The 54,495-nt window shown below is 70.6% G+C and carries 56 protein-coding genes, 1 tRNA gene and 1 riboswitch (2 of these 58 running past the window's edge); of the genes, 25 read left to right on the top strand and 32 right to left on the bottom strand.

Annotation, left to right across the window (positions count from 1 at the left end):
• Positions 1 to 875 carry the 5' portion of an SDR family NAD(P)-dependent oxidoreductase gene (locus tag ACIGO6_RS00725; protein WP_399869617.1) on the bottom strand. It extends 97 nt beyond the left edge of the window, so 875 of the gene's 972 nt are visible here — the first part of the coding sequence; the start codon lies at positions 873 to 875; its stop codon lies off the left edge, out of view.
• A gap of 55 nt (positions 876 to 930) precedes the next feature.
• On the opposite strand from ACIGO6_RS00725, the gene ACIGO6_RS00720 reads away from it, so the two are divergent.
• The 3 genes from ACIGO6_RS00720 to ACIGO6_RS00710 all read left to right on the top strand — a co-directional run bounded on the left by ACIGO6_RS00720 (position 931) and on the right by ACIGO6_RS00710 (position 2,337).
• On the top strand, positions 931 to 1,353 hold the full coding sequence (locus ACIGO6_RS00720; protein ID WP_399869615.1) for a MerR family transcriptional regulator: 423 nt from the start codon (positions 931 to 933) through the stop codon (positions 1,351 to 1,353).
• Positions 1,354 to 1,360: 7 nt separating this feature from the next.
• On the top strand, positions 1,361 to 1,534 hold the full coding sequence (locus tag ACIGO6_RS00715; protein ID WP_399869614.1) for a hypothetical protein: 174 nt from the start codon (positions 1,361 to 1,363) through the stop codon (positions 1,532 to 1,534).
• A gap of 98 nt (positions 1,535 to 1,632) precedes the next feature.
• Entirely contained in the window at positions 1,633 to 2,337 is a 705-nt protein-coding gene (locus ACIGO6_RS00710) for a PH domain-containing protein (RefSeq protein ID WP_399869612.1), read from the top strand.
• 132 nt (positions 2,338 to 2,469) lie between these two features.
• Here ACIGO6_RS00710 and ACIGO6_RS00705 read toward each other — a convergent pair whose 3' ends face one another.
• Entirely contained in the window at positions 2,470 to 3,090 is a 621-nt protein-coding gene (locus ACIGO6_RS00705) for a hypothetical protein (protein WP_399869611.1), read from the bottom strand.
• Between the two features lie 218 nt (positions 3,091 to 3,308).
• Here ACIGO6_RS00705 and ACIGO6_RS00700 point away from each other — a divergent pair, with 218 nt between their 5' ends.
• Entirely contained in the window at positions 3,309 to 3,707 is a 399-nt protein-coding gene (locus ACIGO6_RS00700) for an ASCH domain-containing protein (RefSeq protein ID WP_399869609.1), read from the top strand.
• Positions 3,708 to 3,827: 120 nt separating this feature from the next.
• Positions 3,828 to 4,406 carry a dihydrofolate reductase family protein gene (locus tag ACIGO6_RS00695; protein ID WP_399869607.1) on the top strand — a complete coding sequence of 193 codons (579 nt, stop codon included), beginning with the start codon at positions 3,828 to 3,830 and terminating at the stop codon, positions 4,404 to 4,406.
• 2 nt (positions 4,407 to 4,408) lie between these two features.
• On the opposite strand, the gene sigJ is transcribed toward ACIGO6_RS00695, so the two are convergent.
• Positions 4,409 to 5,362, bottom strand: coding sequence for an RNA polymerase sigma factor SigJ (gene sigJ / locus ACIGO6_RS00690; protein ID WP_399869605.1), 954 nt, complete (start codon positions 5,360 to 5,362; stop codon positions 4,409 to 4,411).
• A 104-nt stretch (positions 5,363 to 5,466) separates the two neighbouring features.
• Between sigJ and ACIGO6_RS00685 the strand changes: the two genes are divergently transcribed.
• The 4 genes from ACIGO6_RS00685 (at position 5,467) to ACIGO6_RS00670 (ending at position 10,789) form a co-directional block, all read left to right on the top strand.
• Positions 5,467 to 5,844 (top strand): hypothetical protein, encoded by a 378-nt coding sequence (locus tag ACIGO6_RS00685; protein WP_399869603.1) that lies wholly within the window; start codon positions 5,467 to 5,469, stop codon positions 5,842 to 5,844.
• A 133-nt stretch (positions 5,845 to 5,977) separates the two neighbouring features.
• Positions 5,978 to 7,735, top strand: coding sequence for a serine/threonine-protein kinase (locus ACIGO6_RS00680; RefSeq protein ID WP_399869601.1), 1,758 nt, complete (start codon positions 5,978 to 5,980; stop codon positions 7,733 to 7,735).
• A 187-nt stretch (positions 7,736 to 7,922) separates the two neighbouring features.
• Complete coding sequence (locus ACIGO6_RS00675; protein WP_399869600.1) at positions 7,923 to 10,361, top strand: hypothetical protein; 2,439 nt, start codon at positions 7,923 to 7,925, stop codon at positions 10,359 to 10,361.
• Between the two features lie 125 nt (positions 10,362 to 10,486).
• Positions 10,487 to 10,789, top strand: coding sequence for a hypothetical protein (locus tag ACIGO6_RS00670; protein WP_399869598.1), 303 nt, complete (start codon positions 10,487 to 10,489; stop codon positions 10,787 to 10,789).
• A gap of 10 nt (positions 10,790 to 10,799) precedes the next feature.
• Here the strand turns inward: ACIGO6_RS00670 and ACIGO6_RS00665 are convergent, their stop codons facing one another.
• The 3 genes from ACIGO6_RS00665 to ACIGO6_RS00655 all read right to left on the bottom strand — a co-directional run bounded on the left by ACIGO6_RS00665 (position 10,800) and on the right by ACIGO6_RS00655 (position 14,209).
• Positions 10,800 to 11,159, bottom strand: coding sequence for a VOC family protein (locus ACIGO6_RS00665; protein WP_399869596.1), 360 nt, complete (start codon positions 11,157 to 11,159; stop codon positions 10,800 to 10,802).
• Positions 11,160 to 11,211: 52 nt separating this feature from the next.
• The gene (locus ACIGO6_RS00660) at positions 11,212 to 12,723 is read right to left on the bottom strand and encodes an MFS transporter (protein WP_399869594.1); all 1,512 of its coding nucleotides are present in this window, start codon (positions 12,721 to 12,723) and stop codon (positions 11,212 to 11,214) included.
• Positions 12,724 to 12,805: 82 nt separating this feature from the next.
• Positions 12,806 to 14,209 carry a DUF445 domain-containing protein gene (locus tag ACIGO6_RS00655; RefSeq protein WP_399869593.1) on the bottom strand — a complete coding sequence of 468 codons (1,404 nt, stop codon included), beginning with the start codon at positions 14,207 to 14,209 and terminating at the stop codon, positions 12,806 to 12,808.
• A 197-nt stretch (positions 14,210 to 14,406) separates the two neighbouring features.
• On the opposite strand from ACIGO6_RS00655, the gene ACIGO6_RS00650 reads away from it, so the two are divergent.
• Positions 14,407 to 15,771: an SGNH/GDSL hydrolase family protein gene (locus ACIGO6_RS00650; protein WP_399869591.1), complete on the top strand. Its 1,365-nt coding sequence runs from the start codon at positions 14,407 to 14,409 to the stop codon at positions 15,769 to 15,771.
• Positions 15,772 to 15,814: 43 nt separating this feature from the next.
• On the opposite strand, the gene ACIGO6_RS00645 is transcribed toward ACIGO6_RS00650, so the two are convergent.
• Genes ACIGO6_RS00645 through ACIGO6_RS00630 form a run of 4 tightly spaced genes read right to left on the bottom strand, consistent with a single transcriptional unit; the run spans position 15,815 to position 19,336 of the window.
• On the bottom strand, positions 15,815 to 16,651 hold the full coding sequence (locus tag ACIGO6_RS00645) for a DUF1707 domain-containing protein (protein ID WP_399869589.1): 837 nt from the start codon (positions 16,649 to 16,651) through the stop codon (positions 15,815 to 15,817).
• Between the two features lie 33 nt (positions 16,652 to 16,684).
• Entirely contained in the window at positions 16,685 to 17,689 is a 1,005-nt protein-coding gene (locus ACIGO6_RS00640; RefSeq protein WP_399869587.1) for an ATP-binding cassette domain-containing protein, read from the bottom strand.
• Positions 17,690 to 17,694: 5 nt separating this feature from the next.
• Positions 17,695 to 18,537 (bottom strand): ABC transporter permease, encoded by an 843-nt coding sequence (locus tag ACIGO6_RS00635; RefSeq protein ID WP_399869585.1) that lies wholly within the window; start codon positions 18,535 to 18,537, stop codon positions 17,695 to 17,697.
• Positions 18,530 to 19,336: an ABC transporter permease gene (locus tag ACIGO6_RS00630; RefSeq protein ID WP_399869584.1), complete on the bottom strand. Its 807-nt coding sequence runs from the start codon at positions 19,334 to 19,336 to the stop codon at positions 18,530 to 18,532. Before ACIGO6_RS00630 ends, ACIGO6_RS00635 begins: the two co-directional genes overlap by 8 nt.
• A 240-nt stretch (positions 19,337 to 19,576) precedes the next feature.
• On the opposite strand from ACIGO6_RS00630, the gene ACIGO6_RS00625 reads away from it, so the two are divergent.
• Positions 19,577 to 21,940, top strand: coding sequence for a transglycosylase domain-containing protein (locus ACIGO6_RS00625; protein ID WP_399869582.1), 2,364 nt, complete (start codon positions 19,577 to 19,579; stop codon positions 21,938 to 21,940).
• Between the two features lie 12 nt (positions 21,941 to 21,952).
• Here ACIGO6_RS00625 and ACIGO6_RS00620 read toward each other — a convergent pair whose 3' ends face one another.
• The 3 genes from ACIGO6_RS00620 to ACIGO6_RS00610 form a co-directional block, all read right to left on the bottom strand.
• Positions 21,953 to 22,273, bottom strand: a complete 321-nt coding sequence (locus ACIGO6_RS00620; protein WP_399869580.1) for a DMT family transporter — start codon at positions 22,271 to 22,273, stop codon at positions 21,953 to 21,955.
• Positions 22,274 to 22,304: 31 nt separating this feature from the next.
• A riboswitch (guanidine-III (ykkC-III) riboswitch) is annotated at positions 22,305 to 22,371 on the bottom strand.
• Positions 22,372 to 22,428: 57 nt separating this feature from the next.
• Positions 22,429 to 22,785, bottom strand: a complete 357-nt coding sequence (locus ACIGO6_RS00615) for a co-chaperone GroES (RefSeq protein WP_164368634.1) — start codon at positions 22,783 to 22,785, stop codon at positions 22,429 to 22,431.
• A 23-nt stretch (positions 22,786 to 22,808) separates the two neighbouring features.
• Entirely contained in the window at positions 22,809 to 23,141 is a 333-nt protein-coding gene (locus tag ACIGO6_RS00610; RefSeq protein WP_399869578.1) for a DUF3618 domain-containing protein, read from the bottom strand.
• A 279-nt stretch (positions 23,142 to 23,420) separates the two neighbouring features.
• On the opposite strand from ACIGO6_RS00610, the gene bcp reads away from it, so the two are divergent.
• The 3 genes from bcp (at position 23,421) to ACIGO6_RS00595 (ending at position 25,185) form a co-directional block, all read left to right on the top strand.
• A complete protein-coding gene (gene bcp / locus ACIGO6_RS00605; RefSeq protein ID WP_019325646.1) occupies positions 23,421 to 23,888 on the top strand; it encodes a thioredoxin-dependent thiol peroxidase in 468 nt (155 codons plus the stop codon).
• A gap of 135 nt (positions 23,889 to 24,023) precedes the next feature.
• Positions 24,024 to 25,046 carry an HNH endonuclease gene (locus tag ACIGO6_RS00600; protein WP_399869576.1) on the top strand — a complete coding sequence of 341 codons (1,023 nt, stop codon included), beginning with the start codon at positions 24,024 to 24,026 and terminating at the stop codon, positions 25,044 to 25,046.
• 54 nt (positions 25,047 to 25,100) lie between these two features.
• Positions 25,101 to 25,185 (top strand) — tRNA-Leu (locus ACIGO6_RS00595).
• A gap of 42 nt (positions 25,186 to 25,227) precedes the next feature.
• Here ACIGO6_RS00595 and rdgB read toward each other — a convergent pair.
• The 4 genes from rdgB to ACIGO6_RS00575 all read right to left on the bottom strand — a co-directional run bounded on the left by rdgB (position 25,228) and on the right by ACIGO6_RS00575 (position 27,524).
• The gene (gene rdgB, locus ACIGO6_RS00590) at positions 25,228 to 25,830 is read right to left on the bottom strand and encodes an RdgB/HAM1 family non-canonical purine NTP pyrophosphatase (RefSeq protein ID WP_399869574.1); all 603 of its coding nucleotides are present in this window, start codon (positions 25,828 to 25,830) and stop codon (positions 25,228 to 25,230) included.
• A 34-nt stretch (positions 25,831 to 25,864) separates the two neighbouring features.
• Positions 25,865 to 26,275, bottom strand: coding sequence for a hypothetical protein (locus ACIGO6_RS00585; protein ID WP_399869573.1), 411 nt, complete (start codon positions 26,273 to 26,275; stop codon positions 25,865 to 25,867).
• Between the two features lie 190 nt (positions 26,276 to 26,465).
• On the bottom strand, positions 26,466 to 27,206 hold the full coding sequence (rph, locus tag ACIGO6_RS00580; protein ID WP_399869571.1) for a ribonuclease PH: 741 nt from the start codon (positions 27,204 to 27,206) through the stop codon (positions 26,466 to 26,468).
• Positions 27,207 to 27,290: 84 nt separating this feature from the next.
• Positions 27,291 to 27,524, bottom strand: a complete 234-nt coding sequence (locus tag ACIGO6_RS00575; RefSeq protein WP_399869570.1) for a glucose PTS transporter subunit EIIB — start codon at positions 27,522 to 27,524, stop codon at positions 27,291 to 27,293.
• Between the two features lie 162 nt (positions 27,525 to 27,686).
• Between ACIGO6_RS00575 and ACIGO6_RS00570 the strand changes: the two genes are divergently transcribed.
• Positions 27,687 to 28,982, top strand: coding sequence for a PTS transporter subunit EIIC (locus ACIGO6_RS00570; protein ID WP_399869568.1), 1,296 nt, complete (start codon positions 27,687 to 27,689; stop codon positions 28,980 to 28,982).
• Between the two features lie 263 nt (positions 28,983 to 29,245).
• Positions 29,246 to 30,511 (top strand): PTS transporter subunit EIIC, encoded by a 1,266-nt coding sequence (locus tag ACIGO6_RS00565; RefSeq protein WP_399869566.1) that lies wholly within the window; start codon positions 29,246 to 29,248, stop codon positions 30,509 to 30,511.
• A 68-nt stretch (positions 30,512 to 30,579) separates the two neighbouring features.
• On the opposite strand, the gene ACIGO6_RS00560 is transcribed toward ACIGO6_RS00565, so the two are convergent.
• Positions 30,580 to 31,332 (bottom strand): MBL fold metallo-hydrolase, encoded by a 753-nt coding sequence (locus tag ACIGO6_RS00560; RefSeq protein WP_399869564.1) that lies wholly within the window; start codon positions 31,330 to 31,332, stop codon positions 30,580 to 30,582.
• Between the two features lie 204 nt (positions 31,333 to 31,536).
• Between ACIGO6_RS00560 and ACIGO6_RS00555 the strand changes: the two genes are divergently transcribed.
• Positions 31,537 to 32,001, top strand: coding sequence for a type II toxin-antitoxin system PemK/MazF family toxin (locus ACIGO6_RS00555; protein ID WP_399869562.1), 465 nt, complete (start codon positions 31,537 to 31,539; stop codon positions 31,999 to 32,001).
• 25 nt (positions 32,002 to 32,026) lie between these two features.
• Here ACIGO6_RS00555 and ACIGO6_RS00550 read toward each other — a convergent pair whose 3' ends face one another.
• The 7 genes from ACIGO6_RS00550 to clpS all read right to left on the bottom strand — a co-directional run bounded on the left by ACIGO6_RS00550 (position 32,027) and on the right by clpS (position 36,909).
• Positions 32,027 to 32,977: a PLP-dependent cysteine synthase family protein gene (locus tag ACIGO6_RS00550; RefSeq protein ID WP_399869560.1), complete on the bottom strand. Its 951-nt coding sequence runs from the start codon at positions 32,975 to 32,977 to the stop codon at positions 32,027 to 32,029.
• Positions 32,978 to 32,982: 5 nt separating this feature from the next.
• On the bottom strand, positions 32,983 to 33,261 hold the full coding sequence (locus ACIGO6_RS00545; RefSeq protein ID WP_399869558.1) for a MoaD/ThiS family protein: 279 nt from the start codon (positions 33,259 to 33,261) through the stop codon (positions 32,983 to 32,985).
• Positions 33,262 to 33,361: 100 nt separating this feature from the next.
• Positions 33,362 to 33,457: a putative leader peptide gene (locus tag ACIGO6_RS00540; protein WP_310873142.1), complete on the bottom strand. Its 96-nt coding sequence runs from the start codon at positions 33,455 to 33,457 to the stop codon at positions 33,362 to 33,364.
• Positions 33,458 to 33,548: 91 nt separating this feature from the next.
• Positions 33,549 to 33,971 (bottom strand): Mov34/MPN/PAD-1 family protein, encoded by a 423-nt coding sequence (locus ACIGO6_RS00535; protein ID WP_399869556.1) that lies wholly within the window; start codon positions 33,969 to 33,971, stop codon positions 33,549 to 33,551.
• A 146-nt stretch (positions 33,972 to 34,117) separates the two neighbouring features.
• Positions 34,118 to 35,545 carry an amino acid permease gene (locus ACIGO6_RS00530; protein WP_399869554.1) on the bottom strand — a complete coding sequence of 476 codons (1,428 nt, stop codon included), beginning with the start codon at positions 35,543 to 35,545 and terminating at the stop codon, positions 34,118 to 34,120.
• A 353-nt stretch (positions 35,546 to 35,898) separates the two neighbouring features.
• On the bottom strand, positions 35,899 to 36,507 hold the full coding sequence (locus ACIGO6_RS00525; RefSeq protein ID WP_399869552.1) for a DUF2017 domain-containing protein: 609 nt from the start codon (positions 36,505 to 36,507) through the stop codon (positions 35,899 to 35,901).
• An 84-nt stretch (positions 36,508 to 36,591) separates the two neighbouring features.
• Positions 36,592 to 36,909, bottom strand: a complete 318-nt coding sequence (gene clpS / locus ACIGO6_RS00520) for an ATP-dependent Clp protease adapter ClpS (RefSeq protein ID WP_311575095.1) — start codon at positions 36,907 to 36,909, stop codon at positions 36,592 to 36,594.
• 98 nt (positions 36,910 to 37,007) lie between these two features.
• On the opposite strand from clpS, the gene ACIGO6_RS00515 reads away from it, so the two are divergent.
• Complete coding sequence (locus ACIGO6_RS00515; protein ID WP_399869549.1) at positions 37,008 to 38,354, top strand: nicotinate phosphoribosyltransferase; 1,347 nt, start codon at positions 37,008 to 37,010, stop codon at positions 38,352 to 38,354.
• Between the two features lie 101 nt (positions 38,355 to 38,455).
• Positions 38,456 to 39,043, top strand: coding sequence for a nicotinamidase (locus ACIGO6_RS00510; protein ID WP_399869547.1), 588 nt, complete (start codon positions 38,456 to 38,458; stop codon positions 39,041 to 39,043).
• A 54-nt stretch (positions 39,044 to 39,097) separates the two neighbouring features.
• Here the strand turns inward: ACIGO6_RS00510 and ACIGO6_RS00505 are convergent, their stop codons facing one another.
• The 3 genes from ACIGO6_RS00505 to ACIGO6_RS00495 all read right to left on the bottom strand — a co-directional run bounded on the left by ACIGO6_RS00505 (position 39,098) and on the right by ACIGO6_RS00495 (position 43,828).
• Positions 39,098 to 40,906 carry a bifunctional metallophosphatase/5'-nucleotidase gene (locus ACIGO6_RS00505; protein ID WP_399869545.1) on the bottom strand — a complete coding sequence of 603 codons (1,809 nt, stop codon included), beginning with the start codon at positions 40,904 to 40,906 and terminating at the stop codon, positions 39,098 to 39,100.
• Between the two features lie 116 nt (positions 40,907 to 41,022).
• Entirely contained in the window at positions 41,023 to 41,364 is a 342-nt protein-coding gene (locus ACIGO6_RS00500; protein WP_399869543.1) for a hypothetical protein, read from the bottom strand.
• A gap of 112 nt (positions 41,365 to 41,476) precedes the next feature.
• Complete coding sequence (locus ACIGO6_RS00495; protein ID WP_399869541.1) at positions 41,477 to 43,828, bottom strand: immune inhibitor A domain-containing protein; 2,352 nt, start codon at positions 43,826 to 43,828, stop codon at positions 41,477 to 41,479.
• 436 nt (positions 43,829 to 44,264) lie between these two features.
• Between ACIGO6_RS00495 and ACIGO6_RS00490 the strand changes: the two genes are divergently transcribed.
• Positions 44,265 to 44,549 carry a hypothetical protein gene (locus tag ACIGO6_RS00490; protein ID WP_399869540.1) on the top strand — a complete coding sequence of 95 codons (285 nt, stop codon included), beginning with the start codon at positions 44,265 to 44,267 and terminating at the stop codon, positions 44,547 to 44,549.
• A 37-nt stretch (positions 44,550 to 44,586) separates the two neighbouring features.
• On the opposite strand, the gene ACIGO6_RS00485 is transcribed toward ACIGO6_RS00490, so the two are convergent.
• On the bottom strand, positions 44,587 to 45,306 hold the full coding sequence (locus ACIGO6_RS00485; protein ID WP_399869539.1) for an RDD family protein: 720 nt from the start codon (positions 45,304 to 45,306) through the stop codon (positions 44,587 to 44,589).
• Positions 45,307 to 45,487: 181 nt separating this feature from the next.
• The gene (locus ACIGO6_RS00480) at positions 45,488 to 47,194 is read right to left on the bottom strand and encodes an RDD family protein (RefSeq protein ID WP_399869538.1); all 1,707 of its coding nucleotides are present in this window, start codon (positions 47,192 to 47,194) and stop codon (positions 45,488 to 45,490) included.
• A 248-nt stretch (positions 47,195 to 47,442) separates the two neighbouring features.
• Here ACIGO6_RS00480 and ACIGO6_RS00475 point away from each other — a divergent pair, with 248 nt between their 5' ends.
• Entirely contained in the window at positions 47,443 to 47,862 is a 420-nt protein-coding gene (locus ACIGO6_RS00475) for an SsgA family sporulation/cell division regulator (RefSeq protein WP_399869536.1), read from the top strand.
• Between the two features lie 13 nt (positions 47,863 to 47,875).
• On the opposite strand, the gene ACIGO6_RS00470 is transcribed toward ACIGO6_RS00475, so the two are convergent.
• Positions 47,876 to 49,318, bottom strand: a complete 1,443-nt coding sequence (locus ACIGO6_RS00470) for an FAD-binding oxidoreductase (RefSeq protein ID WP_399869535.1) — start codon at positions 49,316 to 49,318, stop codon at positions 47,876 to 47,878.
• Between the two features lie 92 nt (positions 49,319 to 49,410).
• Between ACIGO6_RS00470 and ACIGO6_RS00465 the strand changes: the two genes are divergently transcribed.
• A complete protein-coding gene (locus ACIGO6_RS00465) occupies positions 49,411 to 50,823 on the top strand; it encodes a tetratricopeptide repeat protein (protein ID WP_399869533.1) in 1,413 nt (470 codons plus the stop codon).
• Positions 50,824 to 50,836: 13 nt separating this feature from the next.
• Here ACIGO6_RS00465 and hppD read toward each other — a convergent pair whose 3' ends face one another.
• Entirely contained in the window at positions 50,837 to 51,982 is a 1,146-nt protein-coding gene (hppD, locus tag ACIGO6_RS00460; RefSeq protein ID WP_399869532.1) for a 4-hydroxyphenylpyruvate dioxygenase, read from the bottom strand.
• Positions 51,983 to 52,083: 101 nt separating this feature from the next.
• Here hppD and ACIGO6_RS00455 point away from each other — a divergent pair, with 101 nt between their 5' ends.
• The 3 genes in view from ACIGO6_RS00455 to ACIGO6_RS00445 are tightly spaced (at most 41 nt apart) and all read left to right on the top strand, a layout consistent with a single transcriptional unit that may run on beyond the window.
• The gene (locus tag ACIGO6_RS00455; RefSeq protein ID WP_399869530.1) at positions 52,084 to 52,599 is read left to right on the top strand and encodes an Lrp/AsnC family transcriptional regulator; all 516 of its coding nucleotides are present in this window, start codon (positions 52,084 to 52,086) and stop codon (positions 52,597 to 52,599) included.
• 41 nt (positions 52,600 to 52,640) lie between these two features.
• On the top strand, positions 52,641 to 53,288 hold the full coding sequence (locus ACIGO6_RS00450) for an ABC transporter permease (RefSeq protein ID WP_399869529.1): 648 nt from the start codon (positions 52,641 to 52,643) through the stop codon (positions 53,286 to 53,288).
• A protein-coding gene (locus ACIGO6_RS00445; protein WP_399869528.1) for a betaine/proline/choline family ABC transporter ATP-binding protein crosses the window boundary here: on the top strand, positions 53,281 to 54,495 show its 5' portion. The gene runs 39 nt beyond the window's last position; the window shows 1,215 of its 1,254 coding nt (coding positions 1-1,215); its start codon is at positions 53,281 to 53,283; its stop codon lies beyond the right edge, outside the window. The genes ACIGO6_RS00450 and ACIGO6_RS00445 overlap by 8 nt, the downstream gene beginning before the upstream one ends.

Genomic DNA, 54,495 nt, shown 5'->3' with positions numbered 1-54,495 from the left:
TCATCCATGGGGGTGCCGGGAGCGGAGACGTGCGCGACGTCGCAGTCCTCCAGGTAGAGGCCCCCTCGGCCGTCGAGAAGCGGGGACGTGGCGGCCCACAGACCGGTGGCGGCCCCCTGGGAGGGGGTCTTGAAACCATCGCCGACGACATTGCCGTGCTCGTCCACCCAGCCGCGGTCGATCTGCGCCTGGAGGGTCATCTCCCGCTGGAGTCCGGTGATGATCTTGCCGGGGTGGAGGGCGAATGCCCGGACGCCGTCGCCCTTCCCTACGGCGTCGAGGTGCACGGCGAACAGGGCGTTGGCGGTCTTGGCCTGGCCGTAGGCCAGCCACTTGTCGTAGCCGGTACGGAAGTGCGGGTCGTGCCAGCGGATGCCGGTCAGAGTGTGTCCGGCCGAGCTGTTGACGACGACGCGTGCGCCGTCTGCGGCGGCCAGGAGCGGGTAGAGCTCGCAGGCGAGGGTGAAGTGCCCGAAGTGGTTGGCGGTGAGCTGGCCTTCCCAGCCGGGGCCGACGCGCCGCTCCGGGGTGGCCATGACTCCGGCGACAGCCATCAGCAGGTCGAGCCGGTCGACATGGTCGCTGATGTGCGCGGAGGCTGACCGGACGCTGTCGATGTCGGCCAGGTCCATGGGGATGACCTCGCAGTTCGTCACCTCCTTCAGAGCGGCAAGGGCAACGCCGGGGCGGCGGGCGGGAACGATGACCCGGATTCCGGCAGCCGTCAGGGCCCGGGTGGTTTCCAGACCGAGCCCGGAGTAACCCCCGGTCACCACGGCCGTCCTTCCGGAGAGGTCGAGACCGGCCACGATGTCCTCGGCCGTGGTGGAGGCGGAGAAGGGCGAGCCGAGCGGCTGCTGATCAGTAACGGTCATGCCACCGACGCTACGATCTAGAGCGAGATCTAGATCAAGTCCAGGAGTGAGCGGCATGACGACCGGCGAGGCGGCCGTACAGTCGCTGAGCATCGGCGAGGTGGCCGAGCGGACCGGACTGAGCGTGCACGCCCTGCGCTTCTACGAGCGCGAGGGCCTGCTCGTCGGGCCGGTCCGGCGCACGTCGGGCGGCCGACGGCGCTACACCTCCTTGGATGTCGAATGGCTGCTGATCTGCGTCAAGCTCCGCGAATCCGGCATGCCGCTCGCCGACCTCAAGCACTTCGCCGAACTGGTACGCCGTGGACCGGGCAACGAGGCGGAACGTCTGGGGCTGCTCGACGCCCATCGGCAGCGCGTGGACGCACAGATCCAGGCACTGGAGGAGTGCCGGTCCGTCATCGCCTGGAAGGTCGGCGTCTACGCCGAGCACCTCGCCCGCGGTGAAGCCGACGGGCTCTGGGACCCGACAGCCTGAGGCAAGCGTGGGGGCCGCGCCCTGCCCCTGGGGACCAGCCCCGCCGCATGACGGTCGCGCACTGGAGCTCGGCACGCCCGGTGAGACGCGGGAGCGGCTCAACGCTCTCGTTCTGGCCGGGAGGAAGACCGCCACCACAGGGCTGCTGGCCGAGTACGTCGAGGAGAACGGCGTGCAGTGACTGGGCGACGAGGTCGGTCTCCTGGTCGGGGGGAGACCCCGCGTGGGCCCGGCGATACCGTTGTGTTCCCGGACGCCAATCTCCGACGGGAGGAGCAGGTGGGGGCAGAGACCAATGGTCGGGTGATCCGCAAGTACCGGCTTCGAGTAGCACAGTTGGTGTTCATCACTTTCACCCTCGGGCTGCCGGGCATCCCTGTGGTGCGAGGGATCGTGGCGGACGAGATGCCCCTGACTTTCAGGGCGAGCATGCTCGTGCTGCTGGGCACGGTGTATCTCGGCATCGTCTGGTTCTACCGGGCGGCGACCATCGTGTACCGGGACCACCTCGCCGTACGCCAGCTGTTCCGGACCCGCAGGACGGCGTGGTCCGACGTGTTGAGCATCGAGAGTGAGAGCAGTTCGGCTTCGCACAGGACGATGCTGCTCGACCGAGAGGGCCGACTGTTCGCACTGCCAGGGGGCGTGGGGGCACAACCTCATGAGGTACGAGCCATCAAGGACAGATGGGCGCGGTCCCGTGGCGAGGGCTGGACTCCCCCGGCCGACGCCTTCGTGCTGGCGGCCCGGCAGCGTGCTTCAGCGCGCGAATCCGCGATGGTGTGGGCCGGTCTTCTGACCCTGGGATCGTTTCTTGTGCTGCTGGTGTCCGGGCTCGTCCTTGAGTTCGGGTCGGAATGGGACGGCGACGAGATCCCATGGTTGTTCCAGGCGATCGGCTTCGTACCGGTCGTGGTGTTCGTCGCCGTCTATCAGGTCGCTGTCCGCCTCCTCCGCCGCCGGCACACGGCGTACATGCCCTGAGTTCGCGTTTGCTGCGCGAGCGTACGTCGCGTACGCGGCATTCACCGCCGTATCGGCGCGCACGGCAGCTCCATCCGGCGCACGGACCGCAGGTCGTCAGCACCCGTCCGCCAGGCTCAGGGAGACGTCACGTCAGATCTTTCCCCCGTGATCCACGGTGCGGTGTCCCAGCTGCCGGCTGAACGTCGCGCAGAAGCGGGTGGAGAGCGACGGCCAGTTCCAGAAGTCGAAGGCGAGGGCGCCCAGCGTGAAGCCGGGGTCCCACTGCCACTCGGTGACCGGGACGGAGGCACCGCAGTGGGAGCAGGGGGCAATTCCCTCACCCGTCTCCTTCCAGGCGGCGATGCCGTCCTCGAACGGCTGCCAGACCTCCAGGTCGGGCTCGTACTCCTCCGGGTAGTTGATGATCACCGTCGTGCTCTGGCACCGAGGGCAGACGGCGTGTGCCGCCGTGTCGACTCCCTGACCGGCGACGTAGTAGTTACGACCGACGATGACCGCCACCGGGTCGGGCAGCCAGTCCGGTGGCGAGGCGTCGTCAACGGCTCGCAGCCAGTGGGGACCTGGCACATAGCCCTCGTCCACGGGGTGGCTGAACACCCCGTTGCCGGACAGCTCACGCGTGATCAGGCCCTCGGCGACCATCCAGTCGACGATCCGCTCCGCGAGTGGCCCGGCCTCCTCGACGGTCACCTCCACGTCGACGATCCGCTCGAAGTAGTCGCCCATCGTCTCCCCCGCCCTGCCGATCAAATGCGAACACTGTGCCATCCCCCTCCGACACCGCTGTCGGCATCGTCCTCGAGGAACGCGCACCGCGTGGCCGAGGCCCCAGGACGCAACACGCTCGGCGACGCGATCACGCAGTGCTGACCGGATCGTAGGATCGGCGGGCGCCAAGGTGGCGGATGTCTGCGATCCGTGCCGGGACGACCGGCGCGGGGGCGGATACCGGAAGGGGAGGCGGAATCATGTGGCCACGGATGAACGGCATGCGGGCACTGGAGCTCGGCACGCCGGGTGAGATGCGGGAGCGGCTCAACGGTCTCGTCCTCGCCGGGAGGAAGACCGCCACCACGGGGCTGCTGGCCGAGTACGTCGAGGAGACGGAGGGCCTGGAGTTCGAGGGCGAGCGCCTGGCGCTGCTCGGGAACGACGGGGATCACGTCGCCACGATCGAGATCACCGGCGTCGAGCTGGCTTCCTTCGGCGGTGTCACGTGGGAACACGCCGCCGCGGAAGGCGAGGGCGACCGCTCGCTGGACGAGTGGCGCAACGGACACAGGCGTTTCTGGGAAGACATCGACACCCCGGTGGACGAGGACACGCCGCTGGTGTGCCTGCGTTTCCGGGTCGTCACGCCTTCCTAGCCACTCAGGGTCCCCCCCTGGCCCCCACCCGGCTCTCGAAGTCCGACGGCGATGAGTTTCGCCGTGGTCCCCGGTCCGTATTCATGTACCAGGGCCACCTGACAACTTACGGAGAGCGCCATGACCGCCACCTACACCTTCGACGTCTTCTCCAGCCTCGACGGTTTCGGTGCCGCCGGTGGCGACTGGACCGGCTACTGGGGCAAGCAGGGCCCCGAGCTCCTCGGCCACCGTCTCGCCCTGTACGGCGAGGAGCAGCGGATGGTGTTCGGGGCCAACACCTATCGGGTGTTCGCGGAGATGCTGGCCGCGAGCACCGAGGAGTCCGACGTGCGTGATCCATGGGTCACGCGGATGAGGCACCTGCCGGCGACGGTGGTTTCGACCACGCTGAAGGAACCGCTCGACTGGCCGGACGCGACCGTCGTGAGCGGGGACGCGGTCGACGTCGTCGCCCGGCTCAAGAAGGAGTCCGAGGTGCCGTTGCGTTCGCACGGCAGCCTGTCGATGAACCGGGCGCTGATGGCCGCCGGCCTGGTCGACCGCGTCCAGGTCACGCTCTTCCCCGTGATCACCGGCCGGACCGGAATGGACCCGATCTTCCAGGGCGCGGCCGACTTCGACCTCGAGCTGCTCGAGAGCCGGACGCTCGACGGCGACATCCAGGAGCTCGTCTACCGGCCCACCCTGCATGCCTGACGTCAGCCGAGGGTGACGTCGGCCGGCTCGTGGCCCTCCCGCGCCCACGGCCGGAGCTTCTCCGGGTTGCGGACCGCCCAGATCCGGGTGACGCGTCCGTCGGAGACGTCGAACGAGGCCACCGTCATGACGACGCCGTCCCGCTGGGCCACCAGCCCCGGCACGCCGTTGACCGACCGCTCCAGGAGCTCGAGCCCCGGGGCCCGGTCGGCGATGGCGACCATGTACTGGGCGATGCGCGCGCCGCCCTCGACCGGGCGCAGGACGGTTCCGACCATGCCGCCGCCGTCGGCGGTCATCACGGCGGTCGGGTCGAGGAGGCCGACGAGGGTCGCGATGTCCTTGGCCTCCCATGCCTCCTTGACGTGCCTCACCACGTCGGCCGCCCGGCCGGTCGCCGCCCCCGTCTCCGTGGCGTGCTCGACGCTCACCCGACGTCGGGCGGAGGCCGCCAGCTGCTTGCACGCCGCGGGGCTCCGGCCGAGGACGCCGGCGATCTCGGCGAAGGGGTACCGGAAGACGTCGTGCAGGACGAACGCCACCCGCTCGGCGGGCGTCATCGACTCCAGTACGACGAGGAAGGCCATGGAGACCGACTCGTCCAGGACGATCTGGTCGGCGGGGTCCGCGGGGCCGCCGGGGTCGGCGCCGCCCGCGTGGTCCCACTCGGTGCGGTCGGGCAGCGGCTCCGGCAGCCACGCGCCGACGTAGCGTTCGCGGCGGGCCCGCGCCGAGCCGAGCAGGTCCAGGCAGATGCGGCCGGTCACCGTCGTCAGCCAGGCGCCCGGGGAGCGGATCTCCTCCTGCCGGCTACGCGACATCCCGTACCAGCGGGCGTACGCGTCCTGTACGGCGTCCTCGGCCTCGGTCACCGAGCCGAGCAACCGGTAGGCGACATTGATCAGTTGGCGGCGCTCACCGGTTGTCTCGCCTGCGCCTGCTCCGACAGTCCCCATGGTTCCGGCCGCCCCCTCGCCTTACCTTTCGCAGGCCCGTGTCGTCGGACCGGTGAGACCTTACCGATCCACTGCCCGCGGGCAGACAAAAGGGGGACTGTGACATGACCACCACCCAGGTGACGACGGCGGCGAACTCCCGGCGCACCTCCTCGTTCCTGCAGATCGCGATCGCCCTGCAGACCCTGACCATCTTCCTTCAGGCGGTCTCCGCCGGACTGCTGCTGACCTCGTCCTACGGAGAGGTGCTGCACAGTGTCGGAGCCCGTGTGATGTACGGGGCGTCGATGCTGTACCTGCTCGCGGCGGTGCTGGCGTGGAAGCCCGGCGGCGGCTCGTCCCGGCCCGTCTGGCACGCGTCGGGTTTCCTCGTACTGGCCTCGGCCCAGGTCGTGCTCGGCATCGCGCACGTCCCGTCGGTCCATCTTCCCCTGGGTGTCCTGATGTTCGGCCTGAGCGTGCTGGCGCTGGCCCGGCGTTAGGTTTCGTTTCGACCGCTGTGCCGACCCTCACGCTTCGGAATGTCGCAATGTCGCGACAGCGGGCACAGGCCCACTCGTCTCAGGGGATTGCCCGCACCACAATTGGCGCCTGACTTCCACGAGCAGGGAGGGCATGGCAGTGCGCGGTGAGCTTCTGGGGGGCCGGTACCGGTTGGTGCGGCAGCTCGGCGAGGGCGGTATGGGCCAGGTGTGGGAGGCACAGGACGAGTCGCTCGGCCGACCGGTCGCGGTCAAGGTGATTTCACTGCTCGCCGGGGGCGGCAGTCACGGTACCGAGGCACGCGCCAGGTTTCTTCGCGAGGCACGGATCACCGCCCGCCTACAGCATCCCAACATCGTGACCATCCACGACGTCGGCGAGACGAGCACGGAAGAGGGCAAGGTCCCGTTTCTGGTGATGGAACTGGTCCGGGGCGAGGGCCTGGACGTGAAGCTGCGCAAGGGCGTCGTCACTTCGCGGGACGCGGCTCGATGGTGTGCGCAGGTAGGTGACGCGTTGGAAGAGGCCCACGGCGCCGGCATCATGCACCGGGACATCAAGCCGTCCAACATCCTCGTCTCGCCGTCCGGCATCGTGAAGGTCCTCGACTTCGGTATCGCACGGGCAGCCGACCCCTACGCGACGGCGGACCGCCTGACCCAGACCGGCTTCATCGTGGGCACACCCCCGTACATGGCCCCTGAGCAGGCACGAGGCTTTCCGGAACCGCGCAGTGACTTGTACGCGCTCGGCTGCCTGCTCTTCGAACTGCTCACGAGCCGGCTTCCGTTCGAGGCTCCCGACACGGTCGGCTACCTCTCGGCACATCTCACCCAGGAACCCCCCGCCCCCAGTTCGGTGTCCCCGGGCATCCCGTCCGCCTGGGACGACCTGGTGCTGACCCTGCTGCGCAAGGAACCCGGCCGGCGGCACGGCAGCGCTGCCGTCGTCGCCCGAGCCCTGCGCCGACTCGATCACGCACCGGGGAACACGCCGCCTCCGACGATGCCCGGCCCGACGCCGGACCGACCGACGGACCGACCGACGGATCTGCCGTCCGAGGCGAGCAGAGCCGCGGGTGCCACGATCACGCTGGCGCTCCTCTGCATTCCGGGGTTCGTGTCACTGATCGCCAAGACCGTCGGCTACCTCCTGGATCCCTCCGCGCCGAAGGGGGTGATCGCGGTGAACATGGTGGTGGCCATCGCCGAGGCGGTCGCGCTCTGCACGGGCATACTGCTGCTGTTCAGGCGGAAGACGGCTGGACGCCGTCTGATCACGGCGACCGGCAGTGTGGCAGCTCTGCACTGTCTGAGTACCAGTGTGCAGTTCCAGGTCGTGGGTGGGCCCGCAGACGGCGCGGTGATCGCCTACGTCATGGCTCCTCTGACGGCCGCGGCGGCGATCGGCGCCGCGGTCATGGCCGTACGTCCATCGACCGCCCGCTGGTGCCGGTCGACGGCGGGAACGGGCTCGGGCACGGGACTGCTGCTCCCTCCCCTGCGGCCCTCCGCCCGTACGGCACTCGCCGTGGCGGCGGTCGTATGCCTTGCCGCGGTTCCGGTGATCCCCGTCGCGCTCGGCCAGGCTGTCGGTGCCGGTGCGATGCCGAGCGACTCACGGACCGTGAAGATGACGCTGTTCGGCGTCCAGACGACCGTGTTCGTCCTCGGTCTTCTGCTGCTCCTCGCACGAAATGCGGTCGGCCGATGGCTGATCGCCACCGGCGGCCTCGGCCTGCTTCTGGTGGCGGTGGACACCCTGCACTTCTCCGAAAGCATCGGCACCGCCCTACGCGGGGTCCTCCCCCTGGTCATCGTCGCCGCCGCCCTCTCTGCGGCTTTGGCCGTGCTTCCGTCCCTCGACGCAGGACGTCAACAGCCGCGCTAGGCAGGGCGAGCGCCCCTTGGCGCCGGACAGCAGTGCGCGAGGGGTCGCGCGCGTTGCCGTCGGGGTCTGCACGTCCGCCCCGACGCGTTCCACAGTGTCCGCCCAGAGTTTCCCTGCCACACCTCTTCCATTGAGCATGCCTCGTTACCTTCGCCTCGCCCGGTCCGGCAGCAGGAGAGGTATGTCCATGAGCACCCCTGTCCACCGCACCTCCGAACGGCCTTCCGTAGCCGCCCTGACAGCGGCCCGGCAGCGTCGGGGGGAAGGCCGGGCCGGGAGTTCGTCCGGGTCGTCCGGGACCTCGGCGGAGCGGGCCCTCCTCGGACTCCAGTCCAGCGCCGGCAACCAGGCGGCGACCGCAACGGTGCAGCGCGCCAGGGGCAGGACCCTGGAGCGGACCCCGGGAACCGACACCACCCGGCCCGGCTCGGCCCCCGGCGTCCGACGCGCCCCGGCCGGCCGCGCCCGACGCGGCTCCGAATCCGGCACCCCGGGCACGGCGGTCGGCCCCGACCTGCAGGAACAGGTCGACACCGCCATGGAAGAAGCACGCCGCGCCGCCGCCGCACGTGCCGCCGCCGAAGAAGCGGAACGCCGTGCCAATCTCGCGGCCCGCTTCACCCCCTCGGGCCGCACCCGACGCGGATCGGAAACCGACACCCGGCCCGACCCGGCCGGCCTCACACGACGCGGGTCGGAGTCCGGCACCCACACCATGGCAGTCGACCCCGAGTTCCAGGAACAGGTCGACACCGCCATAGAGGAGGCACACCGAGCCGCCGAGGAAGCACGCCGCGCCGCCGAGGAAGCGGAACGCCGCGCCGCCCTCGCGGCCCGCTTCACCCCCTCGGGCCGCACCCGACGCGGATCGGAAACCGACACCCGGCCCCACCCCGCGACCCTCACCCGACGCGACTCCGCGTCCGGCACCCAGGGCATGGAAGTCGACCCCGAATTCCAGGAACAGGTCGACACCGCCAGAGAAGAAGCACGCCGCGCCGCCGAAGAAGCACGCCGCGCCGCCGAAGAAGCGGAACGCCGCGCCGCCCTCGCGGCCCGCTTCACCCCCTCGGGCCGCACCCGACGCGGATCGGAAGCCGACACCCGGCCCGACCCGGTCAACCGCACCCGACGCGGCTCCGAATCCGGCCTCCCGGACACCGAATTCGACCCCCGCATCCTGAACCGACCCGAAACCACCACGCCCGCCGAAACAGAGCAGAAGGCGGAGGCCAGCGAGAAGAGCGACCGCTTCCAGGCGGCCGCCCAAGCGGCTGAACCGGCGAGCAAACTCCTCGCATCCCCGGACGCCTTGGGAAAGGGCGCCCTGGCCCCCACCTCCGGCGGCGGTGGCCAGGCGGCCACCGAGGCAACGCAGGCCAGCGCCCAGAACCCCGACGCCGCCGCCGCGGCCGCTGAGGCGTCGAAGGCCGACGCCCTTAAGCACGACGCCGCCGCCGCGGGAGTCTCCGGCGCATCGCTGAGCACCCTCACCGAGCTCCTCGCCCTGACGGCCAGCCTCCAGGAGTCGGTCAAGAACCTGAAGACATCCCTGAAGAAGAAGACCGGAGCCGGGTACCACAACGCGAGGAAGAAGTTCAAATCCAAGGCGACCGACTCGGCCGTCAGTGTCGCCAGTACCGGTGCCAACACCGGCGCCATCGCCAAGGACGCGGTCAAGTTCCAGGGAACGGCGAACACCTTGGCCGCCGCCGAGGCGAGCGGTGTCCTCAGCGCCGTCGCCGGTCTGGCGAAGAGCATCCGTTCCCTGGGCAAGGTCGTGAGAGCGTCCAGCAAGTACCGGAAGCTGAAGAAGCTCGGGGACGCCGGCGTCAAGCACGCCAACCTGCTGAACACACTGCAGGCCGAGATGGACCGGACGGCGGGCCCGGCCACCGCCGTGTACGACGACATAGTGGCACTGCAGCGAGAGGCCGACTCGGGCCGGACACGGGACGGTTGGCAGGAAGCCCTTGATCAGGCCCTGGCTGACTACCAGAGGGAGGCGGGACGCCACCTCGAGGCCAAACGCGCCTACGTCGACGCCCTGCGGGACGTCAACACCCTGGTCGAGATGAAGAAGTACGCGAAGGACAAGCAGGTCTCCAAGATCGGCAAGGAGACGGTGAGCGGCATGGGCGAGGGTGCCAAGGGCGCGGCCGGCATCGTGACCGTGGCCGCGCTCGCCACCCTGGGCAGCAATCCGGCCGGTTGGATCATCGCCGCGGTAGGGGCGGGCATCGTCCTCACGGTCGCCGGCTACAAGGGATTCCGAGCGGCCCGCAAGCGTTTCCAGGAGGAGCACCACCCCGAGCGTTATACGCCGGAAGGCGAGGAAATGCCGGTGGCCAAGCCCACCTGGGAATCGCTGAAACACGCCATGAAGGTCTGGAAGAAGGTGTCGAAGCACAAGCGCCGACTCGCGGCGCACAAGATCTACAACATGGTCTCGAGCCCCGACACACCGGCCGAACTGCGCCTGTCCGCCCTGGAACTGCTGGTCGCGATCAACGCCACCCCCGAGAAGCACAACATGAAACGGCCGGAGTGGGAGGCGAGCCTCATGAACCCGGCGGACAAGGCCCATTGGATCAAGGAGATCACGGACCAGCTGGCCTCCGCGTGACAAGCGGGGCGGGGCGGGACCAGGGCCTTCTTGAAAGGGGGTCGTGACCGGCCACCCCCGGCGGGTGTGCCGGGACCGGCGCGGATTAGCCTCGGTTCCAGAATTCGGTGTGGCAGGAGGCAGGCATGGCGAAGGTTCCCAGTGCGGTGGTCGCAGCCGGTGGTCTCGTCGGTGGGTACGGCGTGGCCCGCTGGACGAAGAAGCGGCAGCTCGGCGGGGTCGTGCTCGCCGCCGCCGGGGCCGCCGCCGCGCAGCAGTGGCGGGCGCGGGCCGGCTCGAAGGCCGCCGGGGCGCTGACCGCCGCCTACGTCGCGGGCTTCGCCGGGTCCCACCCGCTGGCCAAGAAGGTGGGCGCCTGGCCCGCCGTGTTCGGGGTCGCCGGTGCCGTGGCGCTGGCCTCGTGGGCGGTCGCCGACCGGCGGGGCTGACCTTCCAGAACTACGGCAGGTGCGTCAGTACGTTGACCACCCGCCCGTTCGGGTCCCGTACGAAGAAGCGCCGTACGCCCCACTCCTCGTCGCGCAGCTCCCGTACGATCTCCGCTCCCGACTCGACCACCTGGGCGTAGACCGCGTCGACGTCCTCGACCTCCACGCTCAGGTCGGGGACGACGGGCGCGGTGCGTTCCTCGGTGAAGAGGCTGATCTGGGCGGTGGGGTTGGCCGGGGAGGCCAGGGTCGTCATCCAGCCCATGTCCATGACCTCCTCGAAGCCCAGCAGGCCGTAGAAGTCGCGGCTCGTGTTCCAGCGCTCCTCGGCCTCGACCTGGATGTTGGGGACGATCCGGCGGATGCTCATCGGGCGGCTCCTGGCTCCTCGTGGTCTCGCGGCGTACGCATGCGGGGTGACGCTACTGGGTCGGCACCCCGGAGTCCGGGGTTTCCCGGGTGCCCGCCCGCACCGTCGACAGCGGCTCCGCGATGTCCTCCAGCGACCGGCGTTCCGCCTTCACCGCCAGGAACGCCGCCACCAGACCGGCCGCGCACATCAGCCCGGCGCCGATCTGGAAGGCCAGGACGGTGTCGCCGACCACGCCGGACTCGGTCAGGTCGGCGAAGAGCAGCGGGCCACTGATGCCGCCGGCGGCGGTGCCGAGGGCGTAGAAGAAGGCGATGGCCATGGCGCGGGTCTCCATGGGGAAGATCTCGGAGACGGTCAGGTACGCGCTGGAGGCGCCCGCCGACGCGAAGAAGAGGACCACGCACCAGCAGGCCGTCATCGTCGAGGCCGTGAGCGAGCCCCGGTCGAAGAGGTACGCCGTGCCGAAGAGCAGGATGCCCGACAGCAGGTACGTGCTCGAGATCATGATGCGGCGGCCGACCGTGTCGAAGAGCTTGCCGAGCAGCAGCGGGCCCAGGAAGTTGCCCGCGGCGATGACGGCGAAGTAGTAGCCGGTGCTGCCGGTCGGCACGTCGAAGAAGGTGATGAGGATGGTGCCGAAGCCGAAGGTGATGGCGTTGTAGAGGAAGGCCTGGCCGATGAAGAGGGAGAGGCCGAGGACCGCGCGGCGCGGGTAGCGGCGGAAGACGGTCCGGGCGATCAGGCCGAAGCCGATGCTCTTGCGCTGGTGGATGGTGATCTCACCGGCCGGCGGCGGCAGCGGCTGCCCCTTCTCCGCCTCGATCTCCCGTTCGACGGACGAGACGAGGGTGTCGGCCTTCTCGCCGTGGCCGTGGATGAACTGCCAGCGCGGGCTCTCCGGGACGTGCCGGCGCACGAGCAGGATGACCAGGCCCAGGACCACACCGAGGGCGAAGCTGAGCCGCCAGCCGAGGTCCTTGGGGAAGATGTCGGTGTCCAGCATCACGATGGACAGCAGCGCGCCGCCGATCGCGCCGAGCCAGTAGCTGCCGTTGATGATGAGGTCGACCCGGCCGCGGTACCGGGAGGGGATCAGCTCGTCGATCGCCGAGTTGATCGCCGCGTACTCGCCGCCGATGCCGAATCCGGTGAGGAAGCGGAAGAGGAAGAACCACCAGGTCTCGAAGGACAGGGCGGTCAGCGCGGTCGCCGCCAGATAGACGACCAGCGTCACCATGAACAGCTTCTTGCGGCCGTAGCGGTCGGTCAGCCAGCCGAAGAACAGGGCCCCGGAGCACGCGCCCGCCACATACAGGGCGGCGGCCAGGCCGGTGATCTGGGCGGAGCTGATGTCCAGGCCGCTGCCGTCCTCGGCGATGCGTCCGGCGACGTTGCCGACGATCGTGACCTCCAGGCCGTCCAGGATCCAGACGGTGCCGAGGCCGATCACGATCATCCAGTGCCATCGGGACCAGGGCAGCCGGTCCAGGCGGGCCGGGACCGCGGTGGTGACGGTCCCGGTGGAGGCGGGCGTCGAGGACGACGACGAGTCTGCTGTCATGGCTCCCTCTCCGTCGAGCGAACGCCTCTCGTGTGCCCTGGACCGGCGGCGACACGCCCGACGCACCCGAGCGGACGGGAGGCTACGCCCCCAGGATGCGGGAGACCGTGTAGATCAGCAGCCCGGCCAGCGAGCCGACCACCGTGCCGTTGATCCGGATGAACTGCAGGTCGCGGCCGATGTTCGCCTCGATCTTCTTCGTGGTGTGCTCGGCGTCCCAGCTCGCCACCGTGTCGGTGATCAGGGAGGTGATCTCCTTGCGGTAGGTGGTGACCACGTACACCGCGGCGCTCTCGACCCACGCGTCGACCTTGCCCTGCACCTTGGCGTCGGAGGCCATCCGGGCGCCCAGCGACAGCAGCGAGGCCCGCACCCGCAGGCGCAGCTCGCTGTGCTCGTCCTCCGCCGCCGAGACGATCATGGAGCGTACGGCCGTCCAGGCGGAGGCGATCAGGTCCTGGACCTCGCCGCGGCCGAGCACCTCCGTCTTCAGCCGCTCCACCCGCGCGCGGGTCTCGGTGTCGGACTGGAGGTCGGAGGCGAAGTCGGTGAGGAAGCGGTCGAGGGCGCCGCGCGCGGGGTGGGCGGGCATGTCGCGCATCTCGGTGACGAAGCGCAGCAGCTCCTTGTAGACGCGCTCGCCGACCTTCTTGTCCACGAACCGGGGTGTCCAGCCGGGCGCCCCGCCCTGTACGGCGTCCATCACGGAGTCGCCGTGCAGGACCAGCCAGTCGTGGGCGCGGGAGACGATCAGGTCGACGGCGCGCCGGTGGCCGCCGTCGGTGACGACCCGCTCCAGCATCTTGCCGATGCCGGGGGCGATCTCCTGCGCGTCGGCCCGGCGGGTGATGGCCTCGCCGACCACCGCCTGCACGTCGGAGTCGCGCAGCACGGTCAGGGCGCCGCGCAGGGCGGCGGACAGCTCGGCCGTCACCCGGTCGGCGTGGTCGGGCACGGCGAGCCAGGCGCCGAGCCGGCTGCCGATGCCGACGGCGCGCAGCCGCTGGCGTACGACGTGCTCGGAGAGGAAGTTCTCGCCGACGAACTCGCCCAGCGAGACGCCCAGCTGGTCCTTCTTCTTGGGGATGATCGCGGTGTGCGGGATGGGGATGCCGAGCGGGTGGCGGAAGAGGGCGGTGACGGCGAACCAGTCGGCGAGCGCGCCGACCATGCCGGCCTCGGCGGCGGCGGAGACATAGCCCGCCCAGGCGCCGGCGCCCCGGTGGGAGGCCCATTCGGCCAGCACGTAGACCACGGCGACGAACAGCAGCAGGCCGGTGGCGGTGAGCTTCATACGGCGCACGCCGCGCCGCTTCTCCTCGTCGGCCGGGCTGAAGGACGTCATCGCGCGGTCGCGGAAGGCACCGGAGGCTCCGAGGGCTCCCTCGGCCGAGGGGCCGCTCCCGGTGCCGTCCGGCGCCCCTGCGCCCTCCGGCACCCCGGGGCCCGTGGAACCGTCCCGGTGTTCCGCCTTCGTCCGTTCCATCCGCTCCACCGTTCGCCGATCCGTCCCGCACACATTGTCCCTTCCTGACCGACTCCTGGAACGGAACACAAGTTCCCGGCGTCTGTCCGGAAGGGGAACGCCCGGGGCTCCCGCGCCCTTCCCCCGGCCCATGCCGCATCATGGGTGCGTCGGACCGGAGCCTCGGGGCTCCCCTCGCCCGAGGAGAACAGCACAGCATGACCCATGGTCATGACGGAGGCACGGGGGCGCCTCCCACCCGGTACCGTGCCCTGCTCGCCGCGATCATCACCCTGATCGTGGCGATCTCCGCGGCCATATACGTCGGTGCGTCCGCCGACGACGGCACGAAGGACCGCACCCCGCTCGCCGGCGACCGCTTCCCACGGGGCGACGCCGCGCCCGCCTCCACCGGCACCTGGGTCGGCTCCTGGGCCACCGCCCCGGCCGCGGCCGAACCGGGCACCGCGACGACCGGCATGGCGGGCCGCTCCGTGCGCAACGTCGTGCACGCGAGCGTCGGCGGCACCAGCGCCCGCATCACCCTGTCCAACCACTACGGACACGCGCCGCTGACCGTCACCCACGCCTCCATCGCCCTGGCCGCCGGCCCCGACACCGCCGCCGCGCTCGCCGACACCATGCGCCGGCTCACCTTCGCCGGCAGCCCCCGGGTCGTCATCCCGGCGGGCGGACAGGTGATGAGCGACATCGCCCGCATCACCGTCCCCTACGGCGCGGACGTCCTGGTCACCACGTACTCCCCCGTCCCCTCCGGCCCGGTCACCCTGCATCCGCGGGCCCAGCAGACCAGCTACCTCGCCGTCGGGGACCGCGTCGCGGACGTCACCGCCGTCGCGTACACCACCGAGACCCCGTACTGGCGCTATCTGACCGCGCTGGACGTGCTGAGCCACGAGGCCGACGGCACCGTCGTCGCCATCGGGGACTCGATCACCGACGGCTTCGGCTCCGAGATCAACGCCAACCGGCGCTGGACCGACGTCCTCGCCGAGCGGCTGCACGAGGCGGCCGAGGACGGCCGGGACACGCCGCGCTACGGCGTCGTCAACGCGGGCATCAGCGGCAACCGGATCCTGACCGGCAGGGCGGGCCGGCCCGCCGACAACCCGAGCGCGCTGAGCCGGTTCACCCGGGACGTGCTGGACCGCACCAACGTCAAGGTCGTGGTCGTCGTCCTCGGCGTCAACGACGTCCTGCACAGCCCCGAACTCGCCGACCGGGACGGCATCCTCGACGGCCTGCGCGAGCTGACCGACCGGGCCCACGCGCGCGGGCTGAAGGTCGTCGGCGCGACGATCACCCCGTTCGGCGGCTACCGCGCCTCCACGCCGGCCCGCGAGGCGATGCGGCAGGAGATCAACGAGGAGATCCGCTCGGGCCGCCTGTTCGACGCGGTCGTCGACTTCGACAGGGCCCTGCGCGACCCGTACGACCCGCGCCGGCTGCGCTCCGACTACGACAGCGGGGACCACCTGCACCCCAGCGACAAGGGGTACGCGCGGATGGGCCGGGCCCTGGACCTCGACGACCTGAAGGGCGCGGCGCCGGTCGAGCTGTGACCCGCGCGGGGCGGTTCAGTCCTCGTGACCCGCGCGGGGCGGTTCAGTCCTCGCCGCGCCTGTGGCGGTCCCGCTCCTCGCGGCGCAGTTCGCGCTGCTCACGGCGTTCGTCGCGGTGCTCGCGCATGAGGTCCCGGTGGCCCTCCAGCATCCTGCGGTGGGCCCCCTCCACGTCCTCCCGGAAAGAGGAGTGCAGCTCCCGCATCGCGGCCTTGCGGTCCAGCTTCTCCTGCCGGCGCTCCTCCTTCTGGCGCAGCTTCTCCGCCCGCGTCAGCTTGCGCTCGACGCCGACCCCGCCCCAGAAGGCGAAGCCCGTCACGACGACCCGCGGGGCGCCCGGGTCCCCCGGGACGCCCTCCTCACGGTGGTCGAAGCCGCCCATGATCCCGATGCCCCGCACGATCACCTCGACGCCCGGCGGCACGATCACATTCATCCCGCCCATGATCGCGACGCAGTTGATCACGACCTCGCCGTCCGCGAAGTTGGCCTCGCGCAGGTCGATGTCCCCGCCGCCCCAGAACGCGAAGGAGTTGAACCGCCTCGGCACCGTCCAGCGCCCCTTGCGCTGGAAGCCGGACATCACGGCGACCGCCCAGGACGAGGACCCCTCGCCGCCGGTGATCCGGCCCGCCCAGCTCCCGGCGTGCGCCGGGTCCTTGGTCATCGACACCTTGGGCGCCACACCCGCCGAGCCGGCCGGCAGGTCCCGGGTGATCGGCTCCAGCTCCCCGTACGTCCGCGCGCTGTACGTGGCGTCCAGCCGCTCCTCGAACTCGGTCATGTCCAGACGCCCCTCCGCGAGGGCGTCCCTCAGGACCTCGGCGACTCGTTCGCGATCGGCGTCGGATGCCCGGAGCTCCGGGGTCTCGTCGGTCATGTACAGCAGCCTACGAGTTCACCGCGCCGGACACTACGCGCTCGTGCGTTCCGCGTAGATCTTGGCGATCACTGCTTCGATGTCGGGCTCCCGCACCGACAGGTCGACCAGCGGATACGCCGCCGCGACCTGCGCGACGAGCCCGGCCGCCGACGCCGACGCCGGGAACGCCAGCCACTGTCGCGGCCCCTCCACCCGCACCACCCGTGCCGGTGGCGGCGCCTCGATCGGCGGCAACTCCCGTTCCAGGTCCACCACCAGGGTGCGCTCGCTCTCCCCCGCCTCGTGCAGCCCGGCCAGCGGACCGTCGTACATCAGCCGTCCGTGGTCGATGACCATCACCCGGGAGCACAGCTGCTCGATGTCCTGAAGGTCGTGCGTCGTCAGCAGCACCGTCGTGCCGCGCTCCGCGTTCAGGTCCCGCAGGAAGCCCCGCACCTTGGCCTTCGACACCACGTCCAGGCCGATCGTCGGCTCGTCCAGGTACAGCACCTCCGGATCGTGCAGCAGCGCCGCCGCGATGTCGCCGCGCATCCGCTGCCCCAGCGACAACTGCCGCACCGGCACGTCCAACAGCGCCTCCAGCTGGAGGAGCTCGACGCACCGGGTCAGGTTCTCCCGGTAACGGCCGTCCGGGATGCGGTACATGCGGTGCATCAGCCGGTAGGAGTCGATCAGCGGCAGGTCCCACCACAGCGTCGTCCGCTGCCCGAACACCACCCCCATGCGGTGCGCCAGCCGCGTCCGCTCCCGGGACGGGTCGATGCCCGCCACCCGCAGCCGGCCCCCGCTCGGCGTCAGGATGCCCGTGAGCATCTTGATCGTCGTCGACTTCCCGGCGCCGTTCGGCCCGATGTAGCCGACCATCTCGCCGCGCGCCACGGTGAACGACAGCCCGTCCACCGCCCGCACCTGTTGCCGCTCCCGCTTCAGGAAGCCCGTCTTCCGGCGTACGTCGAAGACCTTCTCGACGCCGTCCAGCTCGATGAAGGCCGCCGCACCCGGCCCCGCCGTGTCCGCCCCGGTCACCGTCGTCAACTCCCTCAGCTCCCCGTACTCCGGTACGAACGCAGCCCCGCCCGCCAGGCCCACCCCGCCAGCGCACAGCAGGCCACCGCCACGAGCGGCGGCGCGAACGCCACCCACTCGGGCAGGTCCAGCGGATAGGGCCGCCCCAGCACATAACTCGCCGGCAGCCAGTTGACGAAGGCCAGCGGCACCACGAACGTCACGCCCCGCACCAGGTCCAGCGCGAACACCGTCGGCGGGTACTGCAGCATCGTCGTACCGCCGTAGGTGAACGCGTTCGACACCTCCGAGGCGTCCTGCGCCACGAACTGGAACGCCGCCGCCGCCACGAACACCGCGCAGAAGATCCCCGCCCCGCTCAGCAGCATCACCGGCATCAGCAGCAGCTTCGCCGCCGTCCAGTCGACGTCGACGACGGTGAGGGCGTACCCCAGCACCAGCACCCCCTGCATCAACCGGCCCAGCCGGCGCAGCGCGAACCGGTCCGCCGCCACCTGCGCCAGCACCGGCGCCGGACGCACCAGCAGCGTGTCCAGCGTGCCGTCGCGCACCCGCCGGCCCAGCCGCTCCATCGAGCCCACCGCCAGGTCGGCCAGCCCGAAACAGACCCCGGACACCCCGTACAGGAACGCCACCTCCCCCAGCGACCAGCCGCCCAGCGCGTCGACCCGGGTGAACATCAGCAGGATCGCCACGAAGTCCAGCGCCGTCGCCGCGAAGTTCCCGAACGTCGTCATCGCGAAGGACGCCCGGTAGGCCATCGTCGACCGGATCCACATCGCGGCGATCAGCCGGTACGTGCGCAGCGCCTCGGCCACCCGGCCGCCCCGCACCCCCCGCTCGGCCAGCTCAGCCACCCTGGACCACCACCCGTCGCGTCGCCGCCGACTGCACCAGCCGCCCCACCGCCAGCAGCGCCACCGCCCACCCCGCCTGGAAGAGATACGTCCCCAGCGGATCCGCCTCGCCCAGCAGCACGTCCGCCGGCGCCTGGAGCAGCGAGGACCACGGCAGCATCCGCACGATGTCGCCGAGCTCCCCCGGGAACACGTTCAGCGGCAGCAGCATCCCCGAACAGAAGAACCCCGCGAGCCACGCCATCTGCGTCACCCCCATGCCGTCCATCAGCCAGAAGGCCGACAGCGCCACCAGATAGCGCAGCGCGAAACTCACCATCGCCGCCAGCCCCACCGCGACCAGGAACGCCGCCCAGGTGGACGCCTCCCGCGGCAGCGCCACCGGGAAGAACAGCGACCCGAACACGAACGGCACCACCCCGCGCCCCAGCAACTGGAACAGCGCCCGCCCCACGTCCGCCGCCAGCCACCACAGCTGGAGGTCCGCCGGCCGGTACAGATCGACGGCGATGTCACCCGTACGGATGCGTTCCATCAACTCGTCCTCGAACCCGCCGCCCCCGATCGCCAGCGCCGCCAGCAGCGCCTGCCCCAGCCACACATAGGTGACCGCCTGCGCCTGGTCGTAGCCCCCGAGCTGCGGTTTCTCGTCCCACAGGGCCAGATAGGTGTACACCAGGATCAAACCGAACACCGTGTTGGTGAACACCCCGGCGACGGTGGCCGCCCGATACGTCGCGTACCGTCTGAATCCCCCCGCCGCGACGGCCACGTACAACCGGCCCGAGCCCACACCCACAGCCCTTCCCTCCGACCGGCGCCAAAGCGCAGGAGCCTAGTGCGACCGCGACCGTCCGTGCCACGGAATTTCACGGGTGTGCCGTCGAGCGGGAACGGAACGGCCGGTGCGAGAGTCTTCTTCTGAGGGACCTAAGGCCGCAGAGACGCACAAGGCCGACCAGGCCGACGAGACAGACCGGTACGGGACCAAGCCGACGGGTCCACACCGTACGACGCGAAACAGGAGTTCGTGCACGAGATGAGCGACGAGCCGCAGCAGCCGAAGAAGCCGAAGAGGCCCAAGCGGACCGGATGGCGCCGCCTGATCCCGACCTGGCGCATGGTGCTCGGCACCTTCGTCCTCGGCACCCTGCTGATCGTCGGCGGCTTCTTCCTCGGCTACTCGCTGGTGAAGATCCCGCCCGCCAACGCGCTCGCCACCGAGGAGTCCAACGTCTACCTGTACGCCGACGGCAGCGTCCTCGCCCGCGACGGCGAGGTCAACCGCGAGAGCGTCGACCTCGCCCGCATCTCCAAGGACGCCCAGCACGCCGTCCTGGCCGCCGAGGACCGCGACTTCTACACCGAGTCCGCCATCGACCCCATGGCGATGGTCCGGGCCGGCTGGAACACCGCCACCGGCAAGGGCAAGCAGTCCGGCTCCACGATCACCCAGCAGTACGTCAAGAACTACTACCTGGCCCAGGAGCAGACCGTCACCCGCAAGGTGAAGGAGTTCTTCATCTCGATCAAGCTCGACCGGGAGAAGAGCAAGAGCGAGATCCTCGAGGGCTACCTCAACACCAGCTTCTTCGGCCGCGGCGCCTACGGCATCCAGGCCGCCGCCCAGGCCTACTACGGCATCGACGCCAAGGACCTCACCGCAGGCCAGGGCGCCTACCTCGCCTCCCTGCTCAACGCCCCCAGCCAGTACGACGTCGTCGCCCACCCCGAGAACCGGCCCGCCGCCGAGGCCCGCTGGAACTACGTCCTGAACGGCATGGTCGACAAGGGCTGGCTCAGCCCCTCCGAACGCGCCGCCGCGAAGTTCCCCGCGCCCAAGCAGTCCACCCTCTCCACCGGCATGTCCGGACAGCGCGGCTACGTCGTCAACATCGTCAAGGACCACCTGATCCAGAACGGCATCGTGGACGAGGAGGAACTCGACCGCGGCGGCTACCGCATCACCACCACCCTGCAGAAGGACAAGCAGAACGCCTTCGTCAAGGCCGTCGACGACAAGCTGATGTCCCGGCTGGACCAGAAGGAACGCAAGGTCGACACCTTCGTCCGCGCCGGCGGCGCCTCCGTCGACCCCCGGACCGGCAAGGTCGTCGCCATGTACAACGGCATCGACTACGTCAAGCAGTACACACCCAACGCCGTCCGCCGCGACTTCCAGGTCGGCTCCACCTTCAAGCCGTTCGTCTTCACCTCCGCCGTCGAGAACAACGCCGAGACCCAGGACGGCCGCACGATCAACCCGAACACCCTGTACGACGGCACCAGCGAACGCCCCGTCGAAGGCTGGAGCGGCGAGCGCTACGCCCCGGAGAACGAGGACCACCACGACTACGGCGACATCACCGTCCGCGAGGCCACCGACAAGTCGGTGAACGCCGTGTACGCCCAGATGGCCGTGGACGTCGGCTCCGACAAGGTCATGCGGACCGCGATCGACCTCGGCCTCTCCGAGAACACCCCCGAGCTGACCCCGTCGCCCTCCATCGCCCTCGGCGTGGCCACCGCCAGCCCCCTCGACATGGCCGAGGCGTACGCCACCCTCGCCAACCACGGCCGGCACAGCACGTACACCCTGGTCGAGAAGGTCGTGAAGAACGGCACCGAGGAGATCGAGCTGCCCGAGCGGCACGAACGCCAGGCCGTCAGCCGCGAGGCCGCCGACACCACCACGTCCGTCCTGCGCAGCGTCGTCCAGAACGGCACCGCCACCGCCGCCCTGGCCGCCGGCCGGCCCGCCGCCGGCAAGACCGGCACCGCCGAGGAGGACACCGCCGCCTGGTTCGCCGGCTACACCCCCGAACTGGCCACCGTCGTCGCCGTCATGGGCCAGGACCCGGAAACCGCCGCCCACAAGTCGCTCTACGGCGTGATGGGCCTGCCCCGCATCAACGGCGGCGGCGCGCCCGCCGAGATCTGGGGCCAGTACACCCGCAACGCCCTCGAGGGCGAGCCTGTCACCGACTTCAACCTCCAGCTCCAGGCCGGAGCCGACGTCACCGCACCCCCGACCGGCGAGGCCCCCGACGAACCGGGCTCCGGCGACGAGAGCGGCAGCGGCGATCCGGACGAAGGGTCGGCCGGCGACGAGGACGGGGAGAGCGGCACCGAGACCCCGGGCCGGACCGGCGGCGGCGACGGCACCGACCCGGGCGACACCGGCGGCGACGACACCGGCGGCAACCCGGACACCGGCGGCCCCACCAACGGCGGCGCCACCACCGAACCGGGCCCCACGGGCGGCGGCGACGGAGGGGGCGACGACTCGTCCAACGGCGGCACCATCGAGGGAGGGGGCGGCGGCGACTCGACCGGCGCCGACGGCGGAGGCTCGGACAACGGGACCGTCGCCGGCCTCCCCCTCAACCCCCGCCGCCCGTGACGCCGTGCCGGATCAGTGACCGGAGGTCGCCTTCAGCCCCACCACGGCGACCAGCAGCAGACAGATGAAGAAGATCCGGGCGGCGGTCGCCGGCTCCCCCAGCACCATCATGCCGAGCACCGCCGCACCGGCCGCGCCGATCCCCACCCACACGCCGTAGGCGGTACCGATGGGCAGCGTCCGCGCCGCGTACGACAGCAGCATCATGCTGGCGACGATCCCGGCACCGGTGAACACACTCGGCCACAGCCGCGTGAAACCGTCGGTGTACTTCATCCCGATCGACCAGCCGACCTCCAGCAGACCGGCGACAATCAGCAGAACCCAGGCCATGACGGCACCTCCGTGAAGCGAACTGAACGGTGGTGCGTCGTCTTTTCCTGCCCGGTACGGCGCGTCTCGTCGGGTGCCTTCCAAGCTAGCAAACCCAGGAGAAAGGGGCCGGTGACCTTGGTCACCAGCCCCTCAAGCGTTTCACGTCCCGCGGGTCAGAGGTACAGCCCGGTCGAGTCCTCCGACCCCTCGAACCGGTCCGCGGCCACCGCGTGCAGATCGCGCTCGCGCATGAGCACGTAGCCCACGCCCCGCACCTCGACCTCGGCACGGTCCTCCGGGTCGTACAACACCCGGTCGCCCGGCTCCACGGTCCGCACGTTCTGCCCCACCGCGACGACCTCGGCCCAGGCCAGCCGCTTGCCGACCGCCGCCGTGGCGGGGATCAGGATCCCGCCCCCGGAACGCCGCTCGCCCTCACCGGCGTCCTGCCGCACGAGTACGCGGTCGTGCAGCATCCGGATGGGCAGCTTGTCGTCCTGGGGACCGTGCTCGTTTCTCTTGGCGCTCACGCCTCGAACCTACCTGCCCCGGCTCAGCGCCCGCGCCGCCGGGTACCGCCCAGGGCGAGCAGCCCCACGACCCCGACGACCACGAGCGCCACGGGCACGACCCGCTCCAGCCGCGGCGCGCCCTCCTCGTCCACGAACTGCGACCTCACGTCGCTGACCACGCGATTGACCCCGACGTACGCCCGTCCGAGCGTGTGATCGACGCTGGAAGCGACCTTGGCCTTCGCATCGTCCATGATCGTCTTCGGGTGCACCCGCATCCCGATCTCGTCGAGCGTCTCGGCCAGCACCTCGCGGCGGCGCTTGATGTCCGCCTCGATCTGCGCCGGGGTTCTGATGTCCGACGTGTCCGCCACCGTACGCCTCCGAAGTCTTCTGACACTGACCCGGACAGTCTGTCAGCTACTCACTTCTCTGCACTGTCAGGACCCCCGGTTCAGGGCCTGTCCGGCAGATCATGCCGCAGACGCGGGGCCTGGCACGCACATCTGCCGCGTTGTCGTCGGTCGCCGACGCTCCGCGTCGACTCCCTCCTCCGCCTTGCAGCTGCACGCACCAGGCCCCGCTCACCGGCACTGACCAGTCACGTCACCTCCCTGCGACCTGATCTGCCGGACAGGCCCTACGCTGGATCGATGAGCGAGCGACTCCAGCCCGGGGACCCGGCCCCCGCCTTCACCCTCCCGGACGCCGACGGCAACGAGGTGTCCCTGTCCGACCACAAGGGCCGCAAGGTCATCGTCTACTTCTACCCTGCCGCGCTTACCCCCGGCTGCACGAAGCAGGCGTGCGACTTCACGGACAACCTGGAGCTGCTGGCCGGCGCCGGGTACGACGTGATCGGCATCTCCCCCGACAAGCCGGAGAAGCTGGCCAAGTTCCGCGACACCGAGTCCCTCAAGGTCACGCTCCTTGCCGACCCGGACAAGAAGGTCCTCGACGCGTACGGCGCCTTCGGCGAGAAGAAGAACTACGGCAAGACGTACATGGGCGTCATCCGCTCCACGATCGTGGTGGACGAGGAGGGCAAGGTCGAACGCGCCCTGTACAACGTCCGCGCAACGGGCCACGTGGCCAAGATCATCAAGGACCTGGGCATCTGAGCTCCCTCTTGCGGGGCCCGTACTGGAGGCATCCGGTACGGGCCCTTCCGCATGCCGTGCGTGACTGTCCGATAACCGGTTCGTTACTCCGTACGAGGCAGCGAACTGGCTGCCGACTCACGAGGGGCGGACAGGATGCTGGAGACTTCGGAACCCGCACACCCGGGCACTTACGACAGGGAGCGGCTCGCGCGTGCCGTTGCTGAGGCTCGCAACTGGACAGGCCTGATGCGACGACTCGGCCTCAAGGCGAACGGCGGCCAGCGAAGGGTGCTCCAGGAAAAGGTCGCGGGCCACGGGCTGGACACGAGTCACTTCGTCAAGCGCAGCCCGTGGCGCAAGTACCCCGACGCGGCGATCGCCGAGGCCGCAGCCTCGGCGTCATCGCTGCGGGAGGTGGCGCTGAAGCTGGGAGCGATCCCGGCCACCGGAACCCTGTCCCACATTCGACGCCGCATCAGCGCGGCAGGAATCGACGTCAGCCATTTCCCCGGGCTCAATCAGCCCGAGCCCGACCTCCCCTTCACTGCAGATGAACTTCGTGCAGCCGCGGCAGCAGCTACCAGCGTGCGCGGCGTCGCACGTGCGCTGGGCGTGCCGGACGACAGCCGCTCGCGCGCCACTCTGCGCCGCATGATGAGCGCCCAGGACATCGATACGAGCCACTTCTCACACCGACGCCTGCACGTTCCCGAAGACCAGCTCCGCAGTCTTGTGCCGCGTTGCGCGAGCTACGCCGACGTCATGCGCAGCCTCGGTCTGGAGGTCAATGACGTCAACCATCGACGCGTCCGACGCGCGGTTACGCGTCTGGGTCTCGACACCAGTCACTTCGAGCGCAGGTCCTGGGCACGAGCGGAGCCGCCCGCCCCAGCACCCACCGCTCACCGCGTGCTGGTAGTTCTCCCCTCTCATGCAGGGCGAACGAACAGGGCTCAACTGCACAAAGCCCTGAGTGAGATCGGAGTGCCGTACGCCTGCGAGACCTGCGGCAACACCGGCGCCTGGCTCGGGCAACCCATCACCCTGCAGATCGATCACGTCAACGGGAACTGGCGGGACAATCGTCGGGAGAACCTGCGGTATCTCTGCCCCAACTGCCACGCCCTGACGGAGACCTGGTGTCGCCGGAAGGGCAGGGCGCCCCTCGCAGGGTGACCCGTTCCCCCCGTACACTGAGTGCCGCCGGTCGAGCACGGTGACCGTTTTTGAGCGGCCGTGATGGAATTTGGCAGTCATGCTGGGTTTAGGTCCCAGTGGGTTCACACCCGTGTGGGTTCGAGTCCCACCGGCCGCACACACGGAGGGGCCGCTCAACAGGCGGCCCCTCCGCCGTCACTCAGCCCAACAGCTCGCGCACCACCGGCACCAGGGCGCGGAATGCCTTGCCGCGGTGGCTGATCGCGTTCTTCTCCTCTGCCGTCAGTTCCGCGCAGGTGCGGGTCTCGCCGTCCGGCTGGAGGATCGGGTCGTAGCCGAAGCCGCCCGTGCCGGCGGGGGTGTGGCGGAGGGTGCCCCTCAGTTGGCCCTCGACCACTCGCTCCGTGCCGTCGGGCAACGCCAGGGCTGCCGCGCAGGCGAAGTGGGCGGCGCGGTGTTCGTCGGCGATGTCGCCGAGCTGGGCGAGGAGGAGGTCGAGGTTGGCCTTGTCGTCGCCGTGGCGGCCGGCCCAGCGGGCGGAGAAGATGCCCGGTGCGCCGTTGAGGACGTCGACGCAGAGGCCGGAGTCGTCGGCGACGGCGGGCAGGCCGGTGGCCTGGGCGAGGGCGTGGGCTTTGAGGAGGGCGTTCTCGGCGAAGGTGATGCCGGTTTCCTTGACGTCGGGGATCTCCGGGTAGGCGTCCGCGCCGACGAGGTCGTGGGGCAGGCCTGCGTCGGCGAGGATGGCCCTCAGTTCGGTGATCTTTCCGGCGTTGCGGGTGGCGAGGATCAGGCGGGTCATGGGGTCCAGTATCGGGGACCCCGGTTCCGCTGCCTTACGGCGTGCAGACCTTGGTCAGTTCGCCCGCCGCGTCGGTGACGGGGCTGAGGTCGGGGGTCTCGTCGCCGTTCTCCACCGAGGTGCGGACGTTGTCGACGGCCTTGCCGAGGTCGTCGACCGCCTTGTTGACGTCGGCGTTGTCGGTCGTGTCGCCGATCTTCTCGAGGTTCTTGTCTATGGAGTTGAGGGATTCCTCGAGCTGCGTCGGGTCGTTGGACGCGTTCTCCACGGCCTGCTGGAGCGCGGTGACGCTGTCGGCGATGGCGTCGGCGGTCTGGACGCAGTCGAGGGCCTTGTCGACGGCGTCGCAGCCGGTGGTGAGTCCGACCGTCAGAGCGATGCCGGCCATGGTGGCGGCGGCGGTGACGGTGGTGCGACGAAGGCGGCGGTGGCGGCTCGCGGCCATGGGTCTCGGTCCTCCCCTTGGGACAGGGCCGGGCGGCCCGTGTGCGTGCGGTGCGGCGTCGGGCGTACGGCCAGTGCGTCGGCCGTACGCCCGGAGTGCCGCTGTGCTTCTGTACTGCTAGTGACGCTGTGGCGGGCGGCGGAGTTGCGCGACCCGGCCGCCTTTCCTTGAGGCGTCCTTGGTGTTCTCTTTACTTTTCGAGGACGGTATCAAGTGCCTTGCGCTGGAGGTCGGCCAGTTCCGCGCAGCCGGCGGCGCCGAGGTCGAGGAGGGCGTTGAGTTCGGCGCGGTCGAAGGGCTCGGCCTCGGCGGTGCCCTGGACCTCGACGAAGCGTCCGTCTCCGGTGCAGACGACGTTCATGTCGGTGTCGGCGCGGACGTCCTCCTCGTAGCACAGGTCGAGGAGCGGGGTGCCGGCGACGATGCCGACGGAGACGGCGGCGACGGTGCCGGTCAGCGGCTTGCGGCTGGGCTTGATGAGCTTCTTGGTGTGCTGGGCCCAGGTGATGGCGTCGGCCAGGGCGACGTAGGCGCCGGTGATGGCGGCGGTGCGGGTGCCGCCGTCGGCCTGGAGGACGTCGCAGTCGAGGACGATGGTGTTCTCGCCGAGCGCCTTGTAGTCGATGACGGCGCGCAGGGAGCGGCCGATGAGGCGGCTGATCTCGTGGGTGCGGCCGCCGATGCGGCCCTTGACGGATTCGCGGTCGCCGCGGGTGTTGGTGGCGCGGGGGAGCATGGCGTATTCGGCGGTGACCCAGCCTTCGCCGCTGCCCTTGCGCCAGCGGGGGACGCCTTCGGTGACGGAGGCGTTGCAGAGGACTTTGGTGTCGCCGAAGGAGACGAGGACGGAGCCTTCGGCGTGCTTGCTCCAGCCGCGTTCGATGGTGACGGGGCGGAGTTGCTGGGGGGTGCGGCCGTCGATGCGTGACATGCGGGTGAGCCTAGCGGGACATGGGGAGGGGCCCTTCCCGTGGTGCGTGGCCACGGGCAGGGCCCCTCGGTGCGCTCGGGGCGCTTACATCATGTCTTCGATTTCTGCGGCGATCGGGTCGGCGTCGGTGCCGATGACGACCTGGATGGCGGTGCCCATCTTGACGACGCCGTGGGCGCCGGCGGCCTTGAGAGCGGCTTCGTCGACCAGTGCGGGGTCGTTGACCTCGGTGCGGAGGCGGGTGATGCAGCCTTCGATCTCGTCGATGTTCTCGATGCCGCCGAGGCCGGCGACGATCTTCTCAGCCTTGCTGGCCATGTTCGTTCTCCCTGATCTGAAACCGCTTTGTCGCAGTAACCCACAGTTGGCCCATCTTCGCGAGCGGTCATGCGGTGTGTACCGAATGATGGCGTCACGACAGCGGAACCGTCTGTCAACTGGTCTACACCAGTGTACCGGCGACGACCGGATGGAGACCGGATGAGTGCCGACAGCGCGGTCAGTCCTGCTCGTGCCCGTTGGAACAAGGCGTTCCAGGGGTTGCAGAAGATGGGGCGCAGTCTGCAGTTGCCCATTGCGGTCCTGCCCGCCGCAGGCATCCTCAACCGGCTGGGGCAGCCGGACATGTTCGGGGACGACGGGCTGGGTTGGACGAACGTCTCGAAGGTGATGGCGGGCGCGGGCGGGGCGCTGCTCGACAGTTCGCTGGGGCTGCCGCTGCTGTTCTGCGTGGGCGTGGCCATCGGCATGGCGAAGAAGGCCGACGGTTCGACGGCGCTGGCGGCCGTGGCGGGGTTTCTCGTCTACTTCAACGTGCTGCGGCAGTTCCCGGAGGACTGTCCGGAGGGATCGCGGGCGGTGCCGCAGGTCGGGTGCCGGCTGACCGACGGGTCGGAGACGGTGACGGCGTTCACGTACCAGAACCCGGGTGTCTTCGGCGGGATCGTGATGGGGCTGATGGCGGCCTACTTCTGGCAGCGGTTCCACCGCACCAGGCTGGTGGACTGGCTCGGCTTCTTCAACGGCCGCCGGCTGGTGCCGATCATCATGGCGTTCGTGGCGATCGTGTTCGCGGCGCTGTGCCTGTGGGTCTGGCCGCCGATCGGCGACGCGCTGGAGAGCTTCAGCGACTGGCTGACGGGGCTGGGCGCGTGGGGTGCGGGTGTGTTCGGCGTGACGAACCGGGCGTTGCTGGTGATCGGCCTGCATCAGTTCCTGAACGTGCCGATCTGGTTCCAGTTCGGCAGTTACACCAAGCCGGACGGCACGGTGGTGCACGGCGACATCAACATGTTCCTGCAGGGCGACCCGACCGCGGGGCAGTTCACGACGGGCTTCTTCCCGATCATGATGTTCGCGCTGCCGGCCGCGGCGCTGGCGATCACGCACTGCGCGAAGCCGCACCGGCGCAAGGAGGTCGGCGGCCTGATGCTGTCGGTGGGGCTGACGTCGTTCGTGACGGGGATCACGGAGCCGCTGGAGTACTCGTTCCTCTTCATCGCCCCGGCGCTGTACGCGGTGCACGCGGTGCTGACGGGCGTGTCGATGGCGGTGACGTGGGGGCTGGGCGTGAAGGACGGGTTCAGCTTCTCGGCGGGGTTGATCGACTACGTGATCAACTGGAATCTGGCGACCAAGCCGTGGCTGATCATTCCGATCGGCCTGTGCTTCGCGGCGCTGTACTACGCCGTCTTCCGCTTCGCGATCACGAAGTTCGACCTGAAGACTCCGGGGCGTGAGCCGGAGGACGAGGTGGAGGACGTCACGAAGGTGTAGACCTCACGTACCCTTTGATCGTGGTCTTGCGAAGGCCCCCGGATCTCCGGTCCGGGGGCCTTCGGCGCGCCCTCGCGAGGCTTTGACCGGGAGGCCCGATCCGGCACCGAACGTAGCGCTCCCGTCGCGGAATCACGGGTTCCTTACGCAGCCTTCATCGTGCTACAACAGGTCTACACCACTGAGTGGTGTAGACCTGCGACGACGCCGTCCCCATCTTCCCGAGCGACCGGGCGGCGCGCCCTGTCCCCCTGGAGGATGTTGTGACCACGCCCAGCGCCGCGCCCGCGGCCGAGAAGAAGAAGGGCGCCGGCGTGATGTCTGTACTGCAGCGCATCGGCCGCAGCCTGATGCTGCCGGTCGCGGTGCTGCCCGCCGCCGCCCTGCTGGTGCGCCTCGGCAACACCGACATGCTGGGCCGCCCGGAGTTCCCCACGTTCCTGACGAAGATCGCCGGGTTCATGGCGGCCGGCGGCAACGCCATCCTCGACAACATGGCGCTGCTGTTTGCCGTGGGCATCGCCATCGGCTTCGCAAAGAAGTCGGACGGCTCGACGGCGCTCGCGGCGGTCGTCGGCTACCTGGTCTTCAAGAACGTGCTGGCCACGTTCACGGACAAGAACCTCCCGCAGGTGGCGAAGGCCGTCGACGGCAAGGTCGTCATGACGGACGCGCCCGTGGACGCCAAGGTCCTCGGCGGTGTGGTGATGGGCCTCGTGGTCGCACTGCTGTACCAGCGCTTCTACCGGACCAAGCTGCCCGACTGGGCGGGCTTCTTCGGCGGCCGCCGTCTGGTCCCGATCCTTTCGGCCTTCGCGGGCCTGGTTCTCGGCATCGTCTTCGGCTACATCTGGCCGGTGCTCGGCACGGCCCTGCACAACTTCGGTGAGTGGCTGGTCGGCTCCGGTGCCGTCGGCGCGGGCATCTTCGGTGTCGCCAACCGCGGGCTGATCCCGATCGGCATGCACCACCTGCTGAACTCCTTCCCGTGGTTCCAGGCGGGCTCGTACGAGGGCAAGAGCGGCGACATCGCCCGCTTCCTGGCCGGCGACCCGACCGCGGGCCAGTTCATGACCGGCTTCTTCCCGATCATGATGTTCGCGCTGCCGGCCGCGTGCCTGGCGATCGTGCACTGCGCGCGCCCCGAGCGTCGCAAGGTCGTGGGCGGCATGATGTTCTCGCTCGCCCTGACGTCGTTCGTCACCGGTGTGACCGAGCCGATCGAGTTCACCTTCATGTTCATCGCGCCGGTGCTGTACGCCATCCACGCGGTGCTCACCGGTGTCTCGATGGCGCTGACCTGGGCGCTGGGAATGAAGGACGGCTTCGGCTTCTCGGCCGGCGCGGTCGACTTCTTCCTGAACCTGGGCATCGCGAGCAACCCGTGGGGCCTGGCCCTGGTCGGTCTGTGCTTCGCGGCGGTCTACTACGTGGTCTTCCGGTTCGCGATCACCAAGTTCAACCTGCCGACGCCCGGCCGTGAGTCGGACGAGGAGATCGCCGAGCTGCAGAAGGCGGAGGGCAAGTAGCCCGCACGCACGTCGCACGGAGGCGGGGCCCGGTCACCTGGACCGGGCCCCGCCTCCGTTGTCGTACGTCAGACCTCGTACGTCACACCCGGCGCCGCCAGCTCCACCGGCCCCGTGTAGACCTCCCGCGCGTCGACCAGGTTGATCTGGGGGTCGGTCCACGGGGGGATGTGGGTGAGGATCAGGCGGCGGGCGCCGGCGCGGGTGGCGCTTTCGCCTGCCTCGCGGCCGTTGAGGTGCAGGTCCGGGATGTTCTCCTTGCCGTGCGTGAAGGCGGCCTCGCACAGGAACAGGTCCGTGTCGCGGGCGAGTTCGTCCAGCACGGGGGTGACGCCCGTGTCGCCGGAGTACGTCAGCGACCTGCCGCCGTGCTCGACGCGGATGGCGTAGGCCTCCACGGGGTGGGCGACGCGTTCGGTGTGCACGGTGAAGGGTCCGACCTCGAAGGTGGACGGCTTGACCGTGTGGAAGTCGAAGACCTCGCTCATCGACGAGGCGGAGGGCGTGTCGGCGTAGGCGGTGGTGAGCCGGTGCTCGGTGCCCTCGGGTCCGTAGACCGGCAGAGGGGCGCAGCGGCCGCCGTCGTGCCGGTAGTAGCGCGCCACGAAGTAGGCGCACATGTCGATGCAGTGGTCGGCGTGCAGATGGCTGAGGAAGATCGCGTCGAGGTCGTAGAGACCGCAGTGGCGCTGCAGCTCGCCCAGGGCGCCGTTGCCCATGTCGAGGAGCAGCCGGAAGCCGTCGGCCTCGAGGAGGTAGCTCGAGCAGGCCGATTCCGCGGACGGGAACGACCCCGAGCAGCCGACGACGGTGAGCTTCATGGAGCAGAAACCTCCGTTGGCGCGTGTGGAGTGACGGGGGTCGTGCGGTTTGTCGAGCGTAAGGCGCAAAACCTTTGGTCGCTCCTCCGCCAGGGGCCGTTGTGGGCGAACTCACCTGTGGTGTCACCGGTTCGGCTGGACGTGGGGCGGTCGGGTCCATGCGGGGGCGCGCGGGGGGCGTGAGCGCCGGTAGCGTTCGAGTTTATGGACACGTCCTGGTGGCTCGCTCTCGCGGCGGTGGTGCTGCTCGCGCTCGTCGCCACGCTGGTCGACGGCTGGGGGCGGGGGCGGCGGCCCCCTCGGCCGGGTGGCATCCGGCGTCCGCCGGGCCGGCCCACGGGGCCGGGGGGACGGGCGGTGCGGCCGCGGCCCGCGGAGATCTGGTGGGCGAGCGTGCCGTACGAGGACACGGCGGGTGCGAAGGACCGGCCGTGCCTGGTGATCGCGGTGCGCGGGCGGCGGGTGCTCGTCGCGAAGATCACCAGCCGGTACCGGGACGGGCGGGCCGGGGTGATCGCGTTGCCGCCGGGTGCGGTCGGGGACGCGCGGGGGCGGGCGAGCTTCCTGGAGACGGACGAGCTGCGCGAGGTGCCGGTGGGGGACTTCCGGCGCCGGGTGGGTGTGGTGGACCCGGTCCTGTGGGACCAGGTCCGTCACCTCGCGAAGTAGACCCCGACAGGGCCTGGGAACCCCGTCAGGCCCAGAGCTGGCCCTGGAGGGTCTCGATGGCCTCTTCGGTGGTGGCCGCCGTGTAAACGCCGGTGGAGAGGTACTTCCAGCCGCCGTCGGCGACGACGAAGACGATGTCCGCGCTCTCGCCGGCCTTCAGCGCCTTCTTCCCGACGCCGATCGCGGCGTGCAGGGCGGCGCCGGTGGAGACGCCCGCGAAGATGCCCTCCTGCTGGAGGAGCTCCCGGGTGCGGGTCACGGCGTCCGCCGAGCCGACCGAGAACCGGGTGGTGAGGACGGAGGCGTCGTACAGCTCTGGTACGAAGCCCTCGTCGAGGTTGCGCAGGCCGTAGACCAGGTCGTCGTAGCGCGGTTCGGCGGCGACGATCTTCACGTCGGGCTTGTGCTCGCGCAGGTAGCGGCCGACGCCCATCAGCGTCCCCGTCGTCCCCAGGCCCGCGACGAAGTGCGTGATCGAGGGCAGGTCGGCGAGGATCTCCGGGCCGGTGCCGGCGTAGTGGGCGCCGGCGTTGTCCGGGTTGCCGTACTGGTAGAGCATCACCCAGTCCGGGTGCTCGGCGGAGAGTTCCTTGGCGACCCGTACGGCGGTGTTGGAGCCGCCCGCGGCCGGGGAGGAGATGATCTCCGCGCCCCACATGGCGAGCAGGTCCCGGCGCTCCTGCGAGGTGTTCTCAGGCATGACGCAGACGATGCGGTAGCCCTTGAGCTTGGCGGCCATGGCCAGCGAGATGCCGGTGTTGCCGCTGGTCGGCTCCAGGATCGTGCAGCCCGGGGTGAGGCGGCCGTCCTTCTCCGCCTGCTCGATCATGTGGAGCGCGGGGCGGTCCTTGATCGAGCCGGTCGGGTTGCGGTCCTCCAGCTTGGCCCAGATACGGACGTCGTCGGACGGCGACAGCCGCGGCAGGCGCACCAGAGGGGTGTTGCCCACCGCGGCGAGCGGGGAGTCGTAACGCATCCCGATCAGGCCATACCGCCGGCGACGGCCGGCAGGATCGTGATGCTGTCGCCGTCGGACAGCTTGGTGTCGATGCCGTCGAGGAAGCGGACGTCCTCGTCGTTCAGGTAGACGTTGACGAAGCGGCGCAGCTGCTCACCGTCCACGATGCGGGCCTGGATGCCCGCGTGCCGGGTCTCGAGGTCGGCGAAGAGCTTGGCGAGGGTGTCCCCGGTGCCCTCCACCGCCTTCTGGCCGTCGGTGTACTGGCGGAGGATGGTCGGGATGCGGACCTCGATGGCCATGGCTGAGGGCTCCTGTCGGAAGGTGTCGTGGGTTCGTCGGGGCGCGCGGAGGCGCGCTGCAGCCCGCCGCGGCTCACGGCCGTACGGCGGCAGCGGAAGATCAACAGATGGCGCTGTTCAGCCTGCACAGGTCGACGTGCAGCCGCGCCACGAGCAGCGTGCCCGGCGCCTTTTCGCTCACGTCGAGAAGAACCATGGGCACATCGTATCGATTCCCGGTCCGGCTCCCGGAGTGTGATCTCATCCTTCGGACGCAATCCGTCCGGCTTGCGAGATGCGGTCGGGGGTCAGTAGGCCTCGACGACCTTGACCTCCTCCTCCGTCACCTCTCCGTCCAGGATCCGGAACGACCGGAACTGGAACTCGCCGGCGCCGTCGGTGTCCGCCGTGGAGACCAGGACGTAGTGGGCGCCGGGCTCGTTGGCGTAGGAGAGGTCGGTGCGGGAGGGGTAGGCCTCGGTGGCCGTGTGGGAGTGGTAGATGATCACCGGCTCCTCGTCGCGGTCGTCCATCTCGCGGTAGAGCTTGAGCAGGTCCTGCGAGTCGAACTCGTAGAACGTGGGCGAGCGGGCGGCGTTGAGCATGGGGATGAACCGCTCGGGGCGGCCCTCCCCCACCGGACCGGCCACCACGCCGCACGCCTCGTCGGGGTGGTCCTCGCGCGCGTGGGCGACGATCTGGTCGTACAGGGCCTGGGTGAGGGTCAGCATGCGGCCCAGCATAAGCAGAAGGACCGTCCCGTACCGGTGGGTGGTACGGGACGGTCCATATGCCGGACATCCTGAGCGGCAGCCGTGCCGGGGTGCCACGAGCAACCCGTGCGGCCGGACGTCCGCAGTGCGCACGAAGGCGCTGGTCAGCCGATCTTTTCCATCTCGGGCTCGCCGCGCCGCTCGGTGACCTCCGGGTTGCGGCTCTTGAGCACCGCCCAGCCGATGCCGAGCGCGGCGGCCCATCCGGCCATGACGTAGAGACAGACCCGGGAGTCGGCGTCGTACGCGATCAGGCCGGTGACGAAGAGCAGGAAGGCGATGGCGATGTAGGAGCACACCGAGCCGCCCGGCGCCGGGAAGGAGGAGGCGGGCAGGTGGCCCGCGACGACCTTGCGGCGGTAGAGGACGTGGCTGATCAGGATCATCAGCCAGGTCCAGATGCCGGCGGCGGTGGCGATGGAGGTGACGTAGCCGAAGGCCTTCTCCGGGACGACGTAGTTCAGGACCACACCGATGCCCATGAAGATCACCGAGATGCCGATGCCGATGGCCGGGGTCTTGGTCGACGACAGCCGGCTGAAGACCCTGGGGGCCTCCCCGTTGTCCGCGAGGGTGCGCAGCATCCGGCCCGTGGAGTACATGCCGGAGTTGCAGGAGGAGAGGGCGGCGGTGAGCACGACGAAGTTGACGATGCCGGCGCCGGCCGGGATGCCGATGACCGCGAAGGCCTTCACGAAGGGGCTGACGCCCTCGGCGAACTCGGTCCACTTCACCACGGCCAGGATGACGGTGAGGGCGCCGACGTAGAAGAGGGCGATGCGCCAGGGCAGGGTGTTGATCGCCTTGGGGAGGGTCTTCTCCGGGTTCTCGGACTCGCCGGCGGTGACGCCGACCAGCTCGACGGCGAGGTAGGCGAACATCACGCCCTGGAGGGTCATGAGCGAGGAGCCGATGCCCTTGGGGAAGAAGCCGTCGAAGGCCCACAGGTTGGAGACGGCGGCGGTGTCGCCGGCCTGGCTGAAGCCGAGGGTGAGCACGCCGAGGCCGATCACGATCATGCCGATGATGGCGGTGACCTTGACCATCGAGAACCAGAACTCGATCTCGCCGAAGAGCTTCACCGAGATCAGGTTGGCCAGGAACAGCACGACCAGGAAGACCAGGGCCGAGACCCACTGCGGGATCTGTGGGAACCAGTAGTGGATGTAGATGGCGGCGGCGGTGAGCTCCGCCATGCCGGTGACCACCCACATCAGCCAGTACGTCCAGCCGGTGAAGTAGCCGAAGAAGGGGCCGAGGAATTCGCGGGAGTACTCGGCGAAGGAGCCGGAGACGGGACGGTAGAGCAGGAGCTCGCCGAGCGCCCGCATGATGAAGAAGATGATCACGCCTGCGAGGGCGTACATGAGGATGATGCTGGGTCCGGCCTTGGCGATGTTGGCCCCGGCGCCCAGGAAGAGACCGACGCCGATGGCGCCGCCGATCGCGATCATCTGGACCTGACGGCTGTTGAGCCCGCGCTCGTAGCCCTCTTCAGGTGCTTTCTCCGTGTCGACCTGCGCAGAGGTCATGTGTGGTGCGCCTTTCTCCATGCCGATCCGGGCCTTTCGTCGGCCGCGGATCGGGTCTCGATCCCCCCGGATGATGGAGCTGAGCGGGCCTCACGTCCCGCTCGTTGCCTGGCCGGCGATCCGCCGGCTCGGTGGCGCACCCGGCCGAACATTCGGGTGGTGTTCGCCGGGCGGTCGTGAAGATTTACCACGACCGCAGCACTGATCACAGGGGACCTGTGTGATGTGTCACACAGCCAGAACCGGACAAAGGGCACCCTGGGGGTGCAAAGAAGGGCGCGGGTTTGACGCGATCGTTATCCGGATTTGAGGGTCCGCTGAGCGGACACGGAGAGTGAGCGAATCACGCCAATTCAGGGCATCAGGGTCCCGACGAGCGACTCCTGGAGGCCGCCGAGCCACAGGTACGCCATCACCATCGGCTTGCGCGGGTCCTCGTCCGGGAGCCGGTAGAGCAGGTCGGAGTCGTCCTCGTCGGTGATCTCCAGCCGGGAGCCGATGGCCAGGCGCAGGTCGTTCAGGGCGCCCAGCCACTGCCGGGACTCCTGCGCCGACAGCTTCAGCACCGCCTCGCCCTCGCCCGCCGCCTCGGACGCCAGGGCGTCCAGCGCGCGGATCACCGCGAGCGCGTTCTCGCGCTTGCCGGCCCGCAGGTCGTTCTCGGTGTAGCGGCGGAACTCGGCGGAGTGGGCGCGCTGCTCCTCGGCCTCCTTGGCCTGCGGGGTGCCCTCGGGGTCGCCGTAGGCGTCCGGGAACAGGCGGCGCAGCACCGGGTCGGAGGGGGGCTCGCTCGGGCCCTCGGCGAAGAGCTCGGCGAGCGGGTCGTCGGAGGCGTCCTCGGCGGGGCCGGGTCCGATCAGCTCCAGGAGCTGCACGGCCAGGGACCGGATGATGGAGATCTCGACGTCGTCGAGGGCGACGGCCGCGCCGCCACCGGGGATCGGTTCGAATTGTCCGGGCATGAAGGCGATTCAGCTACTTCCGTCCTGCGGGCGGGCGTGGGTCAATTCCGGCTGCAATTCCGGCTGCAATTCCGGCCGTTTCGATCATTTCCGGTCCTGCTGGAGGGTGGCCCACAGGCCGTAGCCGTGCATGGCCTGGACGTCCCGCTCCATCTCCTCGCGCGAGCCACTGGACACGACCGCGCGGCCCTTGTGGTGGACGTCGAGCATGAGCTTGGTCGCCTTGTCCTTCGAGTAGCCGAAGTAGGACTGGAAGACGTACGTCACGTAGCTCATGAGGTTGACGGGATCGTTGTGCACGATCGTCAGCCAGGGCACGTCGGGCTCGGGTACGGCGAAGACCTCCTCGGCGGACTCGGTCTTCTCGATCTCCATGGGTGCGGCTGCCGTCACATGGCCCATGCTGCCACCACAGGGGGGCACCCGCACAAACGGGCCTGTGGCGGGCGCCACGGAACCACAAATCGTCAGAGTGACGAAATGGGGGTAGCATCCTCGACATGAACACAGCGGACCTTGGGCTGCCGGTGGACGTCCCGTCGACGGCGCTCTTCACGGACCAGTACGAGCTGACCATGCTGCGGGCCGCTCTGAAGGCGGGCACGGCCGGGCGGCGGAGCGTGTTCGAGGTCTTCACGCGCCGACTGCCCGACGGGCGCCGCTACGGCGTCGTGGCGGGCACCGGCCGGGTGCTGGACGCGGTGGAGAACTTCCGCTTCGACACGGGCGTCCTGCGCTTCCTGCGGGAGCGGGGCATCGTCGACGAGGAGACCCTCGACTGGCTCGCGCAGTACCGCTTCAGCGGGGACATCTGGGGCTACCCCGAGGGCGAGGTGTACTTCCCGGGCTCGCCGATCATGCGGGTCGAGGGGACCTTCGGCGAGTGCGTGCTGCTGGAGACGGTGATCCTCTCCATCCTCAACCACGACTCGGCGATCGCCGCCGCCGCCTCGCGCATGTCGTCCGCCGCCGGTGACCGGCCGCTGATCGAGATGGGCGCCCGCCGCACCCACGAGCTGGCCGCGGTGGCCGCCGCCCGCTCCGCCTACGTCGGCGGCTTCGCGACCACCTCCGACCTGGCCGCCGGCTTCCGCTACAACATCCCCACCGTCGGCACCTCCGCCCACGCCTTCACCCTGCTGCACGACAACGAGCGCGACGCCTTCCGCGCCCAGGTCGACGCCCTCGGCCGGGGCACCACGCTGCTGGTCGACACCTACGACGTCGCCGAGGCCGTCCGTACGGCCGTGGAGATCACCGGCCCCGAGCTGGGCGCCGTGCGCATCGACTCCGGCGACCTGCTGCTGGTGGCGCACCGGGTGCGGCAGCAGCTGGACGAGCTGGGCGCCACGGACACGAAGATCGTCGTGACCTCGGACCTGGACGAGTACGCCATCGCCTCGCTGGCGGCGGCGCCCGTGGACGCGTACGGCGTCGGCACCCAGCTGGTGACCGGGTCCGGGCACCCGACGGCCTCGATGGTCTACAAGCTCGTCGCCCGCGCCGAGTCCGGCGACGCCGACGCGCCGCTGGTGCCGGTGGCCAAGAAGTCCACCGGCGGCAAGACCTCGATCGGCGGCCGCAAGTGGGCCGCCCGGCGGCTGGACGCGGACGGCTTCGCCGAGGCCGAGGTGGTCGGCACCGGGCCCGTGCCCGCCGGGCTCGCCGACCGGCAGCTCCTGGTCGAGCTGGTCAAGGGCGGTGAGGTCGTCGCGCGCGAGCCGCTGGACGTCGTCCGGGACCGGCACGCGGCGGCCCGCGCCAACCTGCCGCTGTCCGCCACGCAGCTCTCCCGAGGGGAACCCGTCATTCCGACGGAGTACGTGCACGGGGGCTCGGGTAGCTAAAGCTGGTGCGGCCCGCCGGGCCGCCCCGCCCCCGCCGCGTCTCCGATCCCCTCCGCTCCCCCTCCGATTCCCCAAGTCGACCCAGTCGAAGGACACCGACCATGCGCCGCGCCTTGATCGTCGTTGACGTGCAGAACGACTTCTGCGAGGGAGGCAGCCTTGCGGTGACCGGCGGTGCCGACGTGGCCGCCGCCATCACCGAGCTGATCGGGCAGGCGCCCGCCGGCTACCGCCACGTCGTGGCCACCCGCGACCACCACGTCGCGCCGGGCGGCCACTTCGCCGACAACCCCGACTTCGTCCACTCCTGGCCGGCGCACTGCGTCGCCGGCACGGAGGGCGTCGGCTTCCACCCGAACTTCGCCCCCGCCGTCGCCTCCGGCGCCATAGACGCCGTCTTCGACAAGGGGGCGTACTCGGCGGCCTACAGCGGCTTCGAGGGCACCGACGAGAACGGCACCCGGCTCGCCGACTGGCTGCGGGACCGGAAGATCGACGAGGTCGACGTCGTGGGCATCGCCACCGACCACTGCGTCCGGGCCACCGCCCTGGACGCCGCCCGCGAGGGCTTCCGTACGCACGTCCTGCTCGACCTCACCGCCGGGGTGGCCGCGGACAGCACCGAGCGGGCGCTGGAGGAGCTGCGGGAGGCGGGCGTGGAGCTGTCGGGGAAGCCGGTCGTGCAGTAGCCCCCGTCACCCGACGGGCGCACCGGCCGGGCTCCCCGCCCGCCTCCCCGGGGCTCAGCTCGCCCTGGCGCGGTCCAGTGACGGCGGCGCCAGCCGCGGGTGGGCGGACAGGTAGTGCCACAGGGCGTCGCCGCCCATGAAGGCGCTGCGGTCCTGGTCGCGGGCGCCGATCAGCTCCTCGAAGCCGGGGAGCGCGCGTTGCTCCATGAAGGCGTTGGCCAGGGTGGCGACGCGGTACTTCCTGCCGTCGCCGACGCGGCGTCCGTCGATCCGCACGCTCCCCCGGTCGATCCGCTGCCCGACGGGCCGGTCCGGGTCGAAGCGGTACGAGACGTTCCCGGACACCGCCACCGGGCGGAAGGTGACCGATCCGTCGGCAGCGCCCTGCCACTGGGACTCCAGCAGCCCGACCAGTTCCCGCCCGGTCAGGGTGCCGCGCACGACGCCGACGCCGATCCCGGAGTCCAGCACCGTGCCGACCGCCGCCTCGGGGAACAGCACCCGGCCGGGGGCGTCGGCGCTGTTGCCCGGCTGGGGGGCATGGGTCAGGTCGCGGCGCAGGGTGTCGGGCATCGCCAGTCCCACGTCGGCGCGGCCGTCCCGGTCCGCCGCCCAGCGGTAGGCGTCGGCGGCCACGTCGTAGAGGGCCGACTCGCCCTCGGTGTCGCGGGCGCGGGTGAGGTCACCGGTGATCGTGCCGATGCGCTGGGCCGCGCGCTCGCCCAGCTTCGTCCGCCAGTAGGAGGCGATCCGGTCGGCCTCGGCGTCCCGCGGGACGTCCTGGGTGACGGCGTGGTTCACCGAGGTGGTGTCCTCCCGCAGCACCTCGCCGGTGCGCGGGTCCAGCTTCAGGTTGATCTCGCTGATCAGATGACCGTGGTTGCCGGCCTGGACGACCGGACGCGGGGTCCCCGTGGGGTCGGGCAGCATGCAGTTGACGGTGCCGTGCCAGTGCCCGGTGACGATCGCGTCGACGGCCGGGGAGATGGTGCGGTTGAACTCGACGACGGGGCCGAAGGGGTCGACGCAGTCGTTGTGGCCGTTGCCGGACTGCTGTGAGAAGCCCTCGTGGAGGACCGCGACGATCGCCCGGACGCCCTGGGCGCGCAGCCGCGCGACGGAGCGGTTGACCGCCGTCACCTCGTCGGCGTAGGTGTAGCCGCTGGGGGTGTACGACATCGCCTCGCCGCTGGTCAGAGCGGTCGTCGCGTGGACGAAGCCGACGGGGAGGGTGCCGCCGTTGCCGTCGTCGACCTGCTCGACGTGGTACGGCTGGAGAGCGGGGCGGCCCGTGGAGCGGTCCAGAAGGTTGGCCGAATAGTAGTCGTAGTCAGCGCCCGCGAACCGCTGGCCGGTCGAGTCCCGGAAGCACAGGTCCCGGTCGGGGCGGCCCTCGCACGTGCCCTTGCGCATGTGCCGCAGGAAGGCGAAGCCGCGGTCCATCTCGTGGTTGCCGACGGTGGAGAACTGCAGGCCGAGTGCGTTGAGGTACTCGATGGTCGGTTCGTTCCAGAACCACTCCGTCTCGTCCGGCCAGCCGGAGAAGTCGTCACCGGCCGAGAAGAGGATCGAGTTGTCGCGGCCCTCTCGCAGGCGCTTGACGTGGGTGGCCAGGTAGGAGCCTCCGCCGACCCGTACGGCCGGGTCGCCGCGGTGCGAGCCGACGATGGTCGCGCCGTACTCGCCGAGGTAGCCGTGGAAGTCGGTGAGGGAGACCAGCTGGACGTCGACGGGTTCTTCCCGCCCGTCCGCCGCCGCGGGGGTGACGGCTGCGACGCCGGCCATCACGACGCCCGCGATCAGTGCCAGAAGGCGCCGAAGTGCGCGGTGGGCGGGGCGTCTGTCGGACTCGAGGGACTGCATTGCATCCTCCTGCCGCCGGTTGGGGTCCGATCATGATCGGGCCCGCCGGCGAGCAGGCGACGCCGGACGAGTGAGCAGTCGGCGCTGGGAGGATGAACAACAGTGGGTTTCGGCCGTCAGGTCTGGGCGGTCGGGCGTCTGAGCAGGGCTCGGATCGGGTGCCACAGCTCCTGGGGCAGGTCCGCTCCGCCCGTGACGCCGGGCACCGGCGCCGTGCGCCATATCAGACCGTCCGGGTGGTGCAGGACGGCCGTGATCTCGTCCGGGGTCGGTGGGGCGGCGTTGCCCCGCAGGTAGACCGCGCGCAGGCCCAGGTTGCGCAGCCTGGTCAGGGCGCGCGCCCGGTTGTGGGCGTGGACGAGTACGCGCACGCTGCCGTCCGGGGCCGCGGGGCTGGGCAGGTTCAGTGCCACCACCACCGTGCCGTTCGGCAGCTTGCTGAAGCCTCCTGCGGCCATACGGTCACACCCCCGTGTCAATAAGAGAACCACAGGACGCACCTAAACACGGATCGGCGGCGACCCGCCAGGGGGTCGCCGCCGATCATGCTCTGACCTGGGCAGATGCTAATTACCTGCCCGCGGGGCCCACCTCGAGCTCGATCGTCGAGCCGTCCTTGGCCTCCTTGTTGATCTTGATCTTCGTGTTGGTGTCAGTGACCTTGACGCCGCCGGTCGGGTTCGCCGGGTCGTAGTAGTCGCTCGTGCGGTCGTTGAAGACCGAGACGCCCTTCGAGCCCGGGATGTACTTCGCGACGTCTGCCTTGTGCAGCGTCATGCCGTCCGTGCGGTAGCGGCTGAACGGCGAGTCGTACGCCTGGATGCGGTTGCGCATCAGCGTGCCGTCGCCCCACTTCAGCGCGGTCGGGTGCGAGTCGATCGGCAGGACCAGGCCGGTGCCGGGGTGCTGGCTGGTGTTGTTGTCCGCCTGGGAGGTGTCCCACTTCCAGATCAGCAGGCCGTTCTGGTACGCGTAGTGCTCCACCCAGTTCGGGCGCTCCGTGAAGCCGAAGTTGTACGGGCCGGTCTTCAGCGTCTTGTCGTACGACACGTACTGCCGGTTCTCGGCGATGTAGTACTGCGCGTAGTCCTTGGTGAAGGACGCGCCGACGCGGGAGAAGCCGGTGGCCGTCCAGGCGGCGTCCGCGCTCTCGGCGTTGTCGGTGAACAGCGCCGCGCCGTCCGCGGTGACCGTGATCGAGTCGGCCGTGAAGCCCTTCTGGGCCACGCCGCCGTCGGTCTGGTAGCGGAAGCGGACGTCGATCTTCTTGCCCGCGTAGGCGTCGAGGTTGTACGCGAACTTCGTGTACGCGTCGAGCGTGCCGTGCAGGGCCGGCTTGTCGGCGGCGTCGCGCGGGATCGGCTGACCGTTCACCGTGCCGTCGACGGCGGTCCAGTTGGCGCCGCCGTCGGTCGAGACCTCGGTGTAGAGGTAGTCGTAGTTGGCCTCGATGTCGTACCAGCCGTCGAAGGTCAGCTCGGCCTTCGACTTGCCGGTCAGGTCGACCGAACGGCTCAGCGTGTTCTTGAGGTTGTCACCGCTGCCGCTCCACCACTGGGTCTTGCCCTCGGCGGGGGTGACGATCTCGGTCGTGACCGCCTTCTTCGGCAGCTGGACGACCAGGGCCTGCTTGTGCTTGGTGTTGTACTCGGCGACGCCCAGCTTGTGCCAGGAGTTGACCCCGGCCTTGGCGGTGTCGTAGTTCAGCCAGCCGAGCTGGAGCTTGTCCCAGGCGGTCATGTCGCCGGGCAGGTCACCGATCTCGTTGCGGCCGGTGCCGAGCCAGGAACCGGAGGACATCAGCGTCCAGAAGCCGGTGGAGTTCTCGCCGCCGGCGGTGTCGTAGTGGTCCGGCAGACCGAGGTCGTGGCCGTACTCGTGGGCGAAGACGCCGAGTCCGCCGTTCTCCGGCTGGACGGTGTAGTCGCCGACCCAGACGCCGGTGGAGCCGATCTGCGCGCCGCCGAGCTTGTTCTGCTCGGGGCCGGTGGCGCCGGCGTCGGTGCCGAAGGCGTACCAGCGGTGGGCCCAGATCGCGTCGGTGCCCTGGACGCCGCCGCCCGCGGACTCGTCCTCACCGGCGTGCACGATCTGGAAGTGGTCGATGTAGCCGTCGGGCTCGTTGAAGTCGCCGTCGCCGTCGAAGTCGTAGCGGTCCCACTCGTCGAACCGGGCGACGTCCGCCTTGATCTGGGCGTCGGTGCGGCCGGCCGCCTGCTGCTGCTCGACCCAGGCGTTCAGGCCGTCGCTGACGACGTTCCAGACGCTGGGGCAGTTGGTGTCGCCGCAGGCGTTGTTGCCGTAACGCGCCTCGTTGTAGGGGACCTTGACCCAGTCGGAGACCTCGCCCTCGACCGAGTAGCGGCCGGAGGACTGCTTCTCGTAGTAGGTCTTGACCGAGTCGACGCCCTTGCCGGAGCCGAAGTACAGGTCCTGGAAGTGCTGCTGGTCGTAGTCGGCCTTCCAGGCCGTGGAGTTGTCCGTCTTGCGGTCGGGCTTGGCTATCTGGTTGTGCAGCGGGCCCGCGTCGCCGCCGTAACGGCTGTCGATCTTGTCGCCGAACTCGACCAGGATGGTGAAGATCTTGTCGGTCTTCTCCCGGCCCAGCTCGACGTACTTGCTGTCGCCCTTCTTGCTCTTGAGCTGGACGACCTTCGAGCCGTCCTTGCTCTTCACCGAGGCCTCGCCGGATATGACCTGGTTCAGAGCCTCCTCCCGCTGGGCGGCCTGAGTGTCGCTCAGGGGGCCCTTGAGGTCGTGGGAGTCATGGCCTTCGGCCGGGTGCGGGTCGTGGCGGTCCACGGCTTCCGGCCGGGCGGGCGAGTCCGCCTGCGCCACTCCGGCTGCGGAGAGCGTGGCGGTGGCCGCGGCCAGTGCGACGGTGGTCGCCGCCGTTCTGAACGTCCAGGATCTACTGGTCACTTGAGTTCCTCCCCCGCGTGCACGCGCGCGGAAGGGGGGACAAGGACAGAGCAGAGTCCGCGCACACGTGATCAACGCGTGTAGTCAAGTGACGACATTTGACTAGAGGTTCGACGGAAAAGACAGACCTTGACTTGAGCAGAACAAGTGCACTATGCGGAGCGGGCGTTCGCTTTACGGACGCCGGACCGTGAGCGAGGTGGCCGTCGTTGCGCTTGTGACTCCCTCAACGGGCGCGTGCGGCCGTCCACTTCCCGGACGCCATGAATCCGTGCGCCCCCCGTGCATCGGCCCTGTCGGTTAGGTCACGCTTACTGCTGGTTCCACTCGGGCACACAGCCCGTTAGAGTCGACTGGCGGAACGCCCGGAAACCGGCGGAATGCCAGGCCGGCAGCACGTCTCACCCCCAGATTGCCTTCCGAGGACACGATGGCCATGCCCCGTCCGACTGCCGCACAGTTCGCCTACGGTTCGTGCACCGTGATCTTGTCGACGCTCGCCATGCTGCTGCTGTCACGGACGAGTTCGGGTCCCGGAGTCGCTGTCGTCGCCGTCGCGGCGCTCGCCCTCGGGCTGCTGGTCGCCATGACGGCCCCGCAGCCCAGGACACGCACGGTGACCGCCGTGCCGGAGCGCACGCCCGCCCCGGCCCAGGAGCCGGTGCCGGCGGCCCGGGTCGCCGCGGGGTCGGGCGAGCCGGCACGCGGGCGCGCCGCCTGACGTCCAGGACGTCCGGCCTCTTCTGTCCGTCCGGTCGTCAACGGGTGCTGACCACCACCGTCTTGGCCGCCTTGTCGTGCAGACCCTGCTTGTAGGGCCGGTCGAAGAAGCTCCAGCCACCCGTGATGATCGTCCAGACGCAGGCGCAGCAGAACGCGAACGGGAGCCACAGCACCAGGGCGCGGATCAGCGAGGTCTGCACCGAGGGGGTGGCGCCGTTGTCCAGGTTGGCCACGCGCATGCCGAGCCACCTCTTGCCGAGGGTCTGGCCCCTGCTGGCGGTCATGTAGGTGTCGTAGGCGATGTAGAGCACGGCGGCGATCAGGGACTGCCCGAAGGACTTGCCCGCCTCGATCTGACCGCCGTCCACCTCGTACTCCTGGACGTTGAACGCCCAGCTGAGCAGCCAGACCACGATGCCCACGAGAATCATGTCGATGATCCGCGCGAGCGTGCGCCGGCCGCTGTCGGCGAGCGGGGGCATGCCGGCGAGCGGGTCGGTGGGGAAGGACCCGCCTCCGTACGGATCACCGCCGTAGGGGCCGCCCGCTCCGCCACCGGGGGGAGGGGGCTGGCTCCCGCCGTACGGAGGCTGCTGGCCGCCGTCCCCGGGCGGGGGTGGGCTGTCGTACGGCGAGCCCGCGCCGCCCGTGCCGGGGCCGGGGCCCTGGCCCGGTTCGGGGGACGAGGGGCGTTTCCTGAACGGGTCGTCTTCCGGCGGCTGCCCGCCGGAGCCGGGGGGCGGTTCGCTGCTCATGGCCCGAGTCGAACTCGGACTCTCTTCCCTCGCATCCGGCGAGCGGCCGTCCGGAGTACGAGGCCGCGCCTAAAAGGGGCGCGGGGCTGTGACATCAGCGGCTCCGCCGCGGGGCGCGACCAGCCCCCACGGACCCGCACCCGACCACCAGACGCGCGCGCCCCCGACCCCACCGGCGAAGCTAGCCCGCGACAAACGTGCCGGCGGCCTTGTCGTGCCAGCACTGGTGCCACGGTCGGTCGAACAGGCACCACGCGATGCCGACCACGCCGACGGCCAGGAGGCCGGGGACGCTGTAGACCAGCCAGCGGCGCAGGGACACCCCGAAGGCCGGGGGCTCGTGGGCCTCGATGTCCCGCACCTCCAGGCCCAGCAGCTTCTTGCCCAGGGTGCGGCCCCACTTGGCGGTGGGCAGCGCCTCGTACACGACGCCGAAGAGCAGCAGGACGGCCAGCACGATGCCCAGATACGTGCCCGTCGTGCCGTCGAGCAGCCAGACCGTGACCGTCTCGCCGGAGAGCTTGGCCTCGTCGATCTTGCCGTTGACGTGGTCGATCGCCTTGGTGCCGAGGGGTACGGCGGCCACGGCGGTGACGCCCGCGAGGACGACGGTGTCGATCAGCCGCGCGGCCAGCCGCTTGCCGAGCCCGGCGGGGCGGGCCGCCGCCTGGCGTCGGGCGGCGGCCTGGAACACGTCCTCGACCGGCGGCTTCCAGGGCGCGACGGGCTGCTCCTCCCCGCCGGCGTCGGCGAGCCGGTGCACCTGCTGGGCCCAGGAGGACTGGCCTCCGCCGGGCCCGGCCGCGACCGGGGCCGGGGCGGCGGGCTGCTGCGGCGAGGCGACGGGCTGCGGGGCCGCGGCCTGGTGGGGGACGCCCGGGCCGCTCGCCCCGCCCACCTGCTGCGGGCCGGAGAGGGCCGTCGGGGCGCCGGCCGCCGGGGGCTGCGCGGCGGCGCGGGCGGCGGCGGCCTTCCCGGCGCCGAAACCCGGGCGCGGGGAGACCGCGCGGAACGTGATCGTGCCCTCGTCCTCGGCGGTGGCGCCGTCCGGGCCCGAGGCTCCCGCGCCCTGGGCCGCCCCTGCCGTCGGGCGGCGGAACACGAAGGTGTTGCCCGACGCGGCCTCCGTCTCGCCGGACGCCGTCCCCGCCGCACCGTCCGCCCGCGCGGCCCGGGCGCCGTCGCCCTGCGCCGGCGCGGAACCGCCACCGGCGCCGGCCGTTCCCGCACCGGACGCCCCACCGGCGTCGGGCCCCGGCCGACCGGAACCGCCGGCGACCCCGGCGCGGGCACCACTCGGCGCCCCGGCACCGCCGGAACCGGAACCCGGATGACCGGAACCGCCACCGGCACCACCCACGCCGGCACCCCGCGCACCCCCGGCCCGCGGGTCGCCCGGAGTCCCCACGCCGGCCGTTCCGGCGCCGGAGCCCGCACCCGCACCCGCACCCGCACCGGCGTCCACCGCGCCGCCGTCGGCGGGAGCGGCCTCGTCCGCCGCCCCGCGCGCGTGCGGGACCCGCGGGTCCGTGCCCGCCGCAGCGCCCGGCCAGGCGACGCGGCGGTTCTGGTCGTCGCCGAAGCCGGACTGGTGGGCGCGGTCGGCGCCCCAGGCCGAGGCGGGCTCCGGGCGGCTGCCGTGCTGGGACTCGGCGGGCGGCGGCTCCTCGACCGGGTCCTCGTCGAAGAAGTGCGGGCCGGTCTCCTCCACGGAGGGCCGCGCGCCGGGCGGCGGCGCGAGCGGCTCGCCGTCCTTGGGTGCGGGCCGGCTCGTGCCCGGCACCCAGGAGGCGCCGTTCCAGTACCGGACATATCCAGGAATGGACGGGTCCGGGTAATACCCTTCGCGGGGCCTGTCGTCGCCGGGGGCCGGGGTTGGGGCGCTCATGTCCGTCGTCCCGTATCTGCTCGGGGATTGATAAGGGGGCCTCAACATCTATCAGACGGGCGCAATCCGCACCGCCGGTCCCACGGGACCCGCCCCTTTCCGGGCAACCTCGTGCCCGTGCCTTCACACCTCCGACGGACTCGGGAGAAAACTTCCGCGAACCCGCGTAATGCCCGCGGCCCCCGCCGCTCTCCCTCGTGCGGGCCCGCACCAGGCGGGCCACGTCCCTGCGAGAGAGGACACCTGCCGTGGAGCACCACCCCACCGTCGTGGAGCGCGAGCTGGAGCTGAGGCTCGTCCTGTCCCCCGAGCACGCCGTCCCGGTGCCGGCCCGGCTCGGCTACCACGCCGACGACCCCTACGCCGTCCACATCACCTTCCACATCGACTCCGGCCACCCGGTGCACTGGACGTTCGCCCGCGACCTGCTGGTGGAGGGCGTGTTCCGGCCGTGCGGGCACGGGGACGTGCGGGTGTGGCCGTCGCGGGCGGACGGCCGCAGCGTCGTACTGATGGCGCTGAGCAGCCCCGACGGGGACGCCCTCCTGGAGGCGCCCACCCCTCAGGTGTCGGCCTGGCTGGAGCGGACCCTGCGGGCGGTGCCGCCGGGGACCGAGGCCGGGCAGCTCGGCATCGACGACGGGCTGGCCGAGCTGCTCGCCCGGTGACGAGGGCGCCGGGTCAGAAGAGCTTGCCCGGGTTGAGGATGCCCAGCGGGTCGAAGACCTGTTTGACGGCCCGCTGCATCTCCAGGCCCACCGGGCCGATCTCGCGCGCCAGCCACTCCTTCTTCAGCACACCCACGCCGTGCTCGCCGGTGATCGTGCCGCCGAGTTCCAGGCCGAGGGCCATGATCTCGTCGAAGGACTCGCGGGCGCGCCGGGACTCGTCGGGGTCCGCCGCGTCGAAGCAGACGGTGGGGTGGGTGTTGCCGTCGCCCGCGTGGGCGCAGACCCCGATGGTGAGGTCGTACTTCGCGGCGACGCGCTCGATGCCCTCCAGCATGTCGCCGAGCCGGGACCGGGGCACGCACACGTCGTCGATCATCGTGGTGCCCTTGACCGCCTCCAGCGCCGTGAGCGACAGCCGGCGTGCCTGCAGCAGGAGCTCCGACTCGGCCGCGTCGTCGGCGGGGACCACCTGCGTGGCGCCCGCGGCCTCGCACAGCGCGCCCACGGCGGCGAGGTCGGCGGCCGGGTCGGCCGTGTCGAAGGCGGCGAGCAGCAGGGCCTCCGTGGTCTCCGGCAGGCCCATGTGGGCGAGGTCGTTGACCGCCTTGACCGTCGTACGGTCCATCAGTTCGAGGAGGGACGGCACGTGCCCGCCCTCCATGATCGTGCAGATCGCGTCGCAGGCGGCGGACGCGGAGGCGAACTCGGCGGCCAGCACCAGCTGCTCGGGCGGCTTGGGGCGCAGGGCGAGGACGGCCCGTACGACGATGCCGAGGGAGCCCTCGGAGCCGACGAAGAGCCGGGTGAGGTCGTACCCGGCGACGCCCTTCGCGGTGCGGCGGCCGGTGGACATCAGGCGGCCGTCGGCGAGGACGACGTCGAGGCCGAGGACGTACTCGGCGGTCACCCCGTACTTGACGCAGCACAGGCCGCCGGAGGCGGTGCCGATGTTGCCGCCGATGGTGCACGTCTCCCAGCTGGAGGGGTCGGGAGGGTAGTACAGGCCGTGTTCGTTCACCGCGCGGGAGAGCGTGGCGTTGACGACGCCCGGTTCGACGACGGCGATCCGGTCGACCGGGTTGATCTCCAGGATGCGGTCCATCTTGGTGAGGGAGAGGACCACACAGCCGTCGGTGGCGTTGGCGCCGCCGGACAGGCCGGTGCGGGCGCCCTGCGGGACGACCGGGACGCGCAGCTCGGTGGCGGTGCGCATGACGTGCTGGACGTCCTCCACGGTGCGCGGCAGGACGACCACCGCGGGGGCGCCGGCCGGGCAGAAGCTCGCCATGTCGTTGGCGTAGGAGGCGGTGATGTCGGGGTCGGTGAGGACGGACTCGGCGGGCAGTCCGGCGAGCAGCCGGTCGACGAGGGGGCTGTGGACCGCCGGGGCCGCGCCGGCTTCGCGGGCTGCGTCGTCTTCGTCGCGAGGCGCTTCGATACGGCTCATGATCACAGGTTCGCACCCGGGGCCATCGGTGTGAACCCCGTCGACGGCACCCGGCGCAAGACCCGGTGTGCTCGTCATATGGGCGCACAGTAGGCGCCATGGAGGTCATGAAGAGGGAGAGCGGACACGGGCGGCGTGCCCGCCGCGTGCGCCGGGTGCTGATCGCCTCCGTGGCCGGGGCCGCCGTACTCGGCGGGGCCCTGGTGCTGCTGCCCCGCGAGGCCCGCGAGGCTCCCCCGCCCGCGCCGGGACCGGCGACGCCGCCGCGTGGCGCGGTCATCGCGGGCGTGCCGGCCGCGCTGCCCGACCTGGCCGTCCTGATCGGCGACCGGGAGGCCCATCTGCGGGCGCATCCGCTGGACGGGGCGGCGTGGGCGGTGCTGGGATCGGCCTACGTCGAGCGGGGGCGCCGGACGGCCGACGTCGCGAACTGGCCGAAGGCCGAGAAGGCACTGCACACCTCCCTGAAGGTCGGGGCGAAGCGCAATCCGCAGGCGCTGGAGGGGCTGGCGGCGCTGGCGGTCGCGCGGCGGGACTTCCCGGAGGCGAAGAAGTGGGGCGAGCAGGCGGCCGAGGCGGCGCCGAAGCGGTGGACGGCGCACGCGGTGCTGATCGACGCGTACACGGGACTCGGTGACGACGAGGGCGTGGGGCGGGCCCTGGAGAAGGTGATGAAGCTGCGTCCGGGCTCGCCGGCGGCGGGGGCGCGGGCCGCGGCCGTCTACCGGAACCGGGGCTGGCGGGAGGACGCGGCGGCCCGGATCTCCGACGCGGCGGCGGCCGCCGAGGCGCCGGCCGAGCGGGCGGCGTACCTGGAGCAGGCCGGACGGCTGGCGTTCGAGCGCGGGGAGCGCCAGGAGGCGCTGCGGTTCTTCGAGGAGGCGCTGCGCCTCGACCCCGACCAGCGGGCCGCGCAGGCCGGGCAGGGGCGGGTACTGGCGGCGCTGGACCGGACGACGGACGCGCTGTCCGCGTACCAGGAGGCGCTGGCCGAGCGGCCGAGCCCGGAGTACCGGCTGGAGCTCGGCGAGCTGTACGAGTCGCTGGGGCTCGAGCAGGCCGCGCGGGTGGAGTACGGCCTGCTACGGGAGCGGGTGCGGGACGCGGAGGCGGCCGGGGCGGACGAGACGCTGGTGCTCGGCCGGTTCGAGGCGGACCACGGGGACGCGGAGGCGGCGGTGCGGGGGCTGCGGGACGAGTGGGGGCGGCAGCCGGCGATCGCGGTGGCCGACGCGCTGGGCTGGGCGCTGCACCGGACCGGTGAGCACGAGGAGGCGCTGGAGTTGGCGACGATCGCCACGGACGCCGACAAGGGCGGCGGGGTGCGCAGCGCGCTGCACGTGTTCCACCGGGGCATGGTCGAGAAGGAGCTGGGGCGGTACGGGCCCGCGCGGCGGCATCTTCGGGAGGCGCTGATGATCAACCCGTACTTCTCCCCGCTGTGGGCACCGCAGGCGCGGCGCGCGCTGACGGAGCTGGGCGAGCCCCCCGTGGAGGGCCCGCCCGGCTAGGCTGCCGTGGCCGTCAGAGGTTGCCGCGCTTGGCCTGCTCGCGCTCGATCGCCTCGAAGAGGGCCTTGAAGTTGCCCTTGCCGAAGCCCATGGAGCCGTGCCGTTCGATGAGCTCGAAGAAGACGGTCGGGCGGTCCTGGACCGGCTTGGTGAAGATCTGCAACAGGTAGCCGTCCTCGTCGCGGTCGACGAGGATCTTCAGCTCGCGCAGCGTCTCCACGGGGACGCGCGTCTCGCCCGCCCACTCGCCGAGCGTGTCGTAGTACGAGTCGGGCGTGTCCAGGAACTGCACGCCCGCCGCCTTCATCGTGCGCACGGTCTGCACGATGTCGTTGGTGTTCAGCGCGATGTGCTGGACGCCGGCGCCGCCGTAGAACTCCAGGTACTCGTCGATCTGGGACTTCTTCTTGGCGACCGCGGGCTCGTTGATCGGGAACTTGACCTTGAGGGTGCCGTCGGCGACGACCTTGGACATCAGCGCGCTGTACTCGGTGGCGATGTCGTCGCCCACGAACTCCTTCATGTTCGTGAAGCCCATGACCTTGTTGTAGAAGCCGACCCACTCGTTCATGCGGCCGAGTTCGACGTTGCCGACGCAGTGGTCGACCGCCTGGAAGGTGCGGTGCGCGGGCGGCTCGACGATCGGGTCGGCGGCGGCGAAGCCGGGCAGGTAGGGGCCGTCGTAGCCGGTGCGCTCGACCAGGGTGTGGCGGGTCTCGCCGTAGGTGGCGATGGCGGCTAGGACGACGGTGCCGTGCTCGTCCTTGACCTCGTACGGCTCGGTGATCGAGCGGGCGCCGTGCTGGACGGCGTAGGCGTGGGCGGCGCGCGCGTCCGGGACCTCGATGGCGAGGTCGACGACGCCGTCGCCGTGCTCGGCCACGTGCTGGGCGAGGAAGCGGCCCCCTTCGGTGGCGGGCTTGATCACGGAGGTGAACACGAACCGGGCGGAGCCGTTCTCCAGGACGTAGCTCGCGGTCTCGCGGCTGCCGTTCTCCGGTCCGGAGTAGGCGACCAGCTTCATGCCGAATGCGGTGGAGTAGTAGTGCGCCGCCTGCTTGGCGTTGCCCACGGCGAAGACGACCGCGTCCATTCCCTTGACCGGGAAGGGATCGGCCTGCCGGGCGGTGTCGGGAGTGTGGTGTGTGGTCTGCGTCATAGCCGCAGAATCTCCCGCGTCTGCAAGGTGCGCAATAGTTCGTGCATCCACTGGGCAACCTGACCAGTGATACGCCGGTGGAGCCGGGCGATGTGTACAGGATGACCAGCCGGGAGGGTGCGGGTATGGCGGGTACGGGCATCGATCGACTGGACGGGCGGATCATCGGCCTGCTGGCCCGGGAGCCGCGGATCGGGGTGCTGGAGATGTCCCGCCGGCTGGGGGTGGCGCGCGGCACCGTGCAGGCGCGGCTGGACCGGCTTCAGTCGAACGGAGTCATCCGCGGATTCGGTCCGGAGGTGGACCCGGCGGCGCTCGGATATCCGGTGACCGCGTTCGCGACGCTGGAGATCCGGCAGGGCCAAGGGGCCGACGTACGGGCCCACTTGGCGACCGTGCCGGAGGTGCTGGAGCTGCACACCACGACCGGCACCGGGGACATGCTGTGCCGGCTGGTGGCCCGCTCGAACGCCGATCTTCAACGGGTGATCGACCGGGTTGTCGGTTTTGATGGCATCGTCCGGGCCGCCACGGCGATCGTCATGGAGAACCCCGTTCCACTGCGGATCATCCCGTTGGTGGAGCAGGCGGCCCGGGACAAGGACAGCAGCGACTGAGACCGGTCCCCCGGCCGGCCCGATCCCGGAGGTGAGCGGCGGTGAACTTCTGGGAGTTCCTGGTCAGCCGCCACCAGCAACTGCTCACCGACGCCTACCAGCACGCCAGCGCCGTCTTCCAGTGCATGGTCGTGGCGACCCTGCTGGGGGTCCTGATCGGTGTGCTCACCTACCGCAGCGAGTGGGCGGGGAACCTGGCGACCCTGACCACGTCGACCATCCTGACCATCCCGTCACTGGCCATGATCGGTCTGCTCATCCCGATCGTCGGCCTGGGCGTCCCGCCGACCGTGACCGCGCTGACCCTGTACGGGCTGCTGCCGATCGTGCGCAACGCGATCGTCGGTCTGCGCGGCGTGGACCCGTCGCTGGTGGACGCGGCCACGGGCATCGGCATGTCGCGCCCGGCCCGGCTGCTGCGGGTGGAGCTGCCACTGGCCTGGCCGCCGATCCTCACCGGGATCCGGGTCTCGACGCAGATGCTGATGGGCATCGCCGCGATCGCCGCCTACGCCTCCGGCCCGGGCCTCGGCAACGAGATCTTCCGCGGGATCGCCTCGCTGGGCAGCAAGAACGCGCTCAACCAGGTGCTCTCGGGCACGCTCGGGATCATCGTCCTGGCGCTGCTGTTCGACGCCGCGTACGTCCTGCTCGGGCGGCTGACCATTCCGAGGGGGATCCGTGTCTGAGAGTGATCACAACGGCGCCACCGGGGCGACCATCGAGCTGGAGTCCCTCACCAAGCGCTACCCCGGCAATCCGCAGCCGGCCGTCGACAACGTGTCGATGGAGATCAAGGCCGGTGAGACGGTGATCTTCGTCGGCCCCTCGGGCTGCGGCAAGTCCACCACCCTGAAGATGATCAACCGGTTGATCGAGCCCAGCAGCGGACGCATCCGCATCAACGGCGAGGACGTCACCGACATCGACCCGGTGAAGCTGCGCCGCAAGGTCGGCTACGCGATCCAGGCCTCCGGCCTCTTCCCGCACATGACCGTCGCCCAGAACATCGCGCTGGTACCGAGGATGATCGGCTGGTCCAAGTCCCGGATCCGGTCCCGGGTGGAGGAGATGCTCGACCTGGTCGGCCTGGACGCCGCGGAGTTCCACGGCCGCTATCCGCGCCAGCTCTCCGGCGGCCAGCAGCAGCGGGTGGGCGTGGCGCGGGCGCTCGCGGCCGATCCGCCCGTGCTGCTGATGGACGAGCCGTTCGGCGCGGTGGACCCGATCACCCGGGACCACCTCCAGGACGAGCTGATCCGGCTCCAGCGCGAACTGCACAAGACGATCGTCTTCGTCACCCACGACTTCGACGAGGCGATCAAGCTGGGCGACCGGATCGCCGTACTCCGCGAACGCTCCCACATCGCGCAGTTCGACACCCCGGAGGCCATCCTCACCAACCCCGCGGACGACTTCGTCTCCGGCTTCGTGGGCGCCGGGGCGGCCCTGAAGCGGCTGAACCTGACCCGCGTACGGGACGTGGAGATCACCGACTATCCGACGGTGACCGTGGAGGACCCGCTCCAGCACATCTTCAACCGGCTGCGGGCGGCCGGCACCAACGAGATCCTGCTCCTCGACCGGCGCGGCCGGCCGTACAAGTGGCTGCGGCGCGGCGACCTGATGCGGGCCAAGGGTTCGCTGGCGCGGGCCGGGACGCTGGTCCACGACACGGTGACCCGGGACGCGACGCTGCGGGACGCGCTGGAGGCGGTGCTGACCGACAACACGGGGCGGGTCGCGGTCACCGGGCGGCGCGGGGAGTACGAGGGCGTCGTCGACATGGAGACGCTGCTGAACTCCGTGCACGAACTGCTGGAGGCCGACCGGCTCGACGCGCTGGAGCACCAGCACGACCTGGAGGAGGCCCGGGCCGAGCAGACGCACTCCGAG

Source organism: Streptomyces sp. NPDC053750, from assembly GCF_044544295.1.
In the GTDB taxonomy this organism is placed as follows: domain Bacteria; phylum Actinomycetota; class Actinomycetes; order Streptomycetales; family Streptomycetaceae; genus Streptomyces.
This window is presented reverse-complemented; position numbering and strand designations above follow the sequence as displayed.

Coding starts and splice junctions, on each gene's coding strand:
- ACIGO6_RS00625 (WP_399869582.1), top strand. CDS start 19,577: ATGAGCGACGAGCCGCAGCAGCCGAAGAAGCCGAAGAGGCCCAAGCGG.
- ACIGO6_RS00685 (WP_399869603.1), top strand. CDS start 5,467: ATGACCACCACCCAGGTGACGACGGCGGCGAACTCCCGGCGCACCTCC.
- ACIGO6_RS00545 (WP_399869558.1), bottom strand. CDS start 33,261: ATGGCCATCGAGGTCCGCATCCCGACCATCCTCCGCCAGTACACCGAC.
- ACIGO6_RS00665 (WP_399869596.1), bottom strand. CDS start 11,159: ATGAGCATCCGCCGGATCGTCCCCAACATCCAGGTCGAGGCCGAGGAG.
- ACIGO6_RS00585 (WP_399869573.1), bottom strand. CDS start 26,275: ATGGCCGCGAGCCGCCACCGCCGCCTTCGTCGCACCACCGTCACCGCC.
- ACIGO6_RS00575 (WP_399869570.1), bottom strand. CDS start 27,524: ATGGCCAGCAAGGCTGAGAAGATCGTCGCCGGCCTCGGCGGCATCGAG.
- ACIGO6_RS00645 (WP_399869589.1), bottom strand. CDS start 16,651: ATGACCGACGAGACCCCGGAGCTCCGGGCATCCGACGCCGATCGCGAA.
- ACIGO6_RS00650 (WP_399869591.1), top strand. CDS start 14,407: ATGACCCATGGTCATGACGGAGGCACGGGGGCGCCTCCCACCCGGTAC.
- ACIGO6_RS00675 (WP_399869600.1), top strand. CDS start 7,923: ATGAGCACCCCTGTCCACCGCACCTCCGAACGGCCTTCCGTAGCCGCC.
- ACIGO6_RS00570 (WP_399869568.1), top strand. CDS start 27,687: ATGAGTGCCGACAGCGCGGTCAGTCCTGCTCGTGCCCGTTGGAACAAG.
- ACIGO6_RS00510 (WP_399869547.1), top strand. CDS start 38,456: ATGCGCCGCGCCTTGATCGTCGTTGACGTGCAGAACGACTTCTGCGAG.
- ACIGO6_RS00695 (WP_399869607.1), top strand. CDS start 3,828: ATGACCGCCACCTACACCTTCGACGTCTTCTCCAGCCTCGACGGTTTC.
- ACIGO6_RS00455 (WP_399869530.1), top strand. CDS start 52,084: ATGACCAGCCGGGAGGGTGCGGGTATGGCGGGTACGGGCATCGATCGA.
- ACIGO6_RS00680 (WP_399869601.1), top strand. CDS start 5,978: ATGGCAGTGCGCGGTGAGCTTCTGGGGGGCCGGTACCGGTTGGTGCGG.
- clpS (WP_311575095.1), bottom strand. CDS start 36,909: ATGGGCCATGTGACGGCAGCCGCACCCATGGAGATCGAGAAGACCGAG.
- ACIGO6_RS00655 (WP_399869593.1), bottom strand. CDS start 14,209: ATGGAACGGACGAAGGCGGAACACCGGGACGGTTCCACGGGCCCCGGG.
- ACIGO6_RS00720 (WP_399869615.1), top strand. CDS start 931: ATGACGACCGGCGAGGCGGCCGTACAGTCGCTGAGCATCGGCGAGGTG.
- bcp (WP_019325646.1), top strand. CDS start 23,421: ATGAGCGAGCGACTCCAGCCCGGGGACCCGGCCCCCGCCTTCACCCTC.
- ACIGO6_RS00540 (WP_310873142.1), bottom strand. CDS start 33,457: ATGGTTCTTCTCGACGTGAGCGAAAAGGCGCCGGGCACGCTGCTCGTG.
- ACIGO6_RS00490 (WP_399869540.1), top strand. CDS start 44,265: ATGCCCCGTCCGACTGCCGCACAGTTCGCCTACGGTTCGTGCACCGTG.
- ACIGO6_RS00480 (WP_399869538.1), bottom strand. CDS start 47,194: ATGAGCGCCCCAACCCCGGCCCCCGGCGACGACAGGCCCCGCGAAGGG.
- ACIGO6_RS00670 (WP_399869598.1), top strand. CDS start 10,487: ATGGCGAAGGTTCCCAGTGCGGTGGTCGCAGCCGGTGGTCTCGTCGGT.
- ACIGO6_RS00660 (WP_399869594.1), bottom strand. CDS start 12,723: ATGACAGCAGACTCGTCGTCGTCCTCGACGCCCGCCTCCACCGGGACC.
- ACIGO6_RS00515 (WP_399869549.1), top strand. CDS start 37,008: ATGAACACAGCGGACCTTGGGCTGCCGGTGGACGTCCCGTCGACGGCG.
- ACIGO6_RS00550 (WP_399869560.1), bottom strand. CDS start 32,977: ATGCGTTACGACTCCCCGCTCGCCGCGGTGGGCAACACCCCTCTGGTG.
- ACIGO6_RS00465 (WP_399869533.1), top strand. CDS start 49,411: ATGGAGGTCATGAAGAGGGAGAGCGGACACGGGCGGCGTGCCCGCCGC.
- ACIGO6_RS00485 (WP_399869539.1), bottom strand. CDS start 45,306: ATGAGCAGCGAACCGCCCCCCGGCTCCGGCGGGCAGCCGCCGGAAGAC.
- sigJ (WP_399869605.1), bottom strand. CDS start 5,362: ATGGGGACTGTCGGAGCAGGCGCAGGCGAGACAACCGGTGAGCGCCGC.
- ACIGO6_RS00535 (WP_399869556.1), bottom strand. CDS start 33,971: ATGCTGACCCTCACCCAGGCCCTGTACGACCAGATCGTCGCCCACGCG.
- ACIGO6_RS00530 (WP_399869554.1), bottom strand. CDS start 35,545: ATGACCTCTGCGCAGGTCGACACGGAGAAAGCACCTGAAGAGGGCTAC.
- ACIGO6_RS00525 (WP_399869552.1), bottom strand. CDS start 36,507: ATGCCCGGACAATTCGAACCGATCCCCGGTGGCGGCGCGGCCGTCGCC.
- ACIGO6_RS00500 (WP_399869543.1), bottom strand. CDS start 41,364: ATGGCCGCAGGAGGCTTCAGCAAGCTGCCGAACGGCACGGTGGTGGTG.
- ACIGO6_RS00600 (WP_399869576.1), top strand. CDS start 24,024: ATGCTGGAGACTTCGGAACCCGCACACCCGGGCACTTACGACAGGGAG.
- ACIGO6_RS00700 (WP_399869609.1), top strand. CDS start 3,309: ATGTGGCCACGGATGAACGGCATGCGGGCACTGGAGCTCGGCACGCCG.
- rph (WP_399869571.1), bottom strand. CDS start 27,206: ATGTCACGCATCGACGGCCGCACCCCCCAGCAACTCCGCCCCGTCACC.
- hppD (WP_399869532.1), bottom strand. CDS start 51,982: ATGACGCAGACCACACACCACACTCCCGACACCGCCCGGCAGGCCGAT.
- ACIGO6_RS00505 (WP_399869545.1), bottom strand. CDS start 40,906: ATGCAGTCCCTCGAGTCCGACAGACGCCCCGCCCACCGCGCACTTCGG.
- ACIGO6_RS00560 (WP_399869564.1), bottom strand. CDS start 31,332: ATGAAGCTCACCGTCGTCGGCTGCTCGGGGTCGTTCCCGTCCGCGGAA.
- rdgB (WP_399869574.1), bottom strand. CDS start 25,830: ATGACCCGCCTGATCCTCGCCACCCGCAACGCCGGAAAGATCACCGAA.
- ACIGO6_RS00555 (WP_399869562.1), top strand. CDS start 31,537: ATGGACACGTCCTGGTGGCTCGCTCTCGCGGCGGTGGTGCTGCTCGCG.
- ACIGO6_RS00620 (WP_399869580.1), bottom strand. CDS start 22,273: ATGGCCTGGGTTCTGCTGATTGTCGCCGGTCTGCTGGAGGTCGGCTGG.